At 34.8% G+C, this 57,671-nt stretch carries 49 protein-coding genes and 1 tRNA gene (2 of these 50 cut by a window edge); 24 read left to right on the forward strand and 26 right to left on the reverse strand.

Annotated features, from left to right (window positions below; translation table 11 throughout):
- The 5 genes from BWZ20_RS07960 to BWZ20_RS07980 form a co-directional block, all read right to left on the reverse strand.
- Positions 1-577 carry the 5' portion of a sulfatase gene (locus tag BWZ20_RS07960; RefSeq protein WP_083677187.1) on the reverse strand. 1,064 nt of this gene lie to the left of the window's left edge, so only the first 577 of its 1,641 coding nucleotides appear in the window; its start codon is at positions 575-577; its stop codon lies beyond the left edge, outside the window.
- A gap of 1 nt (position 578) precedes the next feature.
- Positions 579-2,960: a glycoside hydrolase family 3 N-terminal domain-containing protein gene (locus tag BWZ20_RS07965; RefSeq protein WP_076618685.1), complete on the reverse strand. Its 2,382-nt coding sequence runs from the start codon at positions 2,958-2,960 to the stop codon at positions 579-581.
- Between the two features lie 16 nt (positions 2,961-2,976).
- Positions 2,977-4,497 (reverse strand): RagB/SusD family nutrient uptake outer membrane protein, encoded by a 1,521-nt coding sequence (locus BWZ20_RS07970; protein WP_198034944.1) that lies wholly within the window; start codon positions 4,495-4,497, stop codon positions 2,977-2,979.
- Between the two features lie 10 nt (positions 4,498-4,507).
- Positions 4,508-7,672 (reverse strand): SusC/RagA family TonB-linked outer membrane protein, encoded by a 3,165-nt coding sequence (locus tag BWZ20_RS07975; protein WP_076618691.1) that lies wholly within the window; start codon positions 7,670-7,672, stop codon positions 4,508-4,510.
- A 144-nt stretch (positions 7,673-7,816) separates the two neighbouring features.
- The gene (locus BWZ20_RS07980) at positions 7,817-11,722 is read right to left on the reverse strand and encodes an ATP-binding protein (RefSeq protein WP_157358358.1); all 3,906 of its coding nucleotides are present in this window, start codon (positions 11,720-11,722) and stop codon (positions 7,817-7,819) included.
- A gap of 64 nt (positions 11,723-11,786) precedes the next feature.
- On the opposite strand from BWZ20_RS07980, the gene BWZ20_RS07985 reads away from it, so the two are divergent.
- The 4 genes from BWZ20_RS07985 (at position 11,787) to BWZ20_RS15285 (ending at position 14,158) form a co-directional block, all read left to right on the forward strand.
- Positions 11,787-12,905, forward strand: a complete 1,119-nt coding sequence (locus BWZ20_RS07985; RefSeq protein ID WP_076618696.1) for a formylglycine-generating enzyme family protein — start codon at positions 11,787-11,789, stop codon at positions 12,903-12,905.
- Positions 12,906-13,064: 159 nt separating this feature from the next.
- Entirely contained in the window at positions 13,065-13,400 is a 336-nt protein-coding gene (locus BWZ20_RS15160; RefSeq protein ID WP_083677188.1) for a hypothetical protein, read from the forward strand.
- Positions 13,401-13,518: 118 nt separating this feature from the next.
- Positions 13,519-13,650, forward strand: a complete 132-nt coding sequence (locus BWZ20_RS15530; RefSeq protein WP_262508115.1) for a hypothetical protein — start codon at positions 13,519-13,521, stop codon at positions 13,648-13,650.
- Between the two features lie 331 nt (positions 13,651-13,981).
- On the forward strand, positions 13,982-14,158 hold the full coding sequence (locus BWZ20_RS15285; protein WP_157358360.1) for a hypothetical protein: 177 nt from the start codon (positions 13,982-13,984) through the stop codon (positions 14,156-14,158).
- Positions 14,159-14,502: 344 nt separating this feature from the next.
- Here the strand turns inward: BWZ20_RS15285 and BWZ20_RS08000 are convergent.
- Positions 14,503-14,584, reverse strand: a tRNA-Leu gene (locus tag BWZ20_RS08000).
- A 141-nt stretch (positions 14,585-14,725) separates the two neighbouring features.
- On the opposite strand from BWZ20_RS08000, the gene BWZ20_RS08005 reads away from it, so the two are divergent.
- The 3 genes from BWZ20_RS08005 (at position 14,726) to pth (ending at position 17,200) form a co-directional block, all read left to right on the forward strand.
- On the forward strand, positions 14,726-15,667 hold the full coding sequence (locus BWZ20_RS08005; RefSeq protein WP_076618701.1) for a ribose-phosphate pyrophosphokinase: 942 nt from the start codon (positions 14,726-14,728) through the stop codon (positions 15,665-15,667).
- 178 nt (positions 15,668-15,845) lie between these two features.
- Positions 15,846-16,490 (forward strand): 50S ribosomal protein L25/general stress protein Ctc, encoded by a 645-nt coding sequence (locus BWZ20_RS08010; protein ID WP_076618703.1) that lies wholly within the window; start codon positions 15,846-15,848, stop codon positions 16,488-16,490.
- Positions 16,491-16,567: 77 nt separating this feature from the next.
- Complete coding sequence (gene pth / locus BWZ20_RS08015) at positions 16,568-17,200, forward strand: aminoacyl-tRNA hydrolase (protein WP_076618706.1); 633 nt, start codon at positions 16,568-16,570, stop codon at positions 17,198-17,200.
- 45 nt (positions 17,201-17,245) lie between these two features.
- On the opposite strand, the gene BWZ20_RS08020 is transcribed toward pth, so the two are convergent.
- Positions 17,246-20,569: a reprolysin-like metallopeptidase gene (locus BWZ20_RS08020; protein WP_076618708.1), complete on the reverse strand. Its 3,324-nt coding sequence runs from the start codon at positions 20,567-20,569 to the stop codon at positions 17,246-17,248.
- A gap of 102 nt (positions 20,570-20,671) precedes the next feature.
- Between BWZ20_RS08020 and BWZ20_RS08025 the strand changes: the two genes are divergently transcribed.
- The 11 genes from BWZ20_RS08025 (at position 20,672) to BWZ20_RS15165 (ending at position 31,613) form a co-directional block, all read left to right on the forward strand.
- Positions 20,672-21,580, forward strand: a complete 909-nt coding sequence (locus tag BWZ20_RS08025; RefSeq protein ID WP_076618711.1) for a bifunctional riboflavin kinase/FAD synthetase — start codon at positions 20,672-20,674, stop codon at positions 21,578-21,580.
- The gene (locus BWZ20_RS08030; protein ID WP_076618713.1) at positions 21,573-22,880 is read left to right on the forward strand and encodes an HTTM domain-containing protein; all 1,308 of its coding nucleotides are present in this window, start codon (positions 21,573-21,575) and stop codon (positions 22,878-22,880) included. Before BWZ20_RS08025 ends, BWZ20_RS08030 begins: the two co-directional genes overlap by 8 nt.
- Positions 22,881-22,959: 79 nt before the next feature.
- Positions 22,960-24,231 (forward strand): serine--tRNA ligase, encoded by a 1,272-nt coding sequence (serS, locus tag BWZ20_RS08035; protein WP_076618716.1) that lies wholly within the window; start codon positions 22,960-22,962, stop codon positions 24,229-24,231.
- A 377-nt stretch (positions 24,232-24,608) separates the two neighbouring features.
- A complete protein-coding gene (locus BWZ20_RS08040; RefSeq protein ID WP_076618719.1) occupies positions 24,609-26,396 on the forward strand; it encodes a tetratricopeptide repeat protein in 1,788 nt (595 codons plus the stop codon).
- Between the two features lie 78 nt (positions 26,397-26,474).
- A complete protein-coding gene (locus BWZ20_RS08045; RefSeq protein WP_076618721.1) occupies positions 26,475-26,813 on the forward strand; it encodes a DUF4286 family protein in 339 nt (112 codons plus the stop codon).
- A gap of 53 nt (positions 26,814-26,866) precedes the next feature.
- Positions 26,867-27,655 (forward strand): 16S rRNA (adenine(1518)-N(6)/adenine(1519)-N(6))-dimethyltransferase RsmA, encoded by a 789-nt coding sequence (rsmA, locus tag BWZ20_RS08050; protein ID WP_076618724.1) that lies wholly within the window; start codon positions 26,867-26,869, stop codon positions 27,653-27,655.
- Positions 27,656-27,724: 69 nt separating this feature from the next.
- Entirely contained in the window at positions 27,725-29,098 is a 1,374-nt protein-coding gene (gene mgtE / locus BWZ20_RS08055; protein WP_198034945.1) for a magnesium transporter, read from the forward strand.
- Between the two features lie 36 nt (positions 29,099-29,134).
- Positions 29,135-30,073 (forward strand): 2-hydroxyacid dehydrogenase, encoded by a 939-nt coding sequence (locus tag BWZ20_RS08060; RefSeq protein WP_076618727.1) that lies wholly within the window; start codon positions 29,135-29,137, stop codon positions 30,071-30,073.
- A 28-nt stretch (positions 30,074-30,101) separates the two neighbouring features.
- Positions 30,102-30,560, forward strand: a complete 459-nt coding sequence (locus tag BWZ20_RS08065; RefSeq protein ID WP_076618730.1) for a DUF1801 domain-containing protein — start codon at positions 30,102-30,104, stop codon at positions 30,558-30,560.
- 42 nt (positions 30,561-30,602) lie between these two features.
- Positions 30,603-30,989 carry a VOC family protein gene (locus BWZ20_RS08070; protein WP_076618732.1) on the forward strand — a complete coding sequence of 129 codons (387 nt, stop codon included), beginning with the start codon at positions 30,603-30,605 and terminating at the stop codon, positions 30,987-30,989.
- Between the two features lie 144 nt (positions 30,990-31,133).
- Complete coding sequence (locus BWZ20_RS15165; RefSeq protein WP_083677189.1) at positions 31,134-31,613, forward strand: hypothetical protein; 480 nt, start codon at positions 31,134-31,136, stop codon at positions 31,611-31,613.
- 234 nt (positions 31,614-31,847) lie between these two features.
- On the opposite strand, the gene BWZ20_RS08080 is transcribed toward BWZ20_RS15165, so the two are convergent.
- The 5 genes from BWZ20_RS08080 to BWZ20_RS08100 all read right to left on the reverse strand — a co-directional run bounded on the left by BWZ20_RS08080 (position 31,848) and on the right by BWZ20_RS08100 (position 37,080).
- A complete protein-coding gene (locus BWZ20_RS08080; protein ID WP_076618735.1) occupies positions 31,848-32,180 on the reverse strand; it encodes a hypothetical protein in 333 nt (110 codons plus the stop codon).
- Positions 32,181-32,490: 310 nt separating this feature from the next.
- Complete coding sequence (locus BWZ20_RS08085) at positions 32,491-33,513, reverse strand: carboxypeptidase-like regulatory domain-containing protein (RefSeq protein ID WP_076618738.1); 1,023 nt, start codon at positions 33,511-33,513, stop codon at positions 32,491-32,493.
- Complete coding sequence (locus BWZ20_RS08090) at positions 33,506-35,335, reverse strand: GNAT family N-acyltransferase (RefSeq protein ID WP_232217091.1); 1,830 nt, start codon at positions 35,333-35,335, stop codon at positions 33,506-33,508. The genes BWZ20_RS08085 and BWZ20_RS08090 overlap by 8 nt, the downstream gene beginning before the upstream one ends.
- 19 nt (positions 35,336-35,354) lie before the next feature.
- On the reverse strand, positions 35,355-36,605 hold the full coding sequence (locus tag BWZ20_RS08095) for an aspartate kinase (protein WP_076618743.1): 1,251 nt from the start codon (positions 36,603-36,605) through the stop codon (positions 35,355-35,357).
- Positions 36,592-37,080 (reverse strand): GNAT family N-acetyltransferase, encoded by a 489-nt coding sequence (locus BWZ20_RS08100; protein WP_076618747.1) that lies wholly within the window; start codon positions 37,078-37,080, stop codon positions 36,592-36,594. The genes BWZ20_RS08095 and BWZ20_RS08100 overlap by 14 nt, the downstream gene beginning before the upstream one ends.
- Positions 37,081-37,246: 166 nt before the next feature.
- Here BWZ20_RS08100 and fbp point away from each other — a divergent pair, with 166 nt between their 5' ends.
- On the forward strand, positions 37,247-38,254 hold the full coding sequence (fbp, locus tag BWZ20_RS08105) for a class 1 fructose-bisphosphatase (protein WP_076618750.1): 1,008 nt from the start codon (positions 37,247-37,249) through the stop codon (positions 38,252-38,254).
- 67 nt (positions 38,255-38,321) lie between these two features.
- Here fbp and BWZ20_RS08110 read toward each other — a convergent pair whose 3' ends face one another.
- Entirely contained in the window at positions 38,322-38,753 is a 432-nt protein-coding gene (locus BWZ20_RS08110; RefSeq protein ID WP_076618754.1) for a TerB family tellurite resistance protein, read from the reverse strand.
- 179 nt (positions 38,754-38,932) lie between these two features.
- On the opposite strand from BWZ20_RS08110, the gene BWZ20_RS08115 reads away from it, so the two are divergent.
- Genes BWZ20_RS08115 through BWZ20_RS08125 form a run of 3 tightly spaced genes read left to right on the forward strand, consistent with a single transcriptional unit; the run spans position 38,933 to position 44,411 of the window.
- Positions 38,933-39,571, forward strand: coding sequence for a transglutaminase-like domain-containing protein (locus BWZ20_RS08115; protein ID WP_076618756.1), 639 nt, complete (start codon positions 38,933-38,935; stop codon positions 39,569-39,571).
- Between the two features lie 58 nt (positions 39,572-39,629).
- Positions 39,630-43,067, forward strand: coding sequence for a transcription-repair coupling factor (gene mfd / locus BWZ20_RS08120; RefSeq protein ID WP_076618759.1), 3,438 nt, complete (start codon positions 39,630-39,632; stop codon positions 43,065-43,067).
- 42 nt (positions 43,068-43,109) lie between these two features.
- Positions 43,110-44,411, forward strand: coding sequence for a TlpA family protein disulfide reductase (locus BWZ20_RS08125; RefSeq protein ID WP_076618763.1), 1,302 nt, complete (start codon positions 43,110-43,112; stop codon positions 44,409-44,411).
- 110 nt (positions 44,412-44,521) lie between these two features.
- Here the strand turns inward: BWZ20_RS08125 and BWZ20_RS08130 are convergent, their stop codons facing one another.
- Positions 44,522-45,466 (reverse strand): nicotinic acid mononucleotide adenyltransferase, encoded by a 945-nt coding sequence (locus BWZ20_RS08130; protein ID WP_076618767.1) that lies wholly within the window; start codon positions 45,464-45,466, stop codon positions 44,522-44,524.
- Positions 45,467-45,702: 236 nt separating this feature from the next.
- Between BWZ20_RS08130 and BWZ20_RS08135 the strand changes: the two genes are divergently transcribed.
- Positions 45,703-46,704 (forward strand): NAD(P)H-dependent glycerol-3-phosphate dehydrogenase, encoded by a 1,002-nt coding sequence (locus BWZ20_RS08135; protein WP_076618770.1) that lies wholly within the window; start codon positions 45,703-45,705, stop codon positions 46,702-46,704.
- A 159-nt stretch (positions 46,705-46,863) separates the two neighbouring features.
- Here BWZ20_RS08135 and BWZ20_RS08140 read toward each other — a convergent pair whose 3' ends face one another.
- From BWZ20_RS08140 to BWZ20_RS08155, 4 genes are read right to left on the reverse strand one after another with little or no spacing between them, the layout of a single operon-like run.
- Positions 46,864-47,259 carry a hypothetical protein gene (locus tag BWZ20_RS08140; RefSeq protein WP_076621302.1) on the reverse strand — a complete coding sequence of 132 codons (396 nt, stop codon included), beginning with the start codon at positions 47,257-47,259 and terminating at the stop codon, positions 46,864-46,866.
- A gap of 34 nt (positions 47,260-47,293) precedes the next feature.
- Positions 47,294-47,602 carry a GIY-YIG nuclease family protein gene (locus BWZ20_RS08145; RefSeq protein ID WP_076618773.1) on the reverse strand — a complete coding sequence of 103 codons (309 nt, stop codon included), beginning with the start codon at positions 47,600-47,602 and terminating at the stop codon, positions 47,294-47,296.
- 49 nt (positions 47,603-47,651) lie between these two features.
- Positions 47,652-48,671 (reverse strand): phenylalanine--tRNA ligase subunit alpha, encoded by a 1,020-nt coding sequence (gene pheS / locus BWZ20_RS08150; RefSeq protein WP_076618776.1) that lies wholly within the window; start codon positions 48,669-48,671, stop codon positions 47,652-47,654.
- Positions 48,672-48,727: 56 nt separating this feature from the next.
- Complete coding sequence (locus tag BWZ20_RS08155) at positions 48,728-49,084, reverse strand: hypothetical protein (protein WP_076618778.1); 357 nt, start codon at positions 49,082-49,084, stop codon at positions 48,728-48,730.
- A gap of 110 nt (positions 49,085-49,194) precedes the next feature.
- Between BWZ20_RS08155 and BWZ20_RS08160 the strand changes: the two genes are divergently transcribed.
- Positions 49,195-49,713 (forward strand): CvpA family protein, encoded by a 519-nt coding sequence (locus BWZ20_RS08160; protein WP_076618781.1) that lies wholly within the window; start codon positions 49,195-49,197, stop codon positions 49,711-49,713.
- Positions 49,714-49,759: 46 nt separating this feature from the next.
- Here BWZ20_RS08160 and BWZ20_RS08165 read toward each other — a convergent pair whose 3' ends face one another.
- The 8 genes from BWZ20_RS08165 to BWZ20_RS08200 form a co-directional block, all read right to left on the reverse strand.
- Complete coding sequence (locus BWZ20_RS08165; protein ID WP_076618784.1) at positions 49,760-50,389, reverse strand: carbonic anhydrase family protein; 630 nt, start codon at positions 50,387-50,389, stop codon at positions 49,760-49,762.
- A 59-nt stretch (positions 50,390-50,448) separates the two neighbouring features.
- Entirely contained in the window at positions 50,449-52,026 is a 1,578-nt protein-coding gene (locus BWZ20_RS08170) for a SulP family inorganic anion transporter (protein ID WP_076618791.1), read from the reverse strand.
- 86 nt (positions 52,027-52,112) lie between these two features.
- The gene (locus BWZ20_RS08175; RefSeq protein ID WP_076618793.1) at positions 52,113-52,436 is read right to left on the reverse strand and encodes a hypothetical protein; all 324 of its coding nucleotides are present in this window, start codon (positions 52,434-52,436) and stop codon (positions 52,113-52,115) included.
- Between the two features lie 27 nt (positions 52,437-52,463).
- Positions 52,464-53,225 (reverse strand): tetratricopeptide repeat protein, encoded by a 762-nt coding sequence (locus BWZ20_RS08180; RefSeq protein WP_076618795.1) that lies wholly within the window; start codon positions 53,223-53,225, stop codon positions 52,464-52,466.
- Entirely contained in the window at positions 53,222-55,000 is a 1,779-nt protein-coding gene (locus BWZ20_RS08185) for a BatD family protein (RefSeq protein ID WP_076618797.1), read from the reverse strand. The genes BWZ20_RS08180 and BWZ20_RS08185 overlap by 4 nt, the downstream gene beginning before the upstream one ends.
- Before the next feature lie 37 nt (positions 55,001-55,037).
- On the reverse strand, positions 55,038-55,877 hold the full coding sequence (locus tag BWZ20_RS08190; protein ID WP_317041665.1) for a tetratricopeptide repeat protein: 840 nt from the start codon (positions 55,875-55,877) through the stop codon (positions 55,038-55,040).
- 133 nt (positions 55,878-56,010) lie between these two features.
- Entirely contained in the window at positions 56,011-57,051 is a 1,041-nt protein-coding gene (locus BWZ20_RS08195) for a VWA domain-containing protein (protein WP_076618814.1), read from the reverse strand.
- Positions 57,044-57,671, reverse strand: the 3' portion of a protein-coding gene (locus BWZ20_RS08200; protein WP_076618817.1) for a vWA domain-containing protein. It continues 377 nt past the right edge of the window; the window shows 628 of its 1,005 coding nt (coding positions 378-1,005); its start codon lies off the right edge, out of view — the gene reads right to left on this strand; the stop codon is at positions 57,044-57,046. Before BWZ20_RS08200 ends, BWZ20_RS08195 begins: the two co-directional genes overlap by 8 nt.

The following is a 57,671-nucleotide window of genomic DNA, read 5'->3' on the forward strand; positions in this document are numbered from 1 at the left end:
AATCCATCGCAAAATCAGTACTCAAATTGGTTGAATAGCCTTTTACCTTTGTGTCCTTTCCATTAATGTTGTAAACCGGGTTCCAATAATGACCTTGTTGACCTGCAGAATTATGGTATTTAAAGACATCAAATCCTTGAGGTTCGGAACCTAAATGCCATTTTCCGAAAAGGGAGGTTTGATAACCATTTTTTTGAAATTCTTGAGGGAATGTCCATTGAGTTTCATCAAATTTCCCTCCACTTTCATTTTTGTAGTAGCCATTAAGATTACTATAGTTACCTGTTAAAATGGCCGCACGTGAAGGTCCACAAATAGCATTGGTGCATAAAACATCTTGAAAGAGCATGCCTTCTTTGGCTATCCTATCAATATTTGGTGTTGGTGCTAAATCACTATATATACCACCATAAGCACTTATTGCCTGTGTGGTTAAATCATCTGCCATAATGTAGATGATGTTTGGTTTTTGCACCTCTACTTGCTCTACAGTATTATAAGCTTGTTCCTTATTGGTTTCTTTACATGCAACTAAAAGGAATGTGCAAGCAAAACCTAATTTTAATGTCTTTAACATATTATTTTACTTTTTCAATGGTAAAACCATCGTTGACAGAAATGGTTGTTATCTTTAAATCTTTATCGGCAGAGGAATTCCCTGTCATAATGGTAAAATCCCCAGGTTCTACTACAAAGTTGAAATCCTTATCATACATGGCTAAACTTTCTGCGGTAATTGGAATACTCACTGTTTTAGATTCTCCTGCTTTTACAAATACACGTTTATAACCCTTTAGCTCCTTAACTGGTCTGGTGTAAGAACTTCGGTTATCTCTTATGTACATCTGTACTACTTCCTCTCCATCAACCTCACTTGTGTTTTTAACAATTACAGATACCGTAATCGTATCATCTTTTCCATCAAATTCTGTTTTGGAAACGCTTGGTTCAGAAAATTTAAATTTTGAATAACTTAAACCATAACCAAAAGGATGTAATGGTACTTTCTTTTCGGTATTATACTTATGAATGTAAGCGGTCGGTTTATGGTTATATATCATTTGTAACTGACCAACACTTCTTGGTACAGTTAATGGTAACTTACCGCTTGGATTAACTTCTCCCAGCAAGATTTCAGCAACGGCTTGTCCGCCAAATGCACCTGGTTCCCAAGCATTGACAACCGCTTTGGCACGTTGCTCTAGCCAAGGTTCGGCAATAGGACTACCACTTACGTAAACGACTATTACAGGTTTATTAAGCTCAAATAGTTTGTTGGCCAATTTCATTTGATTGCCTGATAGTTTTAATGTAGCTCTATCGATATTTTCGCCTGTGGTTTTATTTTTCCAATCGTGACGGTATGAGTTTTCTCCTAGAACCAAAACGATTATATCTGAACCTGTGGCTTTTTGTTTTGCTACAGCTATATTTTCATCAGTTATCCATTTTGAACGTTGCCCACAATCATAGTATTCCGTCGCGTAACCATATTTTTCAGCCATATTATCCAAACCTTCTTTTATGGTTACATAGTTATCTTCTGGTTGTGGTGAAGACCAATCGCCAAGGGTTGTCATATTGTCTGCATTTGGACCAGTAATGAAAATTTTCTTTCCTGACACATTTTTAAGCGGAAGGAAACCATTGTTCTTTTGTAGTACAACACCCTTTCTAGCTTGTTCTAAGGCTGTTTGCTGGTGTTCTATAGTGAAAATTTCGGATTTTACACTCTCTAAATCAATGAATGGATTTTCAAAAAGTCCTAATCTAAATTTAGCTTCTAAAATCTTGTAAACAGCATCATTTACCCGATCTTCACTTAACTTACCTTCATTTACCAATTCTACTACGTAATCCTGAAAATATGGTCCATGCATATTCATGTCCATTCCAGCACCTATTGAGAATTGTACAGATTCCTTAAAGTCTCTAGCAACATGATGCCATTTTGCGATACGCGAAATATCATTCCAGTCACTCACATAAAATCCTTTAAAGCCCCAACGGTTACGCATTAAATCGGTCATCATGAACTCGTCCATATGTCCAGGCATACCATTTACTTCATTATGAGCAGCCATAATAGAAAACACATTTGCTTCTTGAACCGCTCTACGATAAGGTGGTAAGAACATTTCAAAAAGTGTTCTTTTTGACACATCAGTCGGTGAAGCATTTAGTCCATTAACTGATTGACTACCTGCAATTAAATGCTTTGCACAAGCTATAACTTTATCTTCTCCTGTAAAATCGTTGCCTTGAAGCCCTTTGATAGCGGCAACACCCATATTACCAACAAGGAAGGGGTCTTCTCCATAGGTTTCGCCTGTTCTCCCCCAACGCGGATCTCTTAATACATCAATATTTGGTGTAAATGTCCATTGGGTTCCTGTAGCCCTCATTTCTTTGGCAGTTTGCTGACTTGCTTTTACCATTAAAGAATCATCAAATGTTGCTGCCTGTGTAATTGGTGTAGGATATACTGTTGCTCCACCTTTGTAGTAGGCATTACCATGAATAGCATCTATACCAATAAGTAATGGGATTTTTAAAGGTGATTGTTGTGCCATTTCTTGAAGTTCATTAGCTTCTTCAGCGGTTAGTACATGCAGAAATGAACCTATTTTACCTTCTCTTGTCAATTTTGCGATATCTGTGGTTTTAAAACCAGGATAGAAACCTTGTGCATCGTTGACGTCTAAATCTTCTTCTGATAAATCCCCAAGTGCCTTGCGCATGTGCTCCAAGCCAACGTACTGGCTCATCTGTGCTGCTTTATCCTCAAGGGTCATCCGAGACATTAGGTCTTCTATTCTATCTTCTAACGAGGATGAAGCATCTAAATAAAGTGGATTTTCCTCGTTTGAGGTATTCTTTTTTTGTTTGTCATTGCACGACAGCATAACCGTCACTGCGATAATTGTAATAGACAAATATTTAAATAGGTTCTTGATCATTGCTTGCTTAAAAAAATTAGTAGCCCGGATTTTGATCTGCTTGAGATATCTCGGTGTTATTTGATAGTTCTGTTGAAGGTATTGGCAACAACATGTTCTTTACCGATACAGGATAAATGTAATCCTTGTTGCCAAGGTTAGGGAAGTTGTTATGTGTCTCGATAATTTCTTCCAAGAAATATTCGTAACCTCTTCTTCTGGTATCAAACCAGTCGTGGTTTTCACCTAAAAGTTCGTACTGACGCTCTTTCATTATACGCATACGAAACATATCCTGGCTCATACCGCTCCAATCTGCTGGTTCTACTGCTTGCGTACCATCTGCTTGTGTGCGTGCTCTAGCCAATACCTCGTTTACATATTGGTATGCGTCGGCTGGACCGTTAAGCTCGTTTTCAATTTCTGCGAGCATTAACAATAAGTCTGCATATCGTAATTTTAGCATGTTTCGGCTTGTGGTCGTGCCATTGAAATTTGGGTCCAAATATTTGTTTATTGCGGTAAAACCATCATTACCGTTAATTTGGGTTGGGTAAAGATTTACCGTGTTCCCATTTACTTTAACGTAGGAATCATAAGTGAAAGTGGCATCAATCCTTGGGTCTCCTGGATATTGATTGAAGTGTTGGTCGAAGACTTCTTTATTTGGTCTTACTCTTCCGAATGTTGGGTAATCGAAAAGTTGTTTTAAGGTGTAACTTCTGATTACGTCGGAATTTCTGACTGCACCGTTTGACCCATACTGAATTTCGAAAATGGCTTCTGAGGTGTTCTCATTGGTAATATCAAACAAATCTTCAAATACAGGTACCAAACTGTACCGTCCGTATACCTGAATAGCTTCGTCGTAAGCGGCTTGCCACATAGACATATCGTTGTTCTCCCCTGCCAAGGTCATATATACTTTAGCTAAAAACATATTGGCAGCGGTTTTTACTGGGCGGTCTGAAATGTACTCCCCTGGATTTGGAAGCATTTCCTTAGCTTTTTCAAAATCTGAAATCACTAACTCGTAAACCTCTTCTTTTGAGCTTCTAGGTGTATCTAAATCGTTGATGTTGGCCGGTAAGGTTTTGATGGGTACACCACCGAAATAGCGTACCAAATCAAAATAAGTCGCAGCACGAATAAAATAGGCTTGCCCTAATGTAGTCTCACGATTTGCAAGCTGGGAATCTTCCATATTGAAAATAATGGTGTTCGCTACATTAATGGTTGCATACATTTGTGGCCACATACGCGTCAACCAAGTATTGTTTGGCAAGGTATTTAAGCTCGTAGCGTCTTCACTAGCACCTTGATTTGAAAAGAACCTTCCAGAAACAGGGTTGATAAAGGTATGTATTGAAGACCCATGATATCCAGGGTCTGAGTAACTTTGGTAAAGACCGTTTACCGCAGCCTCAACGCCATCTTCGGTCGAAAATACTTGCTCTTCTTCAAAGAACGTCTCGATATCTTCTTCTAAGTAATCGTCACATCCTGTAACTACAAAGAATGAAGTGATTAATCCAATAATTGCTATATATTTTTTCATTTCCATTGATTTAGAATGTTAGATTTAATGCTATAGAGTAGGTTTTCTGGTTAGGAAACGAATTCCAATCTACACCGACTCTTCCTGGGTCGAAGGTAAAACTGGCACCTTCTGGGTCATAGCCGCTGTAATTTGTAAACAATAAGAGATTTTGACCGGATAAGGATATGTAAGCATTATCAAAAATTGATTTTTCTGAAAAAGGAATGTTATAACCTAAGGTGACGTTTGCCAATCTTAAAAAACTTCCATCTTCCACGATTCGGTCTGTAAATCCGGTTTCATCAGCAAGGTCGTAACCGACTCTTGGGAAAGTACCATCTGGATTATCTGGCGTCCAGGCATTAAAGTATGCTTCGCTTCTCACATTAGTAGAAGCATTATCTGCATAAGCCTCGCGCAACAAATTACCATTAGCGATATCATTACCATAAACGCCATTAAACAAGGCGCTTAATGACCAATTTTTGTAGGTAAGGCTAGTACCAAAGCCATAATTAAAATCCGGGTTTGGATTACCGATTATAGTTAAATCGTTATTGTCTATGACACCATCATCATTTTGATCAACCAAATACACATCACCTAATTGCGCTGGTGTACCATTAAAACTTGGTGCATTATCAACATCCTCTTGGTTACTTACTATACCATTAGTGGCATAACCATAAAAGAGTGCTGGTTCTTCTCCTTCAATGAAAATGTTGGCTTCTGTTTTGAAGAAATTTCCACCTGAAATCTGTCTACCTAAATACGCACTGTACGTCTGTGTGCCGAATTGTGCTGGCGGAAATCCTAGGTCACCGACTTCATTTCTGTTAAAGGCAATGTTTCCGTAAACATTCCACTGAAAATCATCATTGCTTACTATATCTGCATTGATAGCAAATTCAATACCTTTATTAATTAGTTCACCTCGATTGACAAAAGTCGCTTCAAAACCATTTGAAGGCGCAATTTGTGCATTCAATAATAAATCGTATATATTTTTGTAGTACACATCAACTGACCCAGTGACTCTATCGTTGGCAAAACCAAAATCCAAACCAGCGTTGTACTGGCTTGTTGTTTCCCATTTTAGAGTGGGATTTCTCAGGTTTTGCGGCACAATAGACGTTAATGGATTACCAGCTTCATCAGAATAAGGTGATTGTGTAAGGTTGAATCTTGTTATGGTACTGTAAGGGTCAATAGCCTGATTACCTGTTAGTCCCCAACCTAACCTCAACTTTGCCTGTGATATAAGTTTAGAATCTTTAAGAAAATTCTCTTCTTTCATTTTCCATGCAAATGCAAATGCCGGAAAATAGCCCCAACGATTATTGCCTCTAAATTTAGAACTACCATCTGCTCTAAAAGTTGCCGTGAACAAATATTTATCGAACATGGTATAATTTATCCTTCCTAAATAAGATAATAAGGACTCTTCTTCGGTGTAATAAAAGACAGGTTGCTGATTTTGCCCGGTTGTTATGCCATTCGCCCTTAAATCTTGCAATGGGAAATCGGTTGCTGATGCTGTTTTAAATGTAGATTGCCTCTGGTCGATAATAAACCCAACTGTTCCATTGATGCGATGGTTACGGTTAAACCTGTGCTTAAACATTAAGGTGTTATCAATATTATATCTAAAACGCTCAAGATTACTTAGACCAGCCTCACCATTTACTAATGCACCTCTACGCAGAGCTGTACCAAACCATATTTGTCTTTCTTTCACTCTGTAATCTGCACCTACAGTTACTCTATAAGTAAAAGCCTTAGACAATTTATAATCTAGTTTTAAGGCACCCAGTAATCTTGATTCTTTGGATTCATCATCATAGTCAGATACCCATGCTCTTGGACCATCTAAACTAATATCAAACTCATCGCCTTCAAAATTATCAACCTGCCCAATTATAGGTGCACCAGAAACTAATTGTCTAATAATACTATTGCTTGTGCCACCCAGATTTTCAGTGCCTTTAGATGCAAAGTTTTGAGTGTGCTGTGCCGCTATCTTAGTACTTAATTCTAGTTTCCCAGATAAATTGGTGTTGAATTTGGCATTGAAGTCCGTACTCTTGGCAATTGCCCTTGGCACAACACCTTCATTCTGTAGAAATCCTCCTGAAATATAATAGTCTGAGTTTTCACTACCGCCTGAAACCGCCAATCTGTACTTATTGGTCACAGCCATTTTGAATATATCTTCACTCCAATCTACTCCCTCTATTCGCTCAATGGTATTGGCATTGTCTAACATAAATTGCTCATCGTTTTGGAAGTTGGCAATACTGCCATCTGGATAAACAAAGTAGCTTGGATTAAATCCTTGATTAGCTCTTACATCATTTTGATAATCGACATAATCCCTTGTGCCTAAAACATCTATTTCATTAGTTACGAAGCCTAACCTCGTCGATGTATTAAATGTAAACTTTGCCTCACCTTTTTGACCTTTTTTTGTGGTAATAATTATAACTCCGTTAGCACCACGAGAACCATAAATAGCTGTAGCTGAAGCGTCTTTGAGTACCTCAATGCTCTCAATATCGCGAGGGCTTAAACCTGTTATACCGCCTTGTGGCGACAGATAGCTGTTACCGCTTGATAGTGGGTCTAGTGTATCCTCCGTAGCGGAATCTACAATGATACCATCAACAACGTAAAGCGGTTGGGTATTACCTGTAAGACTATTTAAACCTCTAATCCTGATGCTATTTGCTGCCCCTGGTTCAAATGCACTTTGTACCAAAACCCCTGCGACTCTACCCTGTAACAGTTGCTCAACATTGTTAGACTGCGCTACCAAATCCTCTTTCTTTTTTACTGAAGAAACCGCACCTGTTAAGTCTTTTTTATTGACCTCACCGTAACCTATGATGACCACTTCATCCAGGGCTTCTTGGTTTTCTTTAAGGACAATGGTTAAATTGGTCTGAGAAGTAACGGTAATCTCTTGGGTTTCGTAACCAAGATAGCTCACGACCAAAACAGCTGGCGTCTCATTCAGAGTTAATGTAAACTCACCATCTATATTGGTAACCCCTCCTTTGATCGTGCCTTTTACGATAACCGAAGCTCCTGGTAGGGGAAATTTAGTTTCGTCCATGACCTTCCCTTTAATTTCGGTCTGCGCAAAAATCACCATTGGAATTATTAAAAGTGCTGTACAAAAAAGTTTTTTCATTGATTGAAATAATTAGTTTCTGCTAAACTACTCCAACAGGTTTATTCTTACGTCTAAAAATATATCACAAATGGTTTATTAATTGTCAGAACCTCAGAAAACAAACCAATAATCAAGCCTTTTTTAATTATTTATAAATTAGAATTATGATTTTTTGAGACTTTCTATAAATGCGCTTGGCGTCATTTTATAAAACTTTTTAAAGGACGTACTGAAGTATTTTGGATTGGAAAATCCGGATTGATAAGCGACTTCTTTTATACTTAAGTCACCTCTTATCAATAAATTTTTAGCATGCTTTAATTTGGTATGAATTATAAAATCTTGAGGTGAAAGATCTACCAGGTTTTTAAGTTTCATATACAAAGATGTCCTGCTCATCCCAAAACTCGCCGACAAATCATGAACCGAAAAATCATTGTTTCCCGCATTGTCAACAATGGTTTGCTCTAATTTTGTAAGAAACTCTTGGTCGTTCTTACTTCTAAAGATTTCTGCGGTATCGGCATCGCTATCGTGAACGTATTTTTTTCTTAACTGTTGTTGCCACTTTAATGTACTTGTGATTCTTGCCAATAAATACTTAATATCAATTGGTTTCTCAAGATATTCTGCAATGCCAGTCTCTATACTTTCGAGCTTTTGTTCTGAATTTTGAAGCACGGTAAGCATAAAGACAGGAATATGGTTTAAACTTATATCGTCTTTTATCTTTTTTGCCATTTCCATACCATCCATTTCTGGCATTATAAGGTCTGTTAGAATAATGTCTGGGAAAATTGTGGAAGTAACCTCTAAACCTTCTAGACCATTCTTTGCCTCATGGATTTGAAAATAGGTACCTAAATTATCTGAAAGTAAGCCTCTTAATTCGTCATTGTCTTCAACAATTAAGATTTTACTGTCGCTGTATTCCGAGAGTTCAGTTTGGTCTTCTAATATTTCAACATATTCTGATTTTATGCTGTCAAGGTTTTTGCTTGTATTATTTCTTTGAAATTCCTCTTTGAAATTCTTAAGCAATAAAGTGAATGTCGTTCCTTTGTTTTCTTCACTTATAAAATTTATTGACCCATCTGTTTTTTCAATCAGCTTTTTAACCATCATGAGACCCAGTCCTGTTCCTGCTCTTTGACTGTTGATGACATTTCTTGCCCTAAAATAGCGTTTAAGAATATGCTTTTGCTGGTCTTTTGGAATACCCAATCCCTCGTCTATAATTTCAATCTTTAAATGGTTATCGACGGTTTTAGATGTATTAATAGTTATGGTTCCGTTTTCGTGAGAGTACTTGATAGCATTTGAGATAAGGTTAAGCATAATCTTATCAAAACTATCCTTATCGAAATATAGGGTTTCATTCCAATCGTTATTAAAAACCACATTAATTTGTCGTTCTTCGGTTAGGGGCTTAAAGTTTTTTATACGTTGATTGATGTGCGCATAAACATCTACCTCTGCAATATCTAATCCTTGATTATCAGCAGAGGTCACTTTTTGAAAATTCAACATTTGCTCAAAAAGCGAATTGATTCGTTTAACAGTTGTTTTAATACGGTTTTTGGAATCCTCACCATCACCAACCTTTTCAGTAACATTATCTAATGATGAAATGAGAATAGTCAGAGGGGTTTTAATTTCGTGTGTTATATTGTTGAAAAAATCGATTTGCTCATCGGCATTTTTCTTTTTAACGATTACACTCGTAAAGTGAATGATGGCATAAATCAGGCCTATTAGCAACAAGAAATACAAAAGATAGGCTTTGTTAGTTGCCCACCAAGGCGAATTTATTTTTATATCTAACTGTCTCACACTACTAGGTACACCATATTTATTAATTGCCTTTGCCTTAAACGTATAATTTCCCGGATTTAAATTGGTGTAGGTGGCAAAATTTTTAGTTGTGGGTTCGTTCCATACCTCATCAAAACCTTCTAATATCCAACTATATTTTACCCTTGAAGGTGTACTATGCAATACACCTGTAAACCCGATTTCTAAAGCATTCTCTTCGTGCGTCAATTCTATTGCTTTTGTCGTGTTGATATGCTTATCAAGAGGTTGATTTCCTGGCTCAATTTTCTTGTTTGCAATCTTAAAAAAGTCGAAAACTAACTTTGGCTGGTAGTTCTCTTTTTTTAATTGAAAGGGATTGAAAAACGTTAAGCCATCAACACCACCAAACACTATTGAACCATCATCAAATTTGTTGAAGCTACCATAGTTGTATTCAGTACTGGCAAGTCCATCTTTTTTATCGTAAACATTTATAAGCGTATCACTTTTGCGGGTTATGATATGTGCCAGACCATTCGTTGTACTGGCCCAAAAGTTATTTGCGCCAATTTGCACGATGCCTTGGACAATATCTGAGGGCATGCCAGAACTAATTTTGAGCTTGTGTATGATTTTATTTTTAGGATTAAAAAAAAGTAAGCCTTCACCATTTGTAGCCAAAATATAGGTATTTTGTTTTGTTGGTAAAACAGCGTTTATGGTTGAATAGGCTAAGTCGCTTTTATCAGGTAATAATTCTTCAATTAAACCGAAGTTGCCTGTGTTGTGATTAACCCTGTAAACGCCTTGTCGTCCCGCAATTAATATGTCACCCGACTCACTTTCTATAATGGACTTAATTTGTTGAATAGGATAAGTGGTTACTTCATTTTTAGTGGAAATTACGCTTAAGTCCTTTTCTATGCCACCAGCCCAAACGTTACCTTTTGAGTCTTTATGAATTGCGTATACTTTTTCAACCAAATTATTAGATAATTTTAAATTGCAATGTATTGGCCTAAGTGTATTGATATTTACTTTAATCAGGCCTTCGTTATAGGTGCCAATCCACATAAAATCACCATCTGGTTCTAATGAAAGCACGATGACATCCTCGTTTGTATTGGATATTGAAAGATTCTTGAGGTGTCGCCATGTATTGCTAGACCTGTTCCAAATGCTTACCCCTTTTTTTGTACCAAACCAAAAGTTTCCGTTGGCGTCTTTAGAAACTGCTCTTGTAAAATTTGTTATAATACTATTTGGGTCATTGATTTTATGTCTAATATTTTGAAAAGGTGCTATATTAGAATTAAAATAATTTAGACCACCACCATAAGTGGCTATCCATAAGATACCCTCTTGGTCTAAATGAATGTCATAAATACCATTGCTCGAAAGCGAATACATCTCATTTGGATTCTCTTTGTAGGTATCTAATTTTTTGAATTTAGAATTCAACTTAAATATACCCTCGCCATCAGTCGCTAATAAATAAGTGCTATCAGTATCCTTTATGATATCTGTAATCGCATCCGATAGATTAAAATCAAAATTTATTCGAGAGACTGTATGCCTAACATCATTGATTTTATATAATTGTCCTGTTTTTGTCGCGATAAAAAGTTGGTTATCTATATTGGTAATGTATCTAATGTTCTTTTTATTTGTATTTAAAGGAATTTCGAGAAGTTTATCATTTTTATGGTCATAGTGGTAAACACCTTTTGGGGTTCCAAAAACAAGCTTGTTTCTAAGGCAATGTAACGCCTGAATATTATGGTTTGAGACTTTTCTTAGAAACCTTTTACTTGCTTCATCATACTTCCAAATTCCATTAAAGCCACCTGCCCATATATTATGATTATCATCTTCAATAATGACTTCGATTAAAGATGGATTTATGGCCTCATCAGTTTCAATGTATTCAAAAATATCTAACGAATCGTTATATAAACTTATACCTTTTTGAGAGCCAATCCATATACGCTGCTCAGTATCTACAAAGACTTCCTTTATGCGGTTGTTCATAATTTCTGGCAGACCGCTGTATGAATTATATATTTTGTAGTTTTTCGAGTTATGCTTTAAAACACCCTCTTCAGTAGCAATCCAAATATTGCCAATGCTGTCTTTATCCACCGCATAAGTAATGCTCGGCGTAGGTACATTGTTACCCCTTAATTGTCTAAACTCAACATTATCTTGAGCCGTGCTAAAGACCCAAAGACAATTAAAGATTACAAAAAGAAAATAGGCTTTCAACTTCAATTTATATATTTGTTATGTTTTGATTCCTAAAAATAGATAAATTCCAATAATAGTATTATAAATTATGAAATTCTCAACGTTTAAGTTTAGTGTTGTGTTGATTTTGGTCCATTTAACCCTTGGTTGTGGCAACGGCAAGAAGAGAAATCCAAATACCGAAGAAAAAAAAGTTGAGACAGAGGGCTACCAACTTTTAGCTGAAAAACCAAATGATTTAGACACACCCGAAGGCATGGTCTGGGTGAAAGGAAAAACATTTCTTCAAGGTGCCAAAGCCAACGACCCTTTTGCAATGATGAGAGAAAAACCTGCTCACAAAGTAACTGTAGATGGCTTTTTTATTGATGCTACTGAAGTTACAAATAAGGCATTTAAGGCGTTTGTGGACGCTACAGATTATATAACCGTTGCAGAAAGACCTATCGATTGGGAAGTGATGAAAAAAGAATTACCCGAAGGCATTAAAAAACCACATGATTCAGTATTGCAGCCAGGAAGTCTCATCTTTAACAAAAATGTAAAAGCTGTGGCCAATATGAGCAATTATGCACAATGGTGGACTTGGAAAGTTGGCGCCAATTGGAAACATCCCGAAGGGCCAGAAAGTACAATAGACGGAAAGGATAATTATCCTGTGGTGCATATCGCTTACGAGGATGCATTAGCCTATTGCAAATGGGCCAATAGAAGACTACCTACTGAAGCCGAATGGGAAGCTGCAGCACAAGGCAATAATTCTAATGACATCTTTACTTGGGGCAATGATTCTGAGGCCTTAACCAAAAATGCAAACACATGGCAAGGTGTTTTCCCTGTGAAAAACGAGAGTGTTGACGGTTTTGAATTGGTCGCACCTGTAAAATCATATCCACCAAACAGTCTTGGTATTTATGATATGCTAGGGAACGTTTGGGAATTGACGAGCGATTTATTCAATGTACATTATTATAGCCAAGCAGATACTACAAAGGCAATTGTTAATCCTAAAGGTGCAGAAACAGCTTACAGTCCCGATAATCCTTATCAACTAGAACATGTTATGAAAGGTGGTTCATTTTTATGCCACGCGTCCTATTGTGCAAGCTATCGGATTTCAGCACGAATGGGAACAAGTGAAGATTCAGGCTCCGACCATGTAGGTTTTAGGACGGTAGCTACAGTAGATATGTTAAAAAAGGAATAGTTAATTCTTTTAAACGATTTATGAAATAAAATAACATTACCGTATTAGCCCGATTCCAAAGGATTACATAATCACGCACCATATTGAACACATTCAAAAGTTCGGTTGTGCAACTCGCACAGCTATAGCTATATCTGTTCTGTTGAAAATGATAGCATTATGATTCCTGTTTCACATATAAGGAAAGTTGATGAACTTTCAGTAAAGACAATTTTTGAACCTCATAAAAACATCGATACGTCCTATTTCAATTCAGAAGCAGACCAAGGCGATATTATCCATTTAAAGTTTTTCGATCTAAACGAGCATACGGAAAAGCAGACCACTTTTATGTATCCTATTTTACCAGAAGATATAAAAGACATTATGGATTGCTTCGTAATTGTAGTTGCCGCTGTTATAGATTTTGAGGTTCATCTAGAGACTCTAAAGTATATCAAGGATAATAGCAACATTCGTAGTAATTTGATGCTCATGGTCCTACCAACACTTTAACTATAACAGGAAATTGACCAATGAAATTTTGACAGATAGAAACCGTTGGTTACCCTACATTGATGTGTTAAAAATGAATCCCTAAAAGGCTAATTGTAGTAAATTTGAAAAAGAATATATGCTAGAGCAACTTGAAAACAACCATGAAATCGATAGAGATAAACTTATTGATTTTGGTAAGTATTGTCTCAACATAGGCGTTAAAACAGTTTATGTTACCATAGATTCAGATAGTGATGCACTATTATAATAATGACCGTAATTTTATGGCCCCAAAAAATACCATCCATTAAAGTCGACAACGTTGTTGATGCCGCTGGTTGCGGAGACTCTTTTACAGGCGGCATTGGCTTTAATCTGTTTAAGAATAAGTTGATTACATAAAAAGTATAAAATACAGCAGTGCCATGGGAGCTAAACGTACTCAAGGAAAAACTTTTGAAGTGTTTAAAGGGTATAATGAAACTGCAGTAATGATAGAAGATTTTTATGATGTAAATTTATAATACTATTGTAACACGATTTACGAGATTAGCTCAGTAATCCTTTGCGTAATTCTGTGTGTTTTGAAAACTGATTCAATGCATCCTTTCATAGCTGTCATTGAACAAGAATGCCCAAAGGTTGTTGACCAGAATAATCGAAAACGATTAAAGGACCAGACTAGCTCTAAAAAACTAAGCCCAAAACACTATCAAGAAAAAGAATCCCAAGAACAGAAATTAGCAAGGTTAACAGGACTTGTATCTCGATGGTGAATTTGATTCCAATGAGTACAAAACAACCAAGCTTCGTTATCAAAAATGATTAAATGATCTGGAAGAAGTTGAAGCTTCATTGAACAAATTCAAAGAGGTTTTGGACGCCTATAAAAAAGGGCTTAAAAAACTCGAATCCTTTGATAAGTATTTCATTGACAGTAATATAGAGCTCAAAAGACAGCTCGTCGGTTCGATGTTCCCAGAAAAGTTTCAATTTGAGGAAAACAAAGTTCGAACCACCGATATCAACCCTATATTGCTCAAAATTGCCAGTGTTAACAAGGGATTGCAAATGAACAAAAAAAGGGACAGATCGAAAAAAATCGATTTGTCCCATGAAGTACTCAAGGTGGGAATCGAACCCACACTTCCGAAGAAACTGGATTTTGAATCCAGCGCGTCTACCAATTCCGCCACTTGAGCAAAACAGATCAGCAAAAGTATAAAATATTTTTCTGCAAGCAACTAAAAATAGTAGGTTTTATGCTTTTAGCGAGTGAATAATTTTTCTAACTTTGGGCGCACAAACATTCTAACTAACAACTTTTTTAATTTCGTTATCAAATGCCTAATCATACTACAGAAGCCAAGATTTTTACGTGTTCGCAAAGCAAAGATTTAGCAGAAGAAATAGCGGCTGCTTACGGAGTTGATTTAGGTAACGTTATTACCTCAACCTATAGCGATGGCGAATTTCAACCATCTTACGAAGAATCTATAAGAGGTACACGCATTTTTATTATTGGATCTACTCATCCTGGGCCAAAGAACCTAATGGAAATGTTATTAATGATTGACGCCGCTAAACGCGCCTCTGCAAGGCACATTACTGCCGTAATGCCTTATTTTGGTTGGGCTAGACAAGATAGAAAAGATAAACCAAGAGTCCCTATAGCTGCAAAATTAGTAGCCAAAATGTTAGAAGCTGCTGGTGCAACACGGATCATTACAATGGATTTGCACGCAGACCAGATACAAGGGTTCTTTGAAAAACCAGTAGACCATTTATTCGCGTCAACTATATTTTTACCATATTTAAAAAGCCTAAATCTCGATAATTTAACAATTGCCTCACCAGATATGGGAGGTTCTAAGCGTGCTTACGCATACTCTAAAGCCTTAAAAAGCGATGTGGTAATTTGCTACAAGCAACGCGCTAAAGCTAATGTTATATCTCACATGGAGCTAATTGGTGATGTTACCGGTAAAAATGTGGTTTTAGTAGATGATATGGTTGATACCGCTGGCACACTTACTAAAGCCGCAGATCTTATGATGGAGCGTGGTGCTAAAAGTGTAAGAGCAATTTGTACACACCCTATTTTGTCTGGTAGTGCCTATGAACGTTTAGAAAACTCTAAACTAGAAGAACTAATTGTCACCAATTCTATTCCTCCAAAACAAGAAAGTAAAAAACTTAGAGTTTTAAGTTGTGCTCATTTATTTGCAGAAGTGATGTACAACGTACACCACAACCAATCAATAAGCAATAAGTTTGTAATGTAGAAATATTAATTCTACACACGCGTTATACTGTCTTACATTCAAAATAACAAGGGCTTTTGTTACCAAGGTTATATATCTTCAAAAAATAGTAAGAAAAGGCTAGTATTTTTCTATTATATGTTTAAATTTGCAGCCCTTAAAATAAGGGAATCAAATATTTAACAACTAAATTTTTATAATGAAATCAATTACAATTAATGGATCTCAAAGAGAAAGCGTAGGTAAATCGTCAACGAAAGCCTTACGTAATGCTGGTCAGGTTCCTTGCGTATTATACGGAGCGGAAGCCAAGCCAGTGCATTTCTTTGCACCAGAATTGGCATTCTCTAAACTTGTATATACCGCAAATGCGCATACAGTTGTGATTGCCTTAGATAATGGTGACAGCTATAATGCTGTAATGCAAGACATTCAGTTTCATCCTGTAACCGACAAAATCCTTCACATAGATTTTTATGAAATTTATGAAGATAGAGAAATCACTATGGAAATTCCAGTGAAAACCGTAGGAACGTCTAGAGGAGTTCTTAATGGTGGTAACTTAAGAATACCATACCGTAAATTAAGAGTTAGAGCTATTCCGTCTAAACTCCCAGATTTTATTGAAGTTGATATTACTCCATTAAAAATAGGAACTAAACTTTATATCAGCGAATTAGCCAATGAAGACTACAAATTTATGCACCCAGACAATATTGTTGTTTGCCAAGTAAGACGTAGCCGACTTGCTATTGTTGATGCAGATGAAGACGAAGAAGAAACAGAAGAAGGAGAAACTACTGAAGGAGCAGCAGAAGCACCAGCGGCAGAAGCTCAAGAATAGTTTCAAAAAAAACGTTTCAGATATTAAAAAGCATTCTTTTACAGAATGCTTTTTTATTTTTACACAAATTAAACAGAATGTGGAAACGTTTTAAAAAATGGCTTGGTTTTGGCAAAGCTATTAAAGAAAATGAAGAAGATATTATGAAAAAATTCTTAATTGTAGGGCTAGGTAACATTGGTGAAAAATATCAAAATACCAGACATAATATTGGCTTTAAAGTTTTAGATTATGTTGCGCATAAAGAAGAGGCTGTTTTTGAAACTGTAAAACTAGGCGACATAACAACAGTTAAAGTTAAAGGGAGAACATTACTTCTTCTTAAGCCCAGCACTTACATGAATCTTAGTGGCAAAGCCGTGAAATATTGGTTAGAAAAGGAAAAAATACCACTTCAAAATTTACTTGTAATAACTGACGACCTCAACTTGCCATTTGGCACACTTAGACTTAAAACTAAAGGGAGTGATGGAGGACATAATGGTCTAAAAGACATTCAAGACAAGCTACAAACCACAAACTATAATCGATTTAGGTTTGGCATAAGCGATACATTTAGTAAAGGTAAACAGGTTGATTATGTTCTTGGTCAATGGAATGATGAAGAAAACTCTAAGCTTGAAGAACGTCTTAAAATTTCTGCTGAATTGGTAACATCCTTCGTTTTGGCTGGTGTAAATAACACCATGAATCAGTATAATGGCAAATAAAAAGGGCCGCAAACGCGACCCTTTTTGTTTAGTTTAGTTAAGGTATTAATCGACAATTAATTTTTTGGTTGTACGGTTAGCACCATCAATAACTTCTATTAAATAAACTCCAGACTGGACGTTCTTTAATGCAATAGAGGCTTTAAAATCATAAAATGAACTAAAAATTTTGGAATAAATACTTCTTCCATTAATATCGTATAAGTTAATACTAATCTTATCTGAAATTGGATTCCTTATAGCAACACTAAATTCACCCGTATTTGGGTTTGGATAAATACTAAAAGTATTGTCTCGTATTTCGGCATCAATAATAGATAATGTCTGCTGTGTACATAGCTCTAGCGTAAAATCTGTAATCTGACCACCATCGGCAAAACCAAAGTCGTCATCTACTGACAATGTCCAAACACCCGCTGACATCTGCCCATAAAGCGTAGAAAGATCACCCTCCGGGATAAAGGTTCCTGTAAAAGGTGATGTTCCGGATGTAATGGCCGTTGCAGCTTCTTGATCAAAAACAGTCGATATATAATCATCATCATCGTCATTTCCATTATCTGTAGAGAGTTCTACAGTTGTACCCGAAGGACTAACTAAGAAAATATCGAGATCATTATTCCATCCGTGAGAAATAGTAATCGTTACATTTACATCTGTTATTACTTCGTCAATAGGCACATTTATTACCGAAGTATAATTATCTGTTCCATTCCCAGTTTCTAAAATATCAATAGGTAAATCCGTGGCAGCGTATGAATTACACGCAATATTTGCTGTTGTAAAACTTGCTTGAGAATAGCTTCCTTGTCCACAATCATTAAGGGCTCTAACTCGCCAAAAATATTCTGTAGCTATATTTAAAGTGTTGGCAGTAAATGTAGGAGAGTTAACAATAGAATCTGCTACAATATTGGTGAACGCGATATCTGTTGCGATTTCAATTTCATAACTTATGGCATTAGGATCTGCTTCCCAAGTAAAAACAGCATTATCCGCAAAAACATCAGTTGCACCATCTACAGGAGTCAAGAGGTTTAAAGTGCCTAAATTAGCATTAAACACGTTAAATTCTACAGTTGTAGTTTTTACAACTGAGCCCGAAGTCCCAACGATTGAAAAAGTATAATTACCCGATGACAATGCGCCTATGCCAGTGATTGTTGCGGTAACCACTGTGCCATTTGCAGATGCTGATGCTGGAGAAAATGTAGCATTAGTACCAGTCGGCAGACCAGTGGTACTAAATGTTGTTGTTCCTGAAAAACCTAAAAAAGTATTATAGGTAAATGTAAACACTGCATTGTCAGGTTCACAAACATCTATTGAGGCATCGTCCACGTTTAATACAAATTCAGATTCTTGTAGTGTAAAGTTTGTTGCGTTAATTGCATAGAAAATGTTATTGTTGCCCTCTACTTTAACTCTTAAAGCAGAAGAATCGCCACCTGTTGCAGGAACTGTGACGTCATGAGAACCATCATTAGGTACGTTGCTAGCCATAACAAAAGGAAATGTAAAACCTCCATCAGTAGATAACAGAATATTAACGGTTGGTGTATTGACATTGCCAGTATCTGTTCCTGCAACATTCCAAGTAACCGTTTGAGTTGAACCTACATCCCAAGTTTCATTTGTGGTTTGCGAAGTTACTGTAAACGGACCAGAAGAGCCATCAACAGTTACCGTCATTGTATCGTAATCACTCTGAGGTGTTAATCCAATGCCATTACCCTCACTCCTATCTCTCACCGTAAGTGCAAAATTTAATATTCTACCAACATTAGATACGGTTTCCCAAGAGGAATTATCTACAGTCTCAACAGGATTAGTTTCTGTAAGTTGCCCAGCAATAACACGCTCTATTATTGGCATATACCTGTCTGGCGATATGCTTGGCGGACGCGACCTCCAAACAGCTCCAGATGTTTTATTTGGTCCAAAGTTATTGGTTGTGGTAATACCGTTATCTATCTGTTCCCAGGTATACGTTAAAACATCACCACTATCAGCATCTGTTGCATTACCTTTTAAAACAAAGGCTGTTCCGTTGGGTATTGTATAATCTAAGCCAGCATCTGCATTTGGAGGATTATTAGAAATTGCACTACCAACCCAACACGTTCTAGTATTAAGGTTATTTAGTATTTGCAAAATACTGTAGTAATGAAAATAAGCATCTGAATGGTCTTGTATGTCGTTGCCTCCTGTAATACCAGCATAGCCCATAATTGTAGTACCGCTTCCTGGTTCGGCATTAACTCCTGTCCCTTCGCTACTAAAGGACCATGTGTGGTTTGCACCCATTTGATGACCTATTTCATGAGGCACGTAATCGATATCAAAAAAATCGTTCATGTATGGCCCACCATCATTGTCTAAAAAAGAGTGTGAAGAAAAACCAGATCCTTTTTGGCCGTCAACACATACACAACCTATACAACCTGCGTTTCCATTATTACCACCAAAATTAAATAAATGGCCAATGTCATAATTGGCCTCTCCAATATTAGTGGTTAATGTACTTTGTAACTGCGAATTAAAAGCACCTGTATAAGGGTCTGAGGCAGCGTTCGGATAGATAATTTCAGTTCCGCTAACCAAAGTAAAGGTTACGGCCATATCAACTTCAAAGACTTCGTTAGATCTATTTAAAGTTGCTACAACTTGTGCTAAAGCGTCTTCTTGTGCGTTTCCATTTCCAGCATTACCATCATCCCAAAAATTAGTGTATTCGCCTGTTGTAGAGATTGCTATTCTAAATGTTCTGAGTATTTGATCATTAGCATCCTTATTGTACACTTCATTGGCTTTTGCCGTAAAAAACTCATCCTCAGTTAAACAGTTAAAGTCTTTAATATTTTGTCTTCTAGCGTCTCTACTATAGACAATGTAAGACGAAGTGTCCCCCTTACTGACCGGAACAATTAAATTCATAGACTCGTTAGGGTATGTAATCATTGCTTGTAATCCTTGAGGTGTTACGCTAAATCGCGCCCTTACTCCTGGTCGCCTAGAGCTAAACCCTAAATATGTTTTTATATTGGGATACATTACTGACAATGCCTCTGACAAAACAGGCGCTTCAACAACCATAAACTCTTCTAAATCACCTTTAATATTTGGAAGATAAACCCTAGTCTTTGTTTCGTTAGAATAAGATCTTAGAGGCACTTTTACGAGTTGTGCTTTAAACTCCTCAATATTTAGCTGAAATATCTTACCAAGTTTAGAATTAATGGTATTGCTTTCTTCATTCTCTTCTAAATTAGCTTTAATGGTTTTTTGCCAATAGTTCTGTTGAGCAATTACAGAAAATACAGTTAAAAAAAAGGATATTGACAAAACAAAATGTAGTTTTGTTTTCATGATTATTTGGTGTAAAAAATTAAATTTCCCGAATTTAGGTTTTTTTAAGTAAACACTAAGCCTATTGCTAAAGAAATTAGAATTTTTAAAAAATCTTAATCCTTGACAACAAATACAGCAAAAATATTAACCATAGGCACATTTGATGGAGTACATATTGGACACCAAAAAATACTAAAGCGTGTTGTTGCACTTGCCCAAAAAGAGAATTTAGTCCCTTCGGTATTAACCCTATTTCCTCATCCTCGCATGGTATTACAAAAAGATGACAATATTAAACTTCTAAATACTATTGAAGAACGTATTCAGCTTCTTAAAAATTTAGGAATCGAAGAAGTTGTTGTAAAAGAATTCACCAAAGAATTCGCAAATCTCTCTGCCAAAGATTATGTGCAACATATTCTAGTAGAAGAACTTAACACCAAACAGATTATAATTGGGTACGATCATCATTTTGGTAAAAATCGGAGTGCAAATATTAATGATCTAAAAATTTTTGCTGAAGAATTCAATTTTAAGGTTGAAGAAATATCCGCTCAAGAAATTAAAGATGTCACCGTTAGTTCTACTAAAATTAGAAACGCCTTAAGTGATGGTCAAATTGAAATTGCTAATACTTACTTAGGTTACAATTATTTTCTTTCGGGAGATGTTGTTAAAGGTAAGGGCATTGGTAGAACTTTAGATTACCCAACGGCTAATATTCTAATTAAAGAATCATATAAATTAATTCCCAGAGATGGTGTATATATCGTTAAATCTAAAATAGAAGACACTATCGTTTATGGCATGATGAATATTGGCACCAACCCAACCGTTAGTGGAAAAACAAGATCAATAGAGGTTCATTTTTTTGATTTTGATAAGGATATTTATGGTAAAAAATTAAGAGTTGAGTTTTTACATTGGTTACGAAGCGAAAAGAAATTCAGAAATCTCGATGCTTTAAAAAAGCAATTAAGTAAAGATATGATTGATGCCCTAAAGCACATAAAAAGAATAAATGCATAAGTTTTTGTTTAAACATATCGATAATTCTGGTCTCATTGTCTTTAGAATTATTTTTGGCCTACTCTGCTTTTTAGAATCTGTTGGAGCTGTTGTTACAGGTTGGGTAAAGCGCACAATGATAGATCCTGAATTTACATTCTCATTTATAGGTTTTGAGTGGTTACAACCCTTACCTGGCAACTGGATGTATGCCTACTATATCATTATGGGAATTTTTGGATTACTCATTATGGTAGGCTATAAGTACAGATTTAGTATGTTTATGTTTGCTATAATGTGGACAGCAACATACCTCATGCAAAAATCTTCCTATAACAATCATTACTACTTGCTGTTTATTTTAAGTTTTTTAATGGTGTTACTGCCAGCCAACAGGTATGCCTCTGTAGATGCAAGATTAAATCCTTCAATAAAACGTATTTCAATGCCAGCTTGGTGTAAATGGGTTTTTGTTATTCAATTATTTATACTTTACACTTATGCCACAATAGCTAAGCTATATCCAGATTGGCTAGACACAACATTTATAAGCTTACTAATGAAGGGCAAGGCAGATTACCCTCTAATTGGCGGTATATTACAACAAGAATGGCTTCATTATCTTCTCACTTATGGAGGCATTTTGTTTGATGGTTTAATTATTCCAGCTTTGCTATTTAAACCAACACGAAAGTTTGCCTTTTTTGTTGCAATATTCTTTCATTTATTTAATTCAGTTGTTTTACAAATTGGCATTTTCCCTTATTTAGCTTTGGCTTTTAGCCTTTTCTTTTTTGAACCAAAGCTTATTAGAAATATATTTCTTAAGAAGAAAGAATTTTATAACGCACAAGAAGTTATAGTACCAAAATACAGTGCTGTATTTATTAGTGTCTTTGTTGTCTATTTTATCATTCACATAGCACTTCCACTACGTCATCATTATTTTGAAGATGATGTGCTTTGGACAGAAGAAGGCCATCGTCTATCTTGGAGAATGATGCTACGTGCAAAGCATGGAACAGCAAGTTATAAGGTTATAGATAAGGCCACCAATAATGTAATACCCATAAAGTTAAACGACTACCTCACCAAAAAACAACAAAGAGGAGCTAGTACAAAACCAGACATAATTTGGCAATTTGCACAACATTTAAAACAAGATTTTGCTAAAAAAGGAAAAAGTGTAAAAGTATATGTTAGAGCTTACGTTAGCGTTAATGGCAAACGTTCTAGACCATTAATAGACCCAAAAGTAGACCTCGCCAATGAAGAATGGCACCATTTTAAACATCATCACTGGATATTGCCTTCAAAATAGTTTTTATCTGCTCAATTTCTTATTACTTTTGTGGCTTATTTTGTGCGCTTAGTAGCGTAAATTCAAAATTCTTTTAGATATGTTACAAGTTGCTTTTATTAGAGAGAATAAAGACGCTGTTATTAACGGTTTAGCAAAACGAAATATCGACGCTACCGAAATGATTAATGATGTTATTGCTTTTGATGAAGATCGAAGAAACCTTCAGACAAAATTAGATAATACTAAAGCAGAATCTAATGCTTTATCAAAAGAAATTGGTAACTTATTTAAATCTGGCGAAGCTCAAAAAGCTAATGTTTTAAAAGAAAAAACAACGCAGTTAAAAGAGACCGTTAAAACTTTAGAGCAAGAGCTTAATGAAAAAGCAGATGCACTTAATGAGTTGTTGTATAAAATCCCTAATGTACCTAACGCAATAGTTCCAGCTGGTAATACAGATGAAGATAATGAAGAAGTGTATCGCGAAGGCAATATCCCAACATTGTTTGAAGGTGCTTTACCGCATTGGGAATTAGCCAAAAAGTACGACATCATAGATTTTGAACTTGGTAACAAAATCACTGGTGCTGGTTTTCCTGTTTACAAAGGAAAAGGTGCAAAACTACAACGTGCGCTTATCACATATTTTTTAGATAAAAACACTGAAGCTGGTTATACCGAAATGCAAGTGCCTCACCTAGTAAATGAAGCTTCTGGTTTTGGCACAGGACAATTGCCAGATAAAGAAGGGCAGATGTACCATGTTACAGGTGATAATCTGTATTTAATACCAACAGCAGAAGTTCCTGCAACAAATATCTTTAGAGACACCATTCAAAACGAAGATGACTTACCTCAAGCAATAACAGGCTATACACCTTGTTTTAGACGCGAAGCAGGTAGTTATGGTGCACACGTAAGAGGGTTAAATCGTCTGCATCAATTTGATAAAGTTGAAATCCTTAGAGTTGAGCATCCATCTAAATCTTACGATGCTTTAGATAGCATGGTAGAGCATGTAAAAGATATTTTGAAAGCATTAAAATTACCATACAGAATATTACGTCTATGTGGTGGAGATTTAGGCTTTACCTCTGCGCTAACTTACGACTTTGAAGTATTCTCTACAGCTCAGGACCGTTGGTTAGAAATTTCTTCGGTTTCAAATTTTGAAACTTTCCAGGCCAATCGTTTAAAATTACGTTTTAAAAACAGTGACGGTAAAAATGAATTATGCCACACGCTTAACGGAAGTGCATTAGCGTTACCTAGAGTTTTAGCCGGAATTTTAGAAAATTACCAAACAGAAAAAGGTATTAAAATCCCAGATGTATTAGTACCCTACACTGGCTTTGATATGATTTCGTAACAGAGTACTCACCAAGAAATTAGACACAATTGTTAAAATAACGTGTGTTTAATCGATTTATTACGTATTTCTTCGTTTTTTTTGTTTATTTTTAGCATGTTAGCAGTCCAAATCAAGGATTAGCCTAATTATGAAAAATGTAAAACGCATTGTACTACTCATTGCACTAGTTGTTATGGTAAGCAAGGTATTTTTCTAACTATTATAGCGTACTAAAACACCACGACAAAGTAATTGAATCATATTTTACAAATAATGGTTAATAGCACATTTATTTTGCTGGTCAAAATGCCTAAACGTAAAGTTTAGGCATTTTTTTATAATAACATTTACAATATCTAGAAACTGCATTTGTTATATTTACAAAAACACTTTCTGTGAAAAACTATCTGCCCTTAATATTACTTTTCTATATAGTCAATTTTGCGAGTGCGCAAAACAGTGAAGTATTAGCTGATAATTATTATAAAAAAGGGGAGTTTAAAAAAGCGCTTTTCATTTATGAAAATCTAAACAAAGAAAAGCCCTATAGTTATAAGTATCTATTCAAACTTATAGATACATATCAGCAATTAGAGCAATTTGATACTGCCGAAAACATTATTATTCAGCGTCTCGAAAAACGCAGAAACCCAACTATGGTAGTAGAGCTCGGCTACAACTATCAGCTAAAAGATAGTCTAGATAAAGCAAAGCTGCTGTATAAAGAAGCAATAGATTACATAGACGAAAACCCAAACTACATTTATAGCGTCGCAAAAAAATTTGAAGACCATTCGCTTTTAGATGAAGCCATACAAGTCTATAACAAAGGTAAAATCTTAACACCAGACAAAAATTATAGCATTCAATTAGCTAGAATTTATGGTGATCAAGGTAATATCGAAAAAATGTTTGAGAATTATATTGATTATATAGCCTACAGACCAAACTACCTCAACAATATAAAACGAGCTGTCAGCGATTTTATATCAGAAAACAAGGATAACGAAAACAATGTTTTTTTAAGGCGATTATTACTGAAAAAAATTCAACAAGAACCCAGTCCGTATTGGTATGAATTTTTGAGTTGGCTGTATGTACAAGAGAAAGCTTATAACAAATCTTTTATTCAAGAAAAAGCATTGTATAAGCGTAATCCTGAAAGTTTAGACCGAATAATTGAACTAGCTGTTACAGCATTAAGCGATAATGATAGTGAAACCTCAAAAGATATTTTTAATTACGTTTTAGAAACCACTCAAGATGCTACTACAGCATTAACAGCGCATCAATATATTCTTGAAATTGACACCAAAAATGCAACATCAAAAAAAGAACTAGATGTTATTGATAAAGCCTACAATAAACTGTTTCACCAATTCGGAAAGTCTGAATTAACATTACCATTACAATTAGCTTATGGTGAGTTTTTAGCCTTTCATCAAAAGGATACTGAAAGCGCAACGTCTTTTCTACGACAAAGCATGAAACTGAATATTTCAGAATTTCAAGAAGCTGAAGTAAAATTGCTTTTGGCCGACATATTAGTATTACAAGAACGTTTTAATGAAGCCTTAATCTTTTACTCTCAAATTCAGTTAAGCCTTAAAAATAGTACCATTTCGCAAGAAGCACGATTTAAGGTTGCAAAAACCAGCTATTACAAGGGAGATTTTGATTGGGCAGAATCACAACTCAAAATTTTAAAATCTTCAACCTCACAACTTATTGCCAACGACGCTCTGGATTTAAAATTGTTAATCTCAGACAACAAGTGGGAAGACAGTACGCAAACCGCATTAAAATACTACGCAAAAGCGGATTTACTCGCTTTTCAAAATAAAACGGATGAAGCTATTTCGCTTTTAGATAAAATTTTAGAAGAACACAAAGGTGAAAGTATTATCGACCAAGCTTTATTTGAGCAAGCCAAACTGTTTGAAAAGAAAAAGCAATACAATAAAGCGGAAGCCAACTATCTAAAAATTATTGCAGACTATAGAGAAGACATCTTAGCAGACGACGCACATTATTATTTGGCAGAATTATATAATACACATTTAGCCAAACCTGAAGAAGCCAAACAGCTTTACGAAAAAATTATTTTCGATTTTGAAGACAGTATTTACTTTATCGAATCTCGAAAAAAGTTTAGGATGCTACGTGGTGATAGTATTAATTGAGCAGTATTCAATTTTGTCACAAAAATGCACGTATCAATTCCTTACTTTTGCATCAACCTTTCTAAAACCTCACACCTAATGCCTAAAACCTCACACCTCATATACAACGTCACAGTTAACATAGACGATTCCGTTCACGATGAATGGCTTAGTTGGATAAAAGCACATATTCCACAAGTTTTAGCTACAGGTAAATTTGTAGATGCCAAACTCACTAAAGTATTGGTAAAAGAAGATATGGGAGGTACAACCTATTCTGTGCAATATAAAGCACACTCTAGAGCAGCTTTAGATGCGTATTATGCTGAAGATGCCGAGCGCTTAAGAGGAGATGGACTAAAACGGTTTGCTGACAAAATGTTAGCGTTTAGAACCGAATTAGAAGTCATAGATGAATATTCGGTAAATTTCAATTAAGTTTGTCATTCCTGCGTAGGCAGGAATCTTTTTAAATAAATACTTCCGAACCAGTGTCAAACCAAAATCAAGTTAAAGCCAAAAAACACTTAGGGCAACATTTTCTAAAAGATGAAAACATTGCCAAAAAGATTGCAGATACCTTAACACTGCGAGGCTACAAAGACGTGTTGGAAATTGGTCCAGGAATGGGTGTATTAACCAAATATCTTCTCAAAAAAGAGACTAAAACTCACGTTATAGAAATTGACACAGAATCCGTTGAATACCTTAAAAGCAATTACCTTAACCTTTCAGACAGAATCTACGAGAAGGACTTTTTAAAGTACGATTTAACTGAAGTTTTTAAAGAGCAGCCCTTCGCTATTATTGGTAATTTTCCATACAATATATCGTCTCAAATTGTTTTTAAAACTTTAGAGATGCGTCATCAAATACCAGAATTTTCGGGAATGTTTCAGAAAGAGGTGGCGCAGCGTATTTGTTCTAAAGAAGGTTCTAAAATCTATGGCATTCTATCGGTTCTAACACAAGCATTTTATGATGCTGAGTATTTATTTACAGTACCGCCTTCTGTATTTAATCCACCACCAAAGGTAGATTCTGGTGTGCTATTACTAAAACGAAAAGAAAATTTTACATTGCCTTGTGATGAAGCTTTATTCTTTAAAGTGGTTAAAACAGGTTTTCAGCAACGCAGAAAAACATTGCGCAATAGTTTAAAAACCTTCAATCTTTCCGATAATTTAAAAGCAAATACTATCTTTGGGCAGCGACCAGAGCAATTAAGTGTTTTACAATTTATTGAGCTCACTTTGCTTATTGAAAACGACCAAAATTAAGTTTTACGTCATTTCGAGCGATTTCAAAATATAAATTTTGAAATTGTATCGAGAAACATAAAAAAACAAGTGGAAGAAACTCAAGACAACATACAATTTCAGCTCACAGATGAGCTCATTGAAAAAGTAGAAGTCCTTGTCGAAGACAAAAACGACAAAGAACTCAAATCCCTTTTAAGTGAGTTTCACCACGCCGATATTGCCGAAATTCTTGACGAGCTCGAGCTAGATGATGCACTTTATGTTATAAAACTTCTAGACTCAGAAACCACTTCGGATGTTCTTATGGAACTCGATGAGGACAATCGTGAGAAAGTTTTAAGAAACCTATCTGCCAAAGAAATTGCCGAAGAAATTGAAGAGCTTGATACCGATGATGCTGCAGATATCATCGCAGAACTTCCAGAAGAGCGACAACAAGATGTAATCTCTCAGATTGAAGACGAAGCTCATAAAGCAGAGATAAAAGAGCTTTTAACATATGATGATGACACAGCTGGTGGTTTAATGGCTAAAGAGCTTGTTAAAGTCTATGAAACCTGGACTGTTGCTGGTTGCTTGCGACGCATAAGAGGACAAGCTAAAGAAGTAACTCGTGTACACTCTATTTATGTGGTTAACAAAGAAGAAAAATTAATTGGTCGCCTGTCACTGAAAGACTTAATTGTTGCCAAAAGTGATCAGAAAATTGCCGAGATAGCTAAAGACAATGTAGATTTTGTTAACGTTAAAGATGATGCAGAAGATGTAGCGAGAGTTATGGCAAAGTACGATTTAGAGGCCATACCTGTGGTTGATGACAACCAAACACTTCTGGGCAGAATTACCATTGATGATATTGTCGATGTCTTAAAGGAAGAAGCAGACAAGGATTATCAATTAGCAGCAGGTATTACTCAAGATGTAGACTCGGACGATAGTATTATTGAACTTACCAAAGCACGTTTACCTTGGTTATTTTTGGGTTTAGTTGGTGGTGTTGGCGCATACGTGATTATGCATTTTTTTGAAAGTGGATTACCTGAAGAATTTAAAATTTTGTTTCTATTTGCTCCACTTATAGCAGCAATGGCTGGTAATGTAGGTGTACAGTCTAGCGCAATTATTGTACAAGGTTTAGCCAATGACGATGTTAAAGGAAGTATTAATAACAGATTAATTAAAGAAATGCTTTTGGCAGCATTAAACGGTGTTATCTTATCCATTTTTCTCTTTGGCTTTGTTGCTATTTTTCAAGGCGACCCCTTATTTGCTTTAGCTATTTCTATATCCTTAATTGCAGTTATTATTGTTGCAGGTCTTGTTGGTACATTCATCCCTCTATTTCTAGATAAACGAGGTATAGATCCTGCTATTGCAACAGGACCATTCATTACTACAAGCAATGATATTTTTGGAATAATCATCTATTTAATGATATCGAAATTAATTCTTGGTATTTAATTATAAATGAATTGGTAGGATAGACATGGTACTCATATGAAAATATTGCACATCGATAAAAACCATCCTCTGCTTTTAAAGCAACTAAATGATTTAGGTTTTACCAATCATGAAGATTACACCTCATCAAAATCAGAAATTGAAGCAAAGATTAAAAACTATGATGGCATTATTATAAGAAGTCGTTTTACCATTGACCAACACTTTTTAAATGCAGCTACAAATCTTAAATTCATAGGTCGTGTTGGTGCTGGTTTAGAAAATATTGATTGTGATTATGCCGAAAAGAAAGGTGTGTACTTAATATCCGCTCCAGAGGGGAACCGAAATGCCGTTGGTGAGCATACCTTAGGACTATTATTATCCCTTTTTAACAAACTAAATAAAGCAGACCGAGAAGTAAGACAAGGCATGTGGTTACGAGAGTCTAACAGAGGCTTAGAGCTCGATGGTAAAACAATTGGCTTAATTGGCTATGGCAACATGGGCAAAGCCTTTGCAAAAAAGCTTAGAGGTTTTGATGTAGAAGTACTTTGTTATGATATTAAACCCAATGTTGGTGATGAGAATGCTGTCCAAATATCGCTTAGCGATCTTCAGGAAAAAGCAGATGTATTAAGCCTACATACACCACAAACTGAATTAACTACAGGTATGGTAAATTCAGAATTTATAAATGCATTTAAAAAACCGTTTTGGCTCATTAATACAGCGCGTGGAAAAAGTGTAATAACAAGTGATTTGGTTAACGCTCTAGAAACTGGTAAAATCCTAGGTGCAGGATTAGATGTTTTAGAATATGAAAAATCGTCTTTTGAAAACCTCTTTACGTCTAGCAAAATGCCAGCAGCCTTTGAATATCTTATTAATGCAGAAAATGTACTTTTAACACCTCATGTAGCAGGCTGGACCGTTGAGAGCAATATTAAACTTGCACAGACCATCGTAGATAAAATTAAAGCGAAATTTTGCTAATTTAGAGGATTACTAAATCCATCAAATTATGCAATACGACGCAACATCACCAGAAGATTATATAAGTCAGGTACCAGAAGAACGGCAAGACACGCTCAAAAAACTTCGTAAGGTTATAAAGGATAATTTACCTAAAGGTTTTGAGGAAGGTATGCAATACAAAATGATTGGCTACTATGTGCCGCACTCGGTTTATCCAGATGGTTACCATTGCGATCCTAAAGTACCTTTACCGTTTATGAGTTTTGCTTCACAAAAAAACTCTGTCAATCTATATCATATGGGCATTTATGCAAAGAAAGAATTGCTAGATTGGTTTGTTGCGGAATATCCTAAGCATTGCAAACGCAAACTCGATATGGGTAAAAGTTGTATCAGATTTAAAAAAATGGAGGATATTCCGTTTGAACTCATTGGTGAGCTAACTCAAAAAATGAGTAGTGAAGAATGGATTGCCATTTACGAATCAGCCTTAAAGAAAAAATAACAGTATAACCTAAAAAGATTCTTGCCTCCGCAGAAAATAAATATGAAAAAACGAGTAACAGGAATAGGTGGTCTGTTTTTTAAATCCACAAACCCAAAAGCATCAAAAGAATGGTACAAAAAACATCTAGGTTTTAATACAGACGATTATGGTTGCAAATTTTGGTGGAAAGATAAGGACGGAAAGGATTGTTCTACACAGTGGAGTCCTTTTGGGAAAGATACCAAATATTATGAGCCTTCTAAAAAAGACTTTATGTTTAACTATAGAGTAGAAAATTTAGAGAAATTATTAGAAACTTTAAGAGAAGAAGGTGTTACAATAATAGGAGACGTGGAAGAATACGACTACGGTAAGTTTGGCTGGGTGCTAGATAATGACGGTAACAAAGTTGAACTCTGGGAGCCGATTGACCAAGCATTTAAGTGATTTTGTAACAATCGCTATAATACACTGACATATAAAGTAGTACTTTGTATTAAAATCTAATAAATGAATATTTTTAAAACACCAAATAGAAAAACGTAAGTACATTTTTACTAACTTTATATTCTAACCAAAACACACAAAACTATGTCAGACGACAACAAAGATTTAGGCGACGAGCTAAACGATATGATTGGCGACGCAAAAGACAACGCTAAGAAGGCTGGTGATAAAATTAGCCAAAAAACGGATGAATTTAAAAAAGAGGCCAAAGAGTTTGCCAATGAAGCTAAAGAGAAAGCTTCTGAATTTTCTAATGAAGCAAGAGAAGTTTTAAGCGATGGTAAAAATGTAGCAATTATAGCGCACATTACAATAATCGGTTGGATTATTGCTATTATAATGAATAGTAGCAATAAAACTGAATTAGGGTCATTTTATATTAGACAAGTTTTAGGGATTATATTATTAGGTATTGTACTTGGTCTTATACCTGTTATTAACTTTTTTGCTTGGATTTTACCATTTGCCATGTGGATTATGAGTTTAATAGGCTCTCTAAGCGGCAAGAAAAAGCCCGTCTTTTTGTTAGGAGAACAATTTCAGGATTGGTTTAAAGGCCTTTAAAAACAAAACCCAGAATTAAAATTCTGGGTTTTTTTATAACAGTTATTTATTTCTAATATCAATCACCGCTAGTTAGCGTATGTTTTTTCTTGCAAGTCCCTGTGTGACATGGAGAACACCCACACATTCTAACTACTTCGCATCCAGCAAACTCACATCCTGAAGATTCACAAACACATGTTTCTCCTTCTACTTGAATACCCATATCCGTACCATATGCTTTTGAACTAATATTTATTTTACCGTCGGTTGTATTGCATTTAACATGTAATAAGGTTTTTCACCTTCTTCTATTTGTGCCTCAATTAGTTTTACTGTACCAAATTGAGTTTTTGGGTCGAGTTCATGGATTTTTATCCAATCTTCTTTTAATTTTTTTTCTGTGATTTTTATAAACTCATTTGTTTTTGAGTCGATGTAACCAACATTATTTTTAAAAGCCTCATCCATAATGTAACCTTTTTCAGATCGTGCTTTGTCATCTAAAATTTTAGTGGTATTGTCGTCAGAGCAGGCCAAAACAGTAATAACAAATAGTAAAATTAATGGCGATAAAAATTTTTTCATGTCTTTTAAGATTTTTAACACTACAAAGTACGTGTGTTATAGTTAAACAATAAACGTTGTCAGTAAAGCGTTTTCATTTTGGTTGTTATTTCTACAAATGAAACTCAAAGCCATTAAAAAAGGGTTGAAAGGGATAAAACAGTACTGATTTTATTCAAAATAAAGGAAACAATAATATCTACAGAATAAAATAGTAATATCTCATTATTTAATTTGAAATTAAAAAAAAAAAAAACGAGAGTACCAATTTTTTTTTAATTATTTTATTGACATTCAGATTTTTATATAAAAAAGAATAAAAAACCTAAATTTATTTCTGGGTTTCTTTTTTTACATCTAAACCATAATCCAAGGGTAGCGTATCTCCCATGCGTTGGCTGCCCATTGCTCCATTAAAATAGACTCCTTTTATAGCGGAATAGTTGCCGTAAGCATCAACCAAAAAACTGTCTACATAGACCTCAATATCGCTTTGTTCCTTTCTGTCATATAAAATTGATACTTTTTGTTTTAGAGAAACTTTTTTAAAATCGGTATTCGGTTTTGCTGTGATTTTAAAATATTTATACTCGGCAACTCTAAAGCCTTTATAATAAATTTCGTAACCTTTTTCTCTCAATTTTTTATGGTATAATGCACGCATAAAATGTTGTACAGAGCCTTTATAAACGTTTTCTCGTATTCTTTGTACACGCTTTTTATCTGCCTTGTCTAAGTTTTTATAATAAGAGGTGCCAGCATAAGCCACTCGCTCTAAAGCAAAATCTTGCGTTTCTAGATCTGCATAGCGGTATTTCGCTTCAAAATCTATCATATCAAAAGATATCTGGTACTGTAGTGCATTATTTTTTATGAGTACAGGTACTTCGGCATTGGCATATAAGGTTTTGTTTCTTTTATCGTATCGTAATACAATGTCATTTTCGTTTAAAATTTTACAAGATTTGGCATATTTAGATGTTCCTAAAAATTCTTTTCTAAAAAGTCTCAGTTTTTGTTTTCTGGTTAAACCATCATCAAAATCTATAAACACCTCATCTAGGCTAATATCTGTTGGCTTTAGCTTTATAACTATATCGTTCGTGGTTCTATAATCTTCTATAACTACTTTTTTGTAACCTAAATAGGAAACCACCAAAGGAGATTGTATAGCGTCTGAATAATCTATAGAGAAATTTCCTTGCACGTCGGTAGTTGTACCAATTGTGGTATTATCGAAATAAACAGCAACTGTTTCTAAAGGTTTGTTATTTGCGGCATCTATAACTTTACCTTTTAGGGTCTGAGAAAAACAAATTACTGGAAATAGAAGCCCAACTAAAACCTTACTCATCATGGTTATCCATGAATTTACGTTCTAGCTCAGCTTGAAACTCTTCCATTACAGGTCTTACGGTACTTTCGGGTAAATCTGCAATTTTTATATACATTAACCCGTCAACAGCATTATTAAACAACGGATCTACATTAAATGCAACAATCTTAGCATTTTGTTTAATGTACTTTTTTAGTAGAACAGGCAAACGTAGTGCGCCTGGCTCTACCTCATCAATTAATTTGTCGAGTTTATTTAAATCGGCTTCGGCTTCATCAAAGACAAACTCTTTATCGGCATCTTTAAGCTTTACCTTAAATTCTTTCTTAGGGTGCACATACTGCGCAACATAAGGGTCGTAGTAGTGCGATTTCATAAACTCAATCATTAGACTCTTTGAGAAGTTAGAGAATTGATTACTTATACTTACACCTCCAATTAAATATTTGTGCTCTGGGTAGCGTAATGTGGTATGCACAATCCCTTTCCAAAGCAGAAAAAGAGGCATTGGTTTTTGCTGGTATTCCTTTATGATGAAAGCACGTCCCATTTCTATGGATTGGCTCATCATTTTGTATAGCTCTGGCTCAAAACGAAATAAGTCTTGTAGATAAAACCCATTAATACCGAAACGTTCAAAAATCTGAGAGCCCAATCCCATTCTATAGGCTCCTGCAATTATATTTTTATCGCTATCCCACAAAAACATATGATGGTAGTATGCATCAAAGGTATCTAAATCTGTGGGTTCGTTTGTTCCTTCACCCACCTCCCTAAAGGTTATTTCTCTTAATCTACCTAACTCGCTCAAGATATTTGGCATATCACTGGCAGCGGCTAAGAATACTTCGTAGTTTTTACTCACCAGCAATCTACAATCTTTTTCCCTTAGATTTTCTACCTCAGCAATCATCAGTTCTGGGTCTATGGGAGTCACTATTCGTTTTGGTGGTTTTGGAACTTTTACAGTTGATTTAATGTTGTCTAAAATCTTTGGTTTGTCTTCAAAGGTTTTAGATAGCATATAGGTTTTTCGTCTTAAAAATTCGGTAAATTCATTGAGTGTTTTATGCTCGTTTTGGTCATTGACCGTAATTGGCCTACCGATTCTAACTTTAATGGTTCTTCGCTTTTGAGTAAGTAACTCTGAGGGTAACTTGGCCGTTCTTAACGTATCGCTAATCTTGGATAGCCTGTAGAATAGTCTACTGTTTTTAGCATGAAAATAAATAGGAACAACAGGCACTTCTGCTTTTTTTATTAATTTCATGGCCGCTTCTTCCCACGGTCTATCAACTACTAGCTTTCCGTCTTTATAAGTTGACACTTCACCTGCAGGAAACACACCTAAAGGATGTCCGTCTCTTAAATGCAAAATGGCATTTTTAAAACCTGTAATGCTACTTTTCACATCCTTTCGGTCTTCAAAGGGGTTTACTGGCATTACATAAGGTTTTAAAGGTGCTATTCGGTGCAGTAGAAAGTTGGCTATAATTTTAAAATCATTACGTTGCTCAAGCATCAATTTTAAAAGTAAAATACCATCTATTCCACCAAGTGGGTGATTAGAGATGGTGATGTATGCACCATCTTTTGGTAATCGTTTTAAGTCTTCTTCGGGAATTTCAAATTTTATTTGAAAATCATCTAAAAGTGCGTTTAGAAAATCTAAGTCAGATAAATGCTTATTGCGCTTGTAGATTCTGTTAATCGTAGAAATTTTTAGCACTTTCATTAGCAACCACCCAAAGAACGTGCCCAGAAAACCATACTTATCTGCATTAATAGCTTTTGCAACTTCTTTTGCGGTTACTAATCCCATATCAGATGATTTCCTCATAAAACAAATGTAGTAAATGTTATTTAGTTACGATTTGAACGGTCTCTTGCGTTAATTGTTTCAATAACACAGTTTTATCTTTTTCAAGCGCTTTAATGGCTTCCTCATTATAATGCCTAATAGTATAAAGACTAACCTCATCGTAACATGTTACATTAAATTTTGCCTTTAAATGCTGTAACAATTTATTACGATTATTGTAAATATTGTCTATGCAGACTGAAAAACTTATCGCTGAGTTTTGAATGACATCTACCTTCATTTTATATAAATGTAATAGGCTAAAGATTTCACTGATATTTTCTTCAACGATATAAGAAAAGTCTAATGATGATAGCGAAATTAAAATCTGATTCTTCTTAACTATAAAACAAGGTGCTTCTGGCTCTATGGCTTTTCCTTTACTTACACATGTACCTTCTGCTTTTGGGTTTAAAAACGACTTTACGTATAATGGAATTTCCTTTCTTTGTAGAGGCTGTAGGGTCTTTGGATGAATTACAGATGCACCATAAAATGCTAACTCTATAGCTTCTCTGTAAGAAATTTGATTGAGCAATTGTGCATTTTTGAAATAGCGTGGGTCTGCATTTAATACTCCCGGAACATCTTTCCAGATAGTAACACTACTGGCATTAAGGCAATAGGCAAAAATGGCTGCAGTATAATCACTACCTTCTCGTCCTAGTGTTGTTGTAAAATTATTAGAGTCGCTGCCTAAAAAACCTTGTGTAATGTTTAGTACTGATTTATTGAAATTTGAAGAAATATATTGTTGCGTTTCATCCCAATTAACGTTGGCACGTCTGTAATAGTTATCTGTTTTAATATAATTTCTTACATCTAGCCAATTATTTTTCACACCAATTTGGTTGAGATAGTAGCTAATAATTGTGGTAGATATTAACTCACCGTATCCTATTGTTTGGTCATAAACATAATTGTAATCTGGAGATTTATTGCTTTTAAAAAACTGGTTTAGCTCATCGAAAAATGATTTTACGACCACAAACACCTCATGATGTTCATTATTGAATAAATCTAACAAAATTTCATTATGATATTTTATAACATCATGTATAGAGCTTTGCAGTTCTGTTTTGTTTTCAAAGTAATTTTTTACAACAACTTCCATGGCATTGGTTGTTTTTCCCATAGCAGAAACGACCACCAATGTATTTTCATAACCCGTTTCCGTTAAAACTGAAGCAAGGTTTTTTACTCCTTTAGCATCTTTTACCGAAGCTCCACCAAATTTATAAACGCGCATCACAATTTTTTAAATAATTTTCTATTCCTTTTTCATCTAACTGAACTACGTCCCAATCTCGCATTACATTTGCTCCTTTCTTTTCATAGAAATTTATTGCTGGTTCATTCCAATCAAGAACCTCCCAACTAATTCGCTTTACTCCTAAGGATTTACCGTATTCAACAACTTTATCTAATAGTTGGGTTCCTAAATTTTTACCTCTTTGCGATTGGCTTACAATTAAATCCTCTAAGTGTAAAACTTCGCCTTTCCAAGTAGAGTATCTTTTGTAAACCAAAGCCATACCTTCAACCTTATGGTCTACTTCTATAACAAAACAGGTAAATTTTGGATTATGCCCAAAACCGTCCTCTTCTAACATGTTTTGAGTTACTTCCACGGCTTCTGGTTCTTTTTCAAATATTGCCAATTCTTTTATGAGTTCTAGCACTCTTGGCATATCGGCTTTTGTAGCAAGTCTAGGTAGATTCATTTTTACTTTTAAAAGACTCAAATATAGTTTAAAATTAACGCTTTCATTTTATGCTTTTTTATTAAAAAAGACACTTTATCAAATTCTTAACTCGTTTAGTCCACGAAAACGTTATAGTTTATTAAAAAATACGATATTTGTTGCAACTACTAATCAATATTATATCATGTCGCGACGCAATCAAACTCTTGGTGAGTTTATCATAGAAAACCAATCTTCTTTTAAGTATACTTCTGGTGAACTCTCTAGGCTTATAAATTCTATTAGGTTAGCTGCAAAAGTTGTTAATCACGAAGTTAACAAAGCAGGATTGGTAGATATTCTTGGTGCTGCTGGAGATACCAATGTGCAAGGCGAAGATCAACAAAAGTTAGATGTTTATGCCAACGAAAAGTTTATACAAACTATGACCAATAGAAACATCGTTTGTGGTATTGCTAGTGAAGAAGAGGACGATTTTATAACCATTAATAGTCAAGACGAAAATCACCAGAATAAATATGTGGTTTTAATAGATCCTTTAGATGGTTCTTCTAACATAGATGTTAATGTTTCTGTTGGTACTATTTTCTCAGTTTACAGAAGAGTAACACCTGTTGGAACACCTGTTCAGATAGAAGATTTTTTGCAAAAGGGCACTAATCAGGTAGCGGCTGGTTACATTATATATGGTACATCTACAATGCTTGTTTACACTACGGGTGATGGCGTTAATGGATTTACCTTAAACCCAGCCATAGGCTCTTATTATTTATCGCATCCAAACATGAAATTCCCTGAAAATGGACAAATTTATTCGGTTAACGAAGGAAATTATATCCATTTCCCCAAGGGCATAAAAGATTATATTAAGTACTGCCAGATGGAAGAAGGTGATAGACCTTACACTAGCCGTTATATAGGCTCTTTAGTGTCTGATTTTCATAGAAATATGATAAAAGGTGGAATTTACATGTATCCTAAGAGTTCAAAAGCTAGTAATGGTAAACTTAGATTGCTTTATGAATGTAACCCTATAGCGTTTTTAGCAGAACAGGCAAACGGAAAGGCAAGTGATGGATTTAACCGAATAATGGAAATAGAACCAACCGAACTTCACCAGCGTGTACCATTTATTTGCGGTAGTAAAAATATGGTAGAAAAAGCAGAAGAGTTTATGCGTAACGCAGAATAAAAAAGCGAACATCACTTCGACTACGCTCAGTGACCATGTTCGCTTTTGTTATATAAAATCTTGCCTTTTATTGATTCATTTTTTTCATTCTCTCGATAAACTCGTCTAAGTCTACCTCGTAATGTACCAAAGTAAGAGCCTTATCTGTAATGTATTTTACATTGTCTGGATTAAATCCTAACCCAATGCAAAGTTTCTCAAGCAAGCTTGTTTGGTTTGGTCCTTCTATGTGGTCGGCCCAGACCATACGTGCCAAGTCGTATAAGCGCTCTAAGCGTTTATCGTAAGACGTTGGCGGATTAATTGGATGGCTTAGATAATCCTTAAGTATCGTTTTATAATCTATTTCACTTATTTCTAAACGGGTGGCAAGTCGGTCTAAAAATGCTTTTTCCGCATCGTTAATAACACCATCACTCATAGCTACTCTTACAATAGCAGCAAAATGGTCCTCATTTCGCTTTTTAAAACCACTATCAAATAAATCTGAAATTGACATAATCTGTATTTTTATATGCCTGCAAATATAGACTAAACCTTAAGGTAATAAAATGAAAATCTAAAGATTTTTACATAGCTATAGAACTGTATTTAATATTTATGTTTTTAACAAAAACCCACCTTTCTTATTTTTAAATTTAAAGTTATAAGTTTGTTAAGCAACGATTTCTTTCTTACATGAATGCCAAATATTTAAAAGAAACATATTATTACGATTACAGCAACCCTCAAATTCAAGATTTAATAAAAGAGGTACATCTATGCACTACAACCCAAGAAAAAATAAAGCATCTGTACCTTAAAGTAAGAGATAAGTGGAGATATAGTCCGTTTGAAATTGGACTTACCGAAGCACATTATAAAGCTAGTAATATTGCAAAAAAACAACAAGCGCATTGTATAGATAAAGCTATACTTCTAATCGCTGCTTTACGTGCCGTAAATATTCCGGCACGATTGCGATTGGCAAAAGTTTCTAACCATATTGCCACAGAACGCTTAGAAGCTAAACTAGGCACTAACGAGCTTGCACCACATGGTTTGGTTGATGTATTTCTTGATGGAAAATGGAAAAAATGCTCACCTGCATTTAACAAAGAACTTTGTGCAATGTATAATGTAGATGTATTAAATTTTGATGGTACCGAAGATTCTGTATTACAAGAATACAATAAAGACAGTAAAAAATTTATGACCTACTTAGAAGATTACGGTCACTTTGAAGATGTACCTCTAGACTATATTAAATCTATTTTTAAAGACAATTATCCTGAGCTTTACAACACTTACTTGAACGCAACAGACATCAAATTTTAAACATTTTTTTAGTTAAAACATCCTTATATTTGCACCTCACTAAAAAATAAAGCGTCTAGTGAGCAAAACCCTTATCTCGCAAACCTTTTCACAGACTTTGCAACTGCAAAATCTGCAGAATTCTATTGTCCAACCCTTCGACTGTGCTCAGAGCAAGACTGCTCCTAAAATCCACCTAAAAGGTCTCGTAGGATCTTCTTTGTCAATTGTTATTTCAGAGGTTTTTAAGTCTACTGAAAAACCGTTTTTACTCATCTTCGATGATAAAGAAGAAGCTGCCTATTACCTCAACGATTTAGAACAGCTTATCAATGACAAAGATGTTTTATTCTATCCTGGCAGTTATAGAAGACCATACCAAATAGAGGAAACCAATAATGCCAATGTACTTTTAAGAGCAGAGGTGCTTAACCGCATCAATTCTCGCAAAAAGCCATGTATTATTGTTACCTATCCTGATGCGCTTTTTGAAAAAGTAGTAACCAAAAAAGAATTAGAAAAAAACACTTTAAAGATTGCTGTAGGTAATGAATTGAGTATCGATTTTGTAAACGAAGTTCTTTTTGAATATAAATTTAAACGTGTAGATTTTGTTACAGAACCTGGCGAGTTTTCTGTAAGAGGAGGTATTATTGATGTCTTTTCATTTTCGCATGACGAACCTTACCGCATTGAGTTTTTTGGTGATGAAGTTGATAGTATTAGAACCTTTGATGTAGAAACGCAACTTTCTACAGAGCGCATTAAAAAAGCAAGCATCATTCCAAATGTCGCTAACAAGCAGATTGCAGAGCAGCGAGAAAGCTTTTTAAAATATATTTCTAACAAGACGGTTTTATTTGCTAAAAACCCATCATTTATTTTTTCAAAAATTGATGAGTTTTTTGAAAAGGCAGAAGACACTTTCAAAAACCTATCGACCGAAGTAAAACATGCCTCACCCGAAGAATTATTCTGTAATTCAGAATTACTCAAACGACAATTTTTAGAGTATATCTTGGTTGAGTTTGGTGCTTCGACTTATTTTAGTTCTGTCATGTCGAGCGAAGTCGAGACATCTCAGTATTCGGATTTAAAAAGACCTCTCGACTACGCTCGAGGTGACAGCAAAACTATATTTTTCAACACCAAGCCTCAACCATCATTTAACAAACAGTTTAATCTATTAATTGAAGACTTAAATGAAAATCATGCTAACGGTATTACCAGTTATATAGCATGTGTAAGTGAGCAGCAGGCCAAACGTTTTCATGACATTTTTGATGATGCCGAACAAGAAGAAATTCATTATAAAACAGTCGTATTATCGCTTTATCAAGGTTTTATAGATCACGACAATAAAATTGCGGTTTACACAGACCATCAGATTTTTGATCGTTATCATAAATTTCATCTAAAAAACGGTTACGCCAAAAAGCAAGCCATTACGCTTAAGGAGCTCACTAACTTAGAGGTTGGAGATTATGTTACGCACATAGACCACGGCATTGGAAGATTTGGTGGACTTCAAAAAATAGATGTAGAAGGCAAAAAGCAAGAGGCTATAAAATTGGTTTATGGAGAGCGTGATGTACTGTATTTAAGCATCCATTCTTTACATAAAATCACCAAGTTTAATGGTAAAGACGGTAAACCACCTAAGGTCTATAAACTAGGAAGTAAAGCCTGGAAAAATCTTAAGCAAAAAACTAAATCTCGTGTTAAGGAAATAGCCTTTAACCTCATTAAACTCTACGCCAAACGTAAGTTAAAGAAGGGCTTTCAGTATGCACCAGACAGTCATATGCAGTTAGAGTTAGAAGCTTCATTTATTTATGAAGATACTCCAGACCAAGTGTCGTCTACTGCAGACATAAAAGCAGACATGGAAAGCGAACGACCAATGGATCGTTTAGTTTGTGGCGATGTTGGTTTTGGTAAAACTGAAGTTGCCATAAGAGCTGCTTTTAAAGCGGTAGATAATGGTAAACAAGTTGCGGTTTTAGTACCTACAACTATATTAGCTTATCAACATTACAGAACATTTAAAGAACGTTTAAAAGATTTTCCTGTAACGGTAGATTATGTCAATCGTTTTAGAACAGCTAAGGAAAAACGAGAAACTTTAGAAAATCTAGAAAAAGGTGGTTTAGATATCATTATTGGTACGCATCAACTTGCTAATAAAACTGTAAAATTTAAGGATTTAGGACTGCTCATCGTTGACGAAGAGCAAAAGTTTGGTGTTGCAGTAAAGGAAAAGTTAAAGACTATTAAAGAGAATGTTGATGTACTCACACTTACAGCAACACCTATTCCGCGTACATTACAGTTTAGTTTAATGGCTGCAAGAGATCTATCGGTTATTACAACTCCACCTCCAAACCGTTATCCTATAGAAAGTCATGTTATTCGTTTTAATGAAGAAACCATAAGAGATGCTGTGAGTTACGAGATTCAACGTGGTGGCCAAGTGTTTTTTATTCATAATCGTATAGAGAATATTAAGGAAGTGGCTGGTATGATTCAACGTTTGGTGCCAGATGCCAAGATTGCAATTGGTCATGGTCAGCTCGATGGAAAAAAGCTAGAACAATTGATGCTGGCTTTTATGAATGGCGAATTTGATGTTTTGGTAAGTACAACCATTGTAGAAAGTGGTCTAGATGTTCCTAATGCTAATACGATTTTTATCAACAATGCTAATAATTTTGGACTGAGTGACTTGCACCAAATGCGCGGTCGTGTAGGCCGTAGCAACAAAAAAGCATTCTGCTATTTCATAACACCAGAGTATTCTGCCATGACTACAGATGCCAGAAAGCGTATACAAGCACTCGAACAATTTACCGAGCTTGGTAGCGGCTTTAATATTGCCATGAAGGATTTAGAAATACGTGGTGCAGGAGATTTACTTGGTGGTGAGCAAAGTGGTTTTATCAATGATATTGGGTTTGATACGTACCAAAAAATCTTAAATGAAGCCATTGAAGAGCTTAAAGAATCTGAATTTTCGGACTTATACAAAGATGACGGCAAGCCTAAGCAATACGTAAAGGATATTACCATAGATACCGATTTTGAGTTACTATTCCCAGACGACTACGTTAACAGTATTACAGAACGCTTAAATCTGTACACGAAGCTCAATGAGATAAAAACAGAAGAAGAATTACAAAAATTTGAGTCTGAAATCATTGATCGTTTTGGTGAATTGCCAACGCAAGTTCAAGATTTGTTTGATAGCGTTCGCTTAAAATGGATTGCTACAAAGATGGGACTTGAAAAAGTCATTATGAAAAAAGGAAAACTTATCGGTTACTTTATTCAAGATCAGCAAAGTAAATTTTATCAAAGTAATGACTTTAGTAGAGTTTTACAGTTTGTACAAATGAATGCCTCAAAATGCAAAATGAAAGAAAAACAAACCAGAAATGGTTTAAGATTATTAATTACTTTTGAGAAGATAAACTCGGTTTCTTCTGCATTACATGCATTGCAACCCATTATGGCTTAATTATTGGAGTTGTTTTTTTGCAACAAAATTTTAAATCTAATTATGAAAAAACTAGCTACGATTCTATTAATTCTTCCTCTTTTAGCTTTTGCACAAAGCGTTAAAGGTACATTTTCACCATCCGAAGATTTTACACATGCATTCTTGTACGAGGCTACTCCAGAAGGAGCAAATTATATAAGTCATGGCGAATTAAATGACGAGGGACAATTTGAAATTAAAATAGATTCTAGTGCTGCGCCAGGCATTTATAAAATCGTTTATGCAATTCCACCAGAAGAAAACAACTTTGATTTTATTTATGATGGTAAAGAAACTGTGGCTTTTAATTTCAGCCAAGAAAACGGTGTAGAATTTACAGAGTCAGAAGAAAATAAACTTTGGGCGTCGTACCTAAAAAGTATGGATATGGTCAATCAAACCATTGCCAATTATTACGAAAAAGATGGCAAGGACAAAGAAGGTTTTAAGTCGGTTTTTAATGTTTTAAAAGAAACACAAACCAATTACGAAAACTCATCGCAAGGTAAGTTAGTTTCTGCCTTTATTATGGCTAATAGACCTTATATTCCTGCTGAATATGAAGATTTTAACACCTATTCTAAAAATGTAAAAAACAACTATTTCAGTCAAATAGACTTCAGCAACTATATTTTACAAAGCTCTACATTTTTGATAGATCGTGTGGTGTCTTATGTATTTAACATGGTAGAAAACCCTACAAACGACACTTATAAAACTTTAATAGATGATGTTGCTAATGCTATAGATAGTAAAGATTTGAATATAAAAACGTATCTATTAGAAATAATATGGCAACGCTTTGTATCGCAAGAAAATCATAACGTTGCTAATTATATTACCGATAAGCATTTATTAGATTTAGCTAATCAAACAGGTAATAAAGTATTAGCAGAAACTATAAGTTCTTACAAGAACACGTCTATTGGTACTAAAGCTCCAAATTTTGAAATTGTTTCTTCAGAAACTACGACAAGCCTTCACGATCTTAAAGGATCTGAATACTATTTACTTGTGTTTTGGAGTAGTGGTTGTGGGCATTGCCTTAATGAACTTCCAAAAGTTAAAGATTTGGTTGCTAATAAAAGCAATATTAAAGTGGTGGCTTTTGGTTTGGAAGAAGAGCCATCTAAATGGACAGAAGAGATAAAAAAGTATCCAAATTTTATTCATAACATAGGATTGGGCAAATGGGACAACCCAATTGTAAAAACCTATGGAATTGCAGCTACACCAATGTATTTCTTATTAAGCAGTGATAAGATTATTATGTCTAAACCTTATGGTTTTGAGGATTTAGAGGTGGTTTTGAAAGAATTGTAAATTATGATTAAACACTAAAATTTTCAGAATTGCTCGAGTTCAAAATAAAGAAAACGCTCAGTCAACAAGTATCGACTGAGCGTTTTTGAAACTAAATAACCAACCAAAATTTAGCTCCTTGTATTTTCTCTAAGGTTATCTACCTTAGGTGTTTTTTGTTTACGCTTTTTAGGCGTTTCTAGTTGCTTGGCAATATTCCCTTGCGCATCAGAACTTCTGTAGTATGCTATATAACCTCTACCTTCAAACTCATATGCGGTTCCAGAATTTGGGTGAAACAACTCTATTGCCCCATCATTAATAACGCTCAATTCAAAGAATTCATTGTTGAAGAAATCATAATCTAACGTTAAAGTTTTTAAGTACATATTGCCAGATACATCACCTACACCATAAACACCTGTATAATCCCAATATATGTTGTCTGGATTGTTAATATTTACATCCTGAGAACTTCTAAATGTAGAGTCGTTTCCACCAGATAAAAACTGTAGATAGTTTTCGTTATCAAACTCGTTTATAGCTCCAAAATTGCTTGTATAAACTTTCTCCCAAGCTTCATACTCTTGTAAGAAATAATGAATATTGTCATAGAACACAAAGTCATAATCAAAAGTAGATCTTTGATAACCATCTAAAAAGTAAGATGTATCATTAAATGGATTGTAAAGCTCTATGGTATTATGATCTATTTGGTAAACATCAAAACTATCAAACCCATCAATCACATGGTTTACGTCTAATATCATATTATAGGCATCATAATTTCCTATTTGTACACCAAAACCATTGCCTTGGCTTCCAATGCCAACCAAATTATTATTAGCAAAAAGGCGGCCATTATCAAAAGTTAAGGTAAACGCTATTTGTAAAAAAGGGGTTTCGCCATAGCCTTGCGTTGCATTAATATCTACATACCACAGATCATAGGAATGCAATAATTGATCTAAAGAAATTGCAGGTCCATTATCATTAATATGCAACTCTTCCGTGTAACAAGACGTAAGAAGCGTAGCACTAAGCGCAAATCCGAAAAGTAATTTCAATGTCTTCATAATTCAACGGTTTTTAGGGTTACTATCGTTATAATTTCAAAACCTATGCCAAACATCAAAATTCAATTTTCGTAAAGTGCCTTACTGAGCCTGCCGTCGCGATTTAAACTATAACAATACTAAAGACTTCGACACTTCGACTGCGCTCAGTACAGGCAAGCTCAGTCTGACATATAATTCATAAAGGAAATCACTTAATTTATGTATTTTTGAAATACAAAATCGACATATATTCTATGAGTGAATCTAAAAAATATGCAGTATTTGGTGCAGGAAGTTGGGCAACAGCCATTGTAAAAATGCTTTGCGAAAACTTAGATGAAGTAGGCTGGTACATGCGTAGCGTTTACACCAAAGAACACATATTAAAAGAACAACATAATCCAAGCTACTTAAGCTCAGTAGAGTTTCATACAGAGCAATTAAAACTTAGCAATGATATAAATGAAATTGCTGAATGGGCAGATGTCTTGTTTTTTGCCATTCCGTCTGCTTTTATGCACTCAGAGTTGGAAAAACTCACTTTAGATATTAGTAATAAAATTATTGTCTCTGCTGTAAAAGGTATCATTCCAGAATCTGGATTGTTGGTCGGTGAGCATTTTCATGACATTTATAATATTCCGTTTGAAAATATTGCGGTTATCGCAGGCCCATGTCATGCCGAAGAAGTTGCCCTAGAGCGCTTATCTTACCTTACCATTTCTTGCGCAGATGCCATTAAAGCCAAGGCCATTGCCAAAAACTTATCTAGTGACTATATAAAAACCAAAACTAGTGACGATATTATTGGTGTAGAATATGCTGTTATGCTGAAGAATATTTACGCTATTGCTGCTGGTATTGCGCACGGACTTGGTTATGGTGATAATTTTCAAAGTGTATTGATGAGTAACTCTATTCGTGAAATGAAACGTTTTATTAAGAAAATGCACAAGATGAAACGTAACATCAATAATTCTGCTTATTTGGGTGATTTATTGGTTACTGGTTATTCTGTATTTTCTAGAAATAGGATGTTTGGTAATATGATTGGCAAAGGCTATACCGTAAAATCTGCACAAATGGAAATGAATATGGTTGCTGAAGGGTATTACGCTACCAAAAGTGCTTTTGAACTCAACAAAAAGAACAAAAAGAAGACACACTTACCTATTATTAATGCGGTTTACGAAATACTTTATGAAAACAAGAACCCTAAAAAGGTTTTTCAGAAACTAACTGAGAAGCTGGATTAACAAATTCCTGTGAAAACAGGAATCTAATGTAAAAATATAACCTCAAAGCTTGTCTTCCTGAACTTGGTTCAGGATCTCATATAAAATAGATTCTGCCTCATTTACGGAATGACAAAAATTCTAGAATTTAATTAAGATATTCCTGCTTTCGCAGGAATTTTACTTTACCAATACACCCTTCAACTGCATTAAAGGAATAGTTTGAAGTGCTTTTTCGTTTATAGTGTTTTTTCTAAACACATAGGTTTTATCAAACATTTGGTTACCTTCAAAAAAGGTGACTTTAAACGAATTATTCAATTCTAAAACCTTCTCTTGCATAAACTCAATTTTGGCATAACTACGCGCAGGTAATTTTGCGAGTGTATGACGCATAGGAGGCGTCATTTTAGTTTCAGATTTTCCTTGCGAAACAATAAGTACAGTCTCTAAATCTTTATCGCTATTATTTATAATGTAGGCATTCCAGTCTAACGTTTTGTACTCTAAATGTTCTTCTTGCACAACGGCAACGTGTACATCTTTTACTTCTGGAATATTAATGTCTTTTTTCATGATATCTATGTCATTTCGAGCTTGTCGAGAAATCTCAAATCTTATCATTAAGAAAATCCCAATTAGGGTTTTGAGAGTTAATTAAAGCTTCTTTTTTTGACCTTCTCCAACGTTTAAGTTGTTTTTCTCTTTTTATTGCAACTTCAATATCTAAAAAATGTTCGTAATAGATAAGATGTTTGCATTTATATTTATGTGAAAAAGATTTGGAATGCGCTTCAGGGTTATTGTGATAATGAAGTCTATCAACTAAATTATTTGTAACACCAATATATAGGACTGTTTTGTTTTTATTGGTTATTATATAGACATAATAATTATGAGCAGCAATAACTTTTGACATAGTCGATAAATTAAATTAGATTTCTCGACAAGCTCGAAATGACAAAAAATTATAATGCAGACTTAAACTGTTCTAAAAAGCGTACATCATTTTCACTTAACAATCTGATATCACTGATTTGATTCAATAGCATAGCTATTCTATCGATTCCCATTCCGAAAGCAAATCCAGAATATGCTTTAGAATCAATCCCGCAGTTTTCCAAAACATTAGGATCTACCATACCACAACCCATAATCTCTAACCAACCTGTTCCTTTGGTAATTTTATAATCTGTTTCGGTCTCAAGTCCCCAATACACGTCAACCTCAGCACTTGGCTCAGTAAACGGAAAATAAGAAGGTCGTAAACGAATCTTGGACTTACCGAACATTTCTGTTGTAAAGTATTGCAATGTTTGTTTTAAATCGGCAAAACTCACATCCTTGTCTATATATAAGCCTTCTACTTGATGAAAGAAACAATGCGAACGTGCCGAAATAGCTTCATTACGATACACGCGACCAGGTGAAATAGTTCTAATAGGTGGTTTATTATTTTCCATATAACGCACCTGCACGGAGCTTGTATGTGTTCTTAATAAGATATCTGGATTGGTTTGAATAAAAAACGTATCTTGCATATCGCGTGCTGGGTGATATTCTGGTAAGTTTAAAGCTGTGAAATTGTGCCAATCATCTTCAATTTCTGGACCTTCACTAACATTGAAACCAATGCGTGAAAATATATCAATAATTTGATTCTTAACGATAGATATAGGATGACGCGCACCCAAAGCAATAGGCTCTCCAGGACGCGACAAATCACCATAAATGCCTTTATCCTCTTCTTGGCTTTCTAGAGATTCCTTTAAAGCATTTACTTTATCCTCTGCAGTTTTCTTAAGCTGGTTAATGGTCTGACCAAACTCTTTCTTTTGCTCGTTTGCCACGTTTTTGAATTCAGCAAAATACTGTTTTAGTAATCCCTTAGATCCTAAATATTTAATTCTAAATGCTTCTACTTCTTCTTTTGACTGTGCAGAAAACGCTTCCGCCTCTGCTATCAGCTCTTTTAACTTATCTATCATCTCTATGCTGAATTTAATTCAGTAATTCAATTTTGGGACTGCAAATTTAAAAAATATCAATCGATATACTCCATTTCAACAAAATAGTTGACAATGGCCTCTTTCATCAACACACTTTGTTCACCAGCTTTTAAAAATGGTAACTGTTCTTTTACTTTATAATGTGGCCAACCATCGTCATCTACGTAATCAAACTCATAAAACCCATAGGGTTCTAAAAGTTTACATATGGCTATATGCATTAAATCTAGCTTATGGTCTTTTTTGTATTCGCGATGTATTTGCCCAAGCTCTTGCACACCAATGAGGTAAATTATAGAATCTAAGTCGAGCGTATCACCGTCAGCAAATTGCTTAGATAGTTTTTCTACCACTAACTCCCATCGTTCTTTTAACTGTTCGTCTCTTGCCATAAATCGCTTTACAAATTGTGGCTTCAAAGTTAATAAACTAAAAGCTCTCAATAATCGTTATTATTTTAAAATGGTAAAAATCATGTACTTTTACCAAAATCGCTTTATTTATGAGTTTTATTGACATTGTTTTAGCTGCTCTATTACTATTTGGATTCATAAGAGGTCTTTTTAAAGGGCTCTTTGTTGAAATAGCATCGCTAGTTGCTCTAGTACTTGGCGTATATGGCGCTATTCACTTTAGTTATTTTGCTGCAGATTTAATGGAATCTAAGGTAGACTGGAACGAAAAAACCATAAATATTGTTGCATTTGCTATAACGTTTGTAATTATTGTATTGGCTATCAGTTTGGCTGGAAAAGCCTTAACAAAACTAGCTGATTTTGCTGCTTTGGGTCTTTTAAACAAATTACTTGGAGGCGTCTTTGGTGCTCTTAAAATAGGTCTCATCCTAAGTGTCTTACTCATTGTTTTTAATAAACTAAACAACACACTACCTTTTATGGAAAAGGAAGATCTAGAAAAAAGTGTTTTGTATACACCTGTAAAATCTCTGGCACCAATGATTTTTCCTAATCTTATAAAGAGCGAGGAAGAGCAAAAGGCCAATAAAAAAGCAAACAATTAAAAAAGCCACATAATGTGACTTTTTTAGTTGTTATAGAGCAAAAAGGTTAGGTGTAAAACTCTACTTTACCAGTACTTATATTGTACATACCACCAATGATTTTTATTTCGCCGTTTTTCTCCATATCGTTCAAAATGACACTTTGGTTTCTAATATTATCTAAAGTCATTTCGATGTTCTTTTTTGAAACGGCATCCACAAATTCTAAATTAGAAGAATTTCGAGCAGACTCATCTACTGGCTCTTCTACGGCATGGACAGCTGGCTCTATTTTATTTATAAGTGCGGTTAAGTTACCCATCCTTGCATGGTCACAGGCTCCTTTAACTGCACCACAACTTGTATGACCTAATACCAAAATGAGTTTTGTACCTGCTAACTTGCAAGCAAATTCCATGCTCCCTAGTATATCTTGATTTACAAAATTACCCGCAATTCTTATACTAAAAATATCCCCTAAACCTTGGTCAAAAACCAATTCTGCTGAAACTCTAGAGTCTATACAACTCAAAATTGTTGCAAAGGGAAACTGGCCTTTTGCTGTATCATTAACCTGCTCTAGCAAGTTTCTATTTGCTTTTTGATTTTTTTGAAATCTAGTATTTCCTTCTTTAAGATATTGAAGAGCTTTTTCAGGCGTAATCGTGGCTTGAGTTTCTCTTGTATGTGCTTTCATTTCATTTATTTTATGTGCTCAAAAATTTGAAGCATTATTTTTTATAATTTTTTTGTTTTTTAACCCTTCTTCTTTGCCTTAAAGAATGTAACAAAACTATCTGGGTTTTCAACTATTCCTCGTTCAGAAAACAATTTAATATTTATATTTCGTTCTTTGGCTTTAAATGCAAAATCTTCAAGGATTTCTATAATATCGTTATCTAAATATTTGGTATTTCTTACATCTAACTCTAAAGTAGAATTGTGTGGCACACGGTCTAACTCCTTTAAAATGGCACCTTTATTAAAGAATGTAACTTCTTCAGCTAGCGTCATTTTAATTTTGCCATCATCAATATCTTCACCTTCCTTATGTAAGAAGTGAGAGTTTCTATAGCTTCTGTAAAGCACAATGAATATGCCTATGGCAAGACCTAGACCAATTCCTTTTAGAAGATCTAAAAATACAATTCCCAATACGGTTACAATAAAGGGTACAAACTGCATCCACCCACCGTTATACATGGCCTTAAATGTTGACGGTTTTGCCAATTTGTAACCTACAATAAACAGTATAGCTGCCAGCACGGAAAGAGGTATATAATTTAATATACGAGGTATAACAAGTACTGATATAAGTAACAAAAACCCATGAATAATTGCACTTGCCTTAGTTTGACCACCAGATTGCACATTAGCAGAACTGCGTACAATAACTTGAGTTATTGGTAAACCACCAATAAAACCAGATACAATATTACCTGCTCCTTGAGCTAAAAGTTCTCTGTTGGTTGGTGTTACTCTCTTATGAGGATCTAACTTATCGGTCGCCTCCACACACAAAAGAGTTTCTAAGGATGCTACTAGTGCAATGGTAAAACCGGTGAGTATTACATCTCCTCTTGTAATTACACTAAAATTAGGAAAACTGAACTGACCAATAAACGAATCTATTCCATCGGGAACAGGTACACTCACCAAGTGGGAGACCTCAATGGCTAATGTTTCATTTTCATTAGTTAATAAATAGAATATTATTCCTACCACTACAGCAACAAGTGGTCCTTGGACGATTTCAAAAAACTTCCCTTTTTTTATAAGAATGTTACTCCACAATAAAAGTATGAGTAAACTAATAACTCCTATTACAGTCGATCCTATGGTAATATTATCTAATGCTGAGAGAATTGCTGAAAACGTATTTTCGCCAGAGGGTTCTATAAAACTATCTGCACCTTCAGGTTCTATATCGTATCCAAAAAAATGAGGAATTTGTTTCAATATTATAATTATACCTATTCCTGTAAGCATTCCTTTAATTACGGAAGAAGGAAAATAGTACCCTATTATACCAAGCCTGAGAATCCCGAAAATAATTTGAATTATACCTCCGAGCACAACAGCTACCAAAAAGTTTTCCCACCCACCTAATGCGGTAATCGCTGTTAATACAATTGCTGCTAGGCCAGCGGCCGGACCACTTACTCCTATTTGAGAACCACTTAAAAAACCAACGACAATACCACCTATAATTCCTGCTATTAAGCCAGAAAACAATGGTGCTCCACTAGCTAGAGCAATACCCAAACATAATGGCAATGCTACAAAAAATACCACAATACTTGCCGGTATATCGCTTTTTAATGATTTGTACATAATAAATACTATTTATACTTAGATAATACTCTAAGTCTTTTAAAATTAAATTTTGAAACCTTTTTTAACGGTTAGATTTGAACAACTTAAACAAGCGGTCTTTCAGGAGGTGGTGAAATTAAATTTAAGTGAGGTCTACGATAGATATTGGCTGTATATCTAGTATCAACTGGTATGGCCACTTCTTTCGTGGCATCTTCAGACATCTCTAGCGAGTAGTCCAAGAGAAGTTTTATATCTTCTTGTTCTTCCTCTTCTTCGCTCATTCCAAAAAATGCAGAAACGTCTGCCGAATCATCGAAAGATAAGATTATTGTAGGTGCGCTTATTATCATGGTAAATAGTACCACAAAACTAAGTGCAATAGCTTTTTTTAAAATCATAGGTTGTGCTATATATAAATATAACATTTACAATATATGATTTTGTTAACAATATTAAAAGGTCTTTAAGATTTTTATGTCTTTTGAAGGGATCCAACCTGTAGATTTATCTGAAAGCTGGATTTTTTTCCAGTCTTCATAGGTCTCTAACACCTGTACTTTGGTACCCTCATGAAGTCTAAATACTTCTTCTGAGCTCTTGTTAGCCTCAGACCTTACCCTAGATTCTTGTGCAAATACAATGGCAGGATTATCTTTTTTGTATAAATTTTGCCTCTGAAACGCCATGGCTACTGAAAAACAAGAAAAAAACAAGCTTGCTAAACTTATTACAAAAGCCATTCTCTTTCTTGAGGTTGCATGAGAAAAATGATATAATAAAAATAAGGCTACAAATAAAATAACGCCAGTTATGGCAATCTGAGCCCAAGTATCTACACTAAATAAATTGATAACATTATTAATGATTCTAGAAAATCCTACCTGAGGTACAGTATCTATGGCATCAACAGTCATGTTTTTGGCGTAGCCTGTCAAATTATTTATTATGTCTTTATCGTTTGGTTTTAGTAGTAATGCTTTTTCGTAATAATATATACTCGGTGCTACATTGTTAAGTTTATAATTTGCATTTCCTAGATTGAAGTATAATTCAGCAGAATGTTGGCCCGAACTTAAAATGGCTTCATATTTATCAATAGCTTCTGCGTACTTACCATCATTATACAATGCATTGGCTTGATCAAAAAGCGTATCGTTTTGAGGAATAACAATGGTGCTAAAAAAACAAAATATTAAGGCAGTAAGATACTTCATTTTCGTAGTTGTTTGTCTATTAATGAAATTGTTTTTGCAGCTTTGTCATAATCATTTTGCATAGTCACGTTGGTTATTGGTGTATATCTTGCCAATTCGCAACTTTCTAAGATTGAAATAAATTCAGTGACAACATGGGTATTTACCTGTTTTTTTGTAAGCAATGCTTCTATCTTCTCTTTATTAAAATCGCTGGTTTCTATATTTAGCTTTGCCTTTAAATAATTATGAAGTGCTCTTTCTAGCGATTCATAGAACAAAGCTTTTTGACCTAAATTTTTCTTGGCCTCACTTAAGTATTTTTTTGCTAAACGATCTGCTTTTCTTATACGGGTGCCAACAACATCAGCATCACGTTTTTCTTTTGTTCTCCTTATAATAATTGCTAACGGAATTGCTAAAAAGGGCAATAATAACAGGCACCAAAAACTCGTTGATTTAAAAAAGCTTTTTTTGGTCATGGATTCCCAATTAGAAGTCGTCTTTATAAAAGCAAAGGTATTAGCACTAGGTTTTACAGTTTGTTTTGTATTGGAGGCCACTGTGTTTTTTGAATTTTCTACTGAAGCTATGGGTCCATTTACAACATCTATAATGATCTCATCTGATGTGATACGCTTGTAGGTTTCTGACTTAAGATCGAAATATGAAAATGATATAGGTGGTATTGGGTATTTACCGCGATATTGAGGTACAATGGTGTAGGTATCAGAAATGCTTCCTTGCATGCCGCCTAAACCTGTGCGTACGTTTTCATTGTGTTCTGGCTCATAAACCTCTAAAGAACTTGGCGTGTTTAACTTTGGAAGTTCAAATAATTTTAGGTTTCCTCTACCTTTAACTTCAATTTTTGCTTGTAGTGACTCTGTGGCATCTAATTGATTTTTTGATGTTGTAACCTTAAAATCAAAGTCACCCACTGCTCCTTTAAAATCTGATGGCTTGCCTTGCTCTGGTAATGGTTTTACGTTAATTGTTCTACTACCAGCAGTAACGGTTTTTGGGACTTGAGTCATTATTTGCTGGCCAAATATATTGGCTCTACCAGTTGGTACTTCGACCGTTATATCTAAAACTAATGGTTCTAACTTTAATTTACCGGTTTTTTGAGGATATAAAACCGTTTTTCTTAATACTACATAACGGTAGTCTTCACCTTTGTACTCTCCTCTTTGAATATTTAAACCCTTTATTTCGATATTTTGGCTCCAGAAGTCGTTATATCTTGGTGTTTGCTTTTCTCGCCAATTACTACTTATTCCGACCTCTGTAGATACATATAGTTTATAGACTACTGTTGTTGGCTCGTTTAAATAAGGATTGCCGTTAGATACCTCAGCCACTAAATGAATTTTATCAGAAGCAATATCTGCTGCATCTGGTGGACCATTTGGCTTATCTACTGCGGCTGTTACAGTCACCGTTACAGGAAACGTTTTATAAACCTCACCATCAATCTCTATGGTAGCTTGCTTTATTGTAAACTTACCTTTTTTTTTTGGCGCCAAGAAATAGCTGTAGGTTTTTTTGTAGGTTCTTTTACCATTGACATACATGTTTTTTAAAGAGGTGTTGGGACCACCAACAACTGTAAAATCATCAAAGTTGGGAGGTACAAAATTGTCTCCATCTTGATTCATCTCAAAATCAATACGCAAGCGCTCATTAACACCTAACTTTTGCTTACTAACCTTAGCTTCAAATTTTACTTGAGCGTAGGTTAGACTTGATGCAAGTAGGAATAATACTATTGTTATGTTTTTGATGATTTTCATTTTTACAGGCAATAATGATAAGCAACTTTTTTCTAAACTACCAATCTTTTTCTGTCCTTACTTTAGCTCCTTTTTGCTTTTCTGCATTAATTTTTTGTTGAACTTTTTGTTCTTGATTTTGCATGGCTTCTAGAATGTTTTTCATTTGCTGAGGAGACATCTGTCCTGGCTTTGGTTTAGACTTTTGGTTTGGGTCTTTTTTTTCATTCTCCTTATCACCGTTGTTTTTCTTATCATCTTGTGGTTTACCTTTGTCGTCTTGCTCTTTATCCCCTTCCTTTTTATCGTCGTCTCCTTCGTCTTTTTTGTCTTTATTGTCTTTATTTTCGTCTTCTTTCTTTTCTTCCTTCTCTTTGTCTTTTTCTTCTTCTTTATTCTCGTCCTTTTTATTGTCTTCACCACCACCATCTTTTTGTTGCTCTGCACATTCTTTTGCCAGAGCAAAATTATATCTTGTTTCTTCGTCTGAGGGATTATTCCTTAAAGCATTTTTAAAAGCTTCTACTGCTTCTTTACAATTGTCTTCTTGCATTAAAATATTGCCAAGATTATGGTAAGCTCTGTGTTTTTCGTCTTTGGTTTGCGCATTTTCGACCGCTTCTTGAGTTCTAAATAGGGCTTCGTCGTAGTTTCCATTCTTGTAATACGTGTTGGCAAGGTTATATGCACCGACAGCTTTACTTGGAGCATTAGAAATAGCTCTTCTGTACTCCATTTCAGCTGATATATAGTTTTCGTTTTGCACCAATTCATTGGCTTTATAAACCAAATCGGTGGCCACTCTTTCTTTTTTTAATTGCTCTATCTCCTGGTTTTGAGAAAAACTAAAATAACCCGATAAAACAACAATTAACCCTATGTAAATTTTCATCTTCATAATTCTTTTTTAAAAGTAACAAACCCTTTAATTATATGGCGTTAAAGAAAATTTAAAAGTTTTTAACTCGCTAGATATAATCATTTTTTCTTGTTGAAAATCTTAAAATCATTAGTTTTTTGATCAAAATGATTTAGTTTGATGTTTCGTTGAATAAATTCAATTTCTTCAGCCAAGCTGTTTTTCTTTCTAGAAAGAAAATTTCAATAAATAACAAAAAGATACCAATACCTAAAAACCATTGAAACTGATCTTTAAAATCTGCTATTTGTTTAGATTCGAATTCCTTTTTATCCATTTGGTCTAGTACATCTTTAATAGTTTCAACTACTTCGTCTGTATTACTTCCATTTATGTAGACTCCAGTTGTTTCTTCTGCAATTTTTCTTAGGGTACTTTCATCTAATCTTGTTATAACTGTTTCTCCATTACTGTCTTTTTTATAATTGAGCACCACTCCGTTTCGTTTTATGGGTATTGGGCCACCTTTGGTATTGCCAACACCAACCGTTAAAATTTTAATGCCTTCATCAGAAGCTTCTTCTGCAATATCTACGGCTTCCCCACCATGATCTTCGCCATCTGAAATGATAATTAATATACGGTTGGTTTGCTCATCGTCATCGTAATAGGTTTTTGCCAATTGAATAGCTTCGTGAATTGCTGTGCCCTGTGAAGACAGCATGTCTGTATTCATGTTTTGCAAAAACATCTTAGCAGATGCATAATCTGTGGTTATAGGCAACTGCGGAAATGCCTTACCTGCATAGGCAATAATACCAACTCTATCGCTAGCAAGACTATTAATAATTTCTCTAACCAATTGTTTTGACTTCTCTAATCGGTTTGGGGCAATATCTTCTGCTAACATGCTTTTTGAAACGTCTACCGCAAAAACAATATCTACTCCTTGGCTTCGTACTGTTTCTAATTTTGTGCCAATTTTAGGGTTTACTAAGGCTAAAGACAAACAGCCAAAAGCAGCACACAATACGACTACTTTTAGAACACTTTTAAATAGGGAATGATTGGGACTAAGACGACTAAGAAGGTGACTATCTGCAAATTTCTTTTGTGTGGATCGCCTCCATACTTGTAATAAAACGTATAGCAGAATAACTACTGGTATTACCAATAGCGTCCAAAACCATATTTTTTCATCTAGTCTAAACAAAGCTTCTAAATATTGTATTTCTTAATATAATTTCGATAAGCAAAAGCAAACCTGCAAGGATTACAAGAGGTCTGTATTTTTCGTCGTAATTGTAATATTTCTTTTCTTGTATTTCTGTTTTTTCTAGTTTGTTGATTTCCTTATAAATCTCAGCTAACTTTTGGTTATTGGTAGCTCTAAAATACTGCCCTCCAGTAGCATTGGCTATTTCCTCTAATAATTTTTCGTCTATTTCTACTTGCTGTCTGCTGTACCTAAAGGTTCCGTTTGGATTAATAGAACTTGGCGATAAGGCCATTCCATTGGTACCTAAGCCTATGGTATACACTTTAATGCCGTATTCTACAGCTAATTCACTAGCTATTTTTGGGTCTATAAAACCTGAATTATTAACACCGTCTGTAAGTAGAATAATCACCTTACTTTTAGCTCTACTGTCCTTAAGTCTGTTTACAGAAGTTGCCAAGCCCATACCAATTGCTGTACCTCCTTCTATTATTGTATTGTATTTAATATCTCTTAAAGAACGTTGTACTATTGATTTATCTGTTGTAATTGGTGTTTTGGTGTAAGCTTCGCCTGCATATTCTACTAAACCTATCCTATCATTTGGGCGACCA

This window comes from Winogradskyella sp. J14-2, from assembly GCF_001971725.1.
GTDB lineage: Bacteria > Bacteroidota > Bacteroidia > Flavobacteriales > Flavobacteriaceae > Winogradskyella.

Excerpts from the sequence above, each read along its gene's own strand:
- BWZ20_RS07965 (WP_076618685.1), bottom strand. The coding sequence starts at position 2,960 with ATGATCAAGAACCTATTTAAATATTTGTCTATTACAATTATCGCAGTG.
- BWZ20_RS07970 (WP_198034944.1), bottom strand. The coding sequence starts at position 4,497 with ATGAAAAAATATATAGCAATTATTGGATTAATCACTTCATTCTTTGTA.
- BWZ20_RS07975 (WP_076618691.1), bottom strand. The coding sequence starts at position 7,672 with ATGAAAAAACTTTTTTGTACAGCACTTTTAATAATTCCAATGGTGATT.
- BWZ20_RS07985 (WP_076618696.1), top strand. The coding sequence starts at position 11,787 with ATGAAATTCTCAACGTTTAAGTTTAGTGTTGTGTTGATTTTGGTCCAT.
- BWZ20_RS15160 (WP_083677188.1), top strand. The coding sequence starts at position 13,065 with ATGATTCCTGTTTCACATATAAGGAAAGTTGATGAACTTTCAGTAAAG.
- BWZ20_RS15530 (WP_262508115.1), top strand. The coding sequence starts at position 13,519 with ATGCTAGAGCAACTTGAAAACAACCATGAAATCGATAGAGATAAACTT.
- BWZ20_RS15285 (WP_157358360.1), top strand. The coding sequence starts at position 13,982 with ATGCATCCTTTCATAGCTGTCATTGAACAAGAATGCCCAAAGGTTGTT.
- BWZ20_RS08005 (WP_076618701.1), top strand. The coding sequence starts at position 14,726 with ATGCCTAATCATACTACAGAAGCCAAGATTTTTACGTGTTCGCAAAGC.
- BWZ20_RS08010 (WP_076618703.1), top strand. The coding sequence starts at position 15,846 with ATGAAATCAATTACAATTAATGGATCTCAAAGAGAAAGCGTAGGTAAA.
- pth (WP_076618706.1), top strand. The coding sequence starts at position 16,568 with ATGTGGAAACGTTTTAAAAAATGGCTTGGTTTTGGCAAAGCTATTAAA.
- BWZ20_RS08020 (WP_076618708.1), bottom strand. The coding sequence starts at position 20,569 with ATGAAAACAAAACTACATTTTGTTTTGTCAATATCCTTTTTTTTAACT.
- BWZ20_RS08030 (WP_076618713.1), top strand. The coding sequence starts at position 21,573 with ATGCATAAGTTTTTGTTTAAACATATCGATAATTCTGGTCTCATTGTC.
- serS (WP_076618716.1), top strand. The coding sequence starts at position 22,960 with ATGTTACAAGTTGCTTTTATTAGAGAGAATAAAGACGCTGTTATTAAC.
- BWZ20_RS08045 (WP_076618721.1), top strand. The coding sequence starts at position 26,475 with ATGCCTAAAACCTCACACCTCATATACAACGTCACAGTTAACATAGAC.
- BWZ20_RS08060 (WP_076618727.1), top strand. The coding sequence starts at position 29,135 with ATGAAAATATTGCACATCGATAAAAACCATCCTCTGCTTTTAAAGCAA.
- BWZ20_RS08065 (WP_076618730.1), top strand. The coding sequence starts at position 30,102 with ATGCAATACGACGCAACATCACCAGAAGATTATATAAGTCAGGTACCA.
- BWZ20_RS08070 (WP_076618732.1), top strand. The coding sequence starts at position 30,603 with ATGAAAAAACGAGTAACAGGAATAGGTGGTCTGTTTTTTAAATCCACA.
- BWZ20_RS15165 (WP_083677189.1), top strand. The coding sequence starts at position 31,134 with ATGTCAGACGACAACAAAGATTTAGGCGACGAGCTAAACGATATGATT.
- BWZ20_RS08080 (WP_076618735.1), bottom strand. The coding sequence starts at position 32,180 with ATGAAAAAATTTTTATCGCCATTAATTTTACTATTTGTTATTACTGTT.
- BWZ20_RS08085 (WP_076618738.1), bottom strand. The coding sequence starts at position 33,513 with ATGAGTAAGGTTTTAGTTGGGCTTCTATTTCCAGTAATTTGTTTTTCT.
- BWZ20_RS08090 (WP_232217091.1), bottom strand. The coding sequence starts at position 35,335 with ATGAGGAAATCATCTGATATGGGATTAGTAACCGCAAAAGAAGTTGCA.
- BWZ20_RS08095 (WP_076618743.1), bottom strand. The coding sequence starts at position 36,605 with ATGCGCGTTTATAAATTTGGTGGAGCTTCGGTAAAAGATGCTAAAGGA.
- BWZ20_RS08100 (WP_076618747.1), bottom strand. The coding sequence starts at position 37,080 with ATGAATCTACCTAGACTTGCTACAAAAGCCGATATGCCAAGAGTGCTA.
- fbp (WP_076618750.1), top strand. The coding sequence starts at position 37,247 with ATGTCGCGACGCAATCAAACTCTTGGTGAGTTTATCATAGAAAACCAA.
- BWZ20_RS08110 (WP_076618754.1), bottom strand. The coding sequence starts at position 38,753 with ATGTCAATTTCAGATTTATTTGATAGTGGTTTTAAAAAGCGAAATGAG.
- BWZ20_RS08115 (WP_076618756.1), top strand. The coding sequence starts at position 38,933 with ATGAATGCCAAATATTTAAAAGAAACATATTATTACGATTACAGCAAC.
- BWZ20_RS08125 (WP_076618763.1), top strand. The coding sequence starts at position 43,110 with ATGAAAAAACTAGCTACGATTCTATTAATTCTTCCTCTTTTAGCTTTT.
- BWZ20_RS08130 (WP_076618767.1), bottom strand. The coding sequence starts at position 45,466 with ATGAAGACATTGAAATTACTTTTCGGATTTGCGCTTAGTGCTACGCTT.
- BWZ20_RS08135 (WP_076618770.1), top strand. The coding sequence starts at position 45,703 with ATGAGTGAATCTAAAAAATATGCAGTATTTGGTGCAGGAAGTTGGGCA.
- BWZ20_RS08140 (WP_076621302.1), bottom strand. The coding sequence starts at position 47,259 with ATGAAAAAAGACATTAATATTCCAGAAGTAAAAGATGTACACGTTGCC.
- BWZ20_RS08145 (WP_076618773.1), bottom strand. The coding sequence starts at position 47,602 with ATGTCAAAAGTTATTGCTGCTCATAATTATTATGTCTATATAATAACC.
- pheS (WP_076618776.1), bottom strand. The coding sequence starts at position 48,671 with ATGATAGATAAGTTAAAAGAGCTGATAGCAGAGGCGGAAGCGTTTTCT.
- BWZ20_RS08155 (WP_076618778.1), bottom strand. The coding sequence starts at position 49,084 with ATGGCAAGAGACGAACAGTTAAAAGAACGATGGGAGTTAGTGGTAGAA.
- BWZ20_RS08160 (WP_076618781.1), top strand. The coding sequence starts at position 49,195 with ATGAGTTTTATTGACATTGTTTTAGCTGCTCTATTACTATTTGGATTC.
- BWZ20_RS08165 (WP_076618784.1), bottom strand. The coding sequence starts at position 50,389 with ATGAAAGCACATACAAGAGAAACTCAAGCCACGATTACGCCTGAAAAA.
- BWZ20_RS08170 (WP_076618791.1), bottom strand. The coding sequence starts at position 52,026 with ATGTACAAATCATTAAAAAGCGATATACCGGCAAGTATTGTGGTATTT.
- BWZ20_RS08175 (WP_076618793.1), bottom strand. The coding sequence starts at position 52,436 with ATGTTATATTTATATATAGCACAACCTATGATTTTAAAAAAAGCTATT.
- BWZ20_RS08180 (WP_076618795.1), bottom strand. The coding sequence starts at position 53,225 with ATGAAGTATCTTACTGCCTTAATATTTTGTTTTTTTAGCACCATTGTT.
- BWZ20_RS08185 (WP_076618797.1), bottom strand. The coding sequence starts at position 55,000 with ATGAAAATCATCAAAAACATAACAATAGTATTATTCCTACTTGCATCA.
- BWZ20_RS08190 (WP_317041665.1), bottom strand. The coding sequence starts at position 55,877 with ATGAAGATGAAAATTTACATAGGGTTAATTGTTGTTTTATCGGGTTAT.